The 41627-nt window shown below is 63.2% G+C and carries 40 protein-coding genes; 25 read left to right on the forward strand and 15 right to left on the reverse strand.

The window, feature by feature from the left end; translation table 11 throughout:
• Nucleotides 1–458 precede the first annotated feature (458 nt).
• The 7 genes from EN808_RS26455 (at nt 459) to phoB (ending at nt 10742) form a co-directional block, all read left to right on the forward strand.
• Nucleotides 459–5009, forward strand: coding sequence for a PAS domain-containing protein (locus EN808_RS26455; RefSeq protein WP_189524168.1), 4551 nt, complete (start codon nt 459–461; stop codon nt 5007–5009).
• Between the two features lie 531 nt (nt 5010–5540).
• Nucleotides 5541–6596, forward strand: coding sequence for a phosphate ABC transporter substrate-binding protein PstS (gene pstS / locus EN808_RS26460; protein WP_135917182.1), 1056 nt, complete (start codon nt 5541–5543; stop codon nt 6594–6596).
• 66 nt (nt 6597–6662) lie between these two features.
• Nucleotides 6663–7646 (forward strand): phosphate ABC transporter permease subunit PstC, encoded by a 984-nt coding sequence (gene pstC, locus EN808_RS26465; protein WP_135917183.1) that lies wholly within the window; start codon nt 6663–6665, stop codon nt 7644–7646.
• Between the two features lie 3 nt (nt 7647–7649).
• A complete protein-coding gene (gene pstA / locus EN808_RS26470; RefSeq protein ID WP_127277556.1) occupies nt 7650–8501 on the forward strand; it encodes a phosphate ABC transporter permease PstA in 852 nt (283 codons plus the stop codon).
• Nucleotides 8498–9301 (forward strand): phosphate ABC transporter ATP-binding protein PstB, encoded by an 804-nt coding sequence (gene pstB / locus EN808_RS26475; protein ID WP_127277554.1) that lies wholly within the window; start codon nt 8498–8500, stop codon nt 9299–9301. Before pstA ends, pstB begins: the two co-directional genes overlap by 4 nt.
• Before the next feature lie 25 nt (nt 9302–9326).
• Nucleotides 9327–10034, forward strand: a complete 708-nt coding sequence (gene phoU, locus EN808_RS26480; RefSeq protein ID WP_127277552.1) for a phosphate signaling complex protein PhoU — start codon at nt 9327–9329, stop codon at nt 10032–10034.
• Nucleotides 10035–10052: 18 nt separating this feature from the next.
• On the forward strand, nt 10053–10742 hold the full coding sequence (gene phoB / locus EN808_RS26485; RefSeq protein ID WP_010911896.1) for a phosphate regulon transcriptional regulator PhoB: 690 nt from the start codon (nt 10053–10055) through the stop codon (nt 10740–10742).
• Between the two features lie 265 nt (nt 10743–11007).
• Here the strand turns inward: phoB and EN808_RS26490 are convergent, their stop codons facing one another.
• Nucleotides 11008–12252: an ROK family protein gene (locus EN808_RS26490; RefSeq protein ID WP_135917184.1), complete on the reverse strand. Its 1245-nt coding sequence runs from the start codon at nt 12250–12252 to the stop codon at nt 11008–11010.
• A 264-nt stretch (nt 12253–12516) separates the two neighbouring features.
• On the opposite strand from EN808_RS26490, the gene xylF reads away from it, so the two are divergent.
• From xylF to EN808_RS26510, 4 genes are all read left to right on the forward strand, one after another.
• Nucleotides 12517–13557, forward strand: a complete 1041-nt coding sequence (xylF, locus tag EN808_RS26495; protein ID WP_127277547.1) for a D-xylose ABC transporter substrate-binding protein — start codon at nt 12517–12519, stop codon at nt 13555–13557.
• Nucleotides 13558–13698: 141 nt separating this feature from the next.
• Entirely contained in the window at nt 13699–15051 is a 1353-nt protein-coding gene (locus EN808_RS26500; RefSeq protein WP_135917185.1) for a sugar ABC transporter permease, read from the forward strand.
• A 10-nt stretch (nt 15052–15061) separates the two neighbouring features.
• On the forward strand, nt 15062–15886 hold the full coding sequence (locus tag EN808_RS26505; RefSeq protein ID WP_127277541.1) for an ATP-binding cassette domain-containing protein: 825 nt from the start codon (nt 15062–15064) through the stop codon (nt 15884–15886).
• A 149-nt stretch (nt 15887–16035) separates the two neighbouring features.
• A complete protein-coding gene (locus EN808_RS26510) occupies nt 16036–17676 on the forward strand; it encodes a CHASE domain-containing protein (RefSeq protein ID WP_135917186.1) in 1641 nt (546 codons plus the stop codon).
• A 136-nt stretch (nt 17677–17812) separates the two neighbouring features.
• Here the strand turns inward: EN808_RS26510 and EN808_RS26515 are convergent, their stop codons facing one another.
• The 6 genes from EN808_RS26515 to EN808_RS26535 form a co-directional block, all read right to left on the reverse strand.
• The gene (locus EN808_RS26515) at nt 17813–18058 is read right to left on the reverse strand and encodes a YMGG-like glycine zipper-containing protein (protein ID WP_027141909.1); all 246 of its coding nucleotides are present in this window, start codon (nt 18056–18058) and stop codon (nt 17813–17815) included.
• 83 nt (nt 18059–18141) lie between these two features.
• The gene (locus tag EN808_RS26520) at nt 18142–18468 is read right to left on the reverse strand and encodes a hypothetical protein (protein ID WP_135863092.1); all 327 of its coding nucleotides are present in this window, start codon (nt 18466–18468) and stop codon (nt 18142–18144) included.
• 105 nt (nt 18469–18573) lie between these two features.
• Nucleotides 18574–18750, reverse strand: coding sequence for a hypothetical protein (locus EN808_RS36455; RefSeq protein WP_167531410.1), 177 nt, complete (start codon nt 18748–18750; stop codon nt 18574–18576).
• Nucleotides 18751–18882: 132 nt separating this feature from the next.
• Nucleotides 18883–19917 (reverse strand): sensor histidine kinase, encoded by a 1035-nt coding sequence (locus tag EN808_RS26525; RefSeq protein WP_127280181.1) that lies wholly within the window; start codon nt 19915–19917, stop codon nt 18883–18885.
• A 163-nt stretch (nt 19918–20080) separates the two neighbouring features.
• A complete protein-coding gene (locus tag EN808_RS26530; protein ID WP_027031438.1) occupies nt 20081–20245 on the reverse strand; it encodes a DUF1328 domain-containing protein in 165 nt (54 codons plus the stop codon).
• Nucleotides 20246–20453: 208 nt separating this feature from the next.
• Nucleotides 20454–21248, reverse strand: coding sequence for a response regulator (locus EN808_RS26535; protein ID WP_135917187.1), 795 nt, complete (start codon nt 21246–21248; stop codon nt 20454–20456).
• A gap of 223 nt (nt 21249–21471) precedes the next feature.
• On the opposite strand from EN808_RS26535, the gene EN808_RS26540 reads away from it, so the two are divergent.
• Together EN808_RS26540 and EN808_RS26545 are read left to right on the forward strand one after the other, a co-directional pair.
• Nucleotides 21472–21675 carry a NepR family anti-sigma factor gene (locus tag EN808_RS26540; protein ID WP_127280183.1) on the forward strand — a complete coding sequence of 68 codons (204 nt, stop codon included), beginning with the start codon at nt 21472–21474 and terminating at the stop codon, nt 21673–21675.
• A 3-nt stretch (nt 21676–21678) separates the two neighbouring features.
• Nucleotides 21679–22230 carry an RNA polymerase sigma factor gene (locus EN808_RS26545; protein WP_010911883.1) on the forward strand — a complete coding sequence of 184 codons (552 nt, stop codon included), beginning with the start codon at nt 21679–21681 and terminating at the stop codon, nt 22228–22230.
• Between the two features lie 44 nt (nt 22231–22274).
• Here EN808_RS26545 and EN808_RS26550 read toward each other — a convergent pair whose 3' ends face one another.
• Nucleotides 22275–22655, reverse strand: a complete 381-nt coding sequence (locus EN808_RS26550) for a response regulator (protein WP_245464483.1) — start codon at nt 22653–22655, stop codon at nt 22275–22277.
• Between the two features lie 151 nt (nt 22656–22806).
• On the opposite strand from EN808_RS26550, the gene EN808_RS26555 reads away from it, so the two are divergent.
• From EN808_RS26555 to EN808_RS26565, 3 genes are all read left to right on the forward strand, one after another.
• Nucleotides 22807–23568: a Crp/Fnr family transcriptional regulator gene (locus EN808_RS26555; protein ID WP_135917188.1), complete on the forward strand. Its 762-nt coding sequence runs from the start codon at nt 22807–22809 to the stop codon at nt 23566–23568.
• A 126-nt stretch (nt 23569–23694) separates the two neighbouring features.
• Nucleotides 23695–24021: a DUF883 family protein gene (locus EN808_RS26560; RefSeq protein ID WP_127872059.1), complete on the forward strand. Its 327-nt coding sequence runs from the start codon at nt 23695–23697 to the stop codon at nt 24019–24021.
• Between the two features lie 10 nt (nt 24022–24031).
• Complete coding sequence (locus EN808_RS26565) at nt 24032–24493, forward strand: hypothetical protein (protein ID WP_127872058.1); 462 nt, start codon at nt 24032–24034, stop codon at nt 24491–24493.
• Nucleotides 24494–24519: 26 nt separating this feature from the next.
• Here the strand turns inward: EN808_RS26565 and EN808_RS26570 are convergent, their stop codons facing one another.
• Nucleotides 24520–26052 (reverse strand): HWE histidine kinase domain-containing protein, encoded by a 1533-nt coding sequence (locus EN808_RS26570; RefSeq protein WP_127278579.1) that lies wholly within the window; start codon nt 26050–26052, stop codon nt 24520–24522.
• 155 nt (nt 26053–26207) lie between these two features.
• On the opposite strand from EN808_RS26570, the gene EN808_RS36460 reads away from it, so the two are divergent.
• The gene (locus EN808_RS36460; RefSeq protein ID WP_189343577.1) at nt 26208–26381 is read left to right on the forward strand and encodes a hypothetical protein; all 174 of its coding nucleotides are present in this window, start codon (nt 26208–26210) and stop codon (nt 26379–26381) included.
• Between the two features lie 29 nt (nt 26382–26410).
• Here EN808_RS36460 and EN808_RS26575 read toward each other — a convergent pair whose 3' ends face one another.
• Complete coding sequence (locus EN808_RS26575; protein ID WP_127278578.1) at nt 26411–27331, reverse strand: diacylglycerol kinase family protein; 921 nt, start codon at nt 27329–27331, stop codon at nt 26411–26413.
• 251 nt (nt 27332–27582) lie between these two features.
• Between EN808_RS26575 and EN808_RS26580 the strand changes: the two genes are divergently transcribed.
• Entirely contained in the window at nt 27583–28875 is a 1293-nt protein-coding gene (locus EN808_RS26580) for a PRC-barrel domain-containing protein (protein WP_127278577.1), read from the forward strand.
• 29 nt (nt 28876–28904) lie between these two features.
• Here EN808_RS26580 and EN808_RS26585 read toward each other — a convergent pair whose 3' ends face one another.
• Nucleotides 28905–30464 (reverse strand): alkaline phosphatase family protein, encoded by a 1560-nt coding sequence (locus EN808_RS26585; RefSeq protein ID WP_135863079.1) that lies wholly within the window; start codon nt 30462–30464, stop codon nt 28905–28907.
• Between the two features lie 225 nt (nt 30465–30689).
• On the opposite strand from EN808_RS26585, the gene EN808_RS26590 reads away from it, so the two are divergent.
• From EN808_RS26590 to EN808_RS26605, 4 genes are all read left to right on the forward strand, one after another.
• Nucleotides 30690–31622 (forward strand): VOC family protein, encoded by a 933-nt coding sequence (locus EN808_RS26590; protein ID WP_135917189.1) that lies wholly within the window; start codon nt 30690–30692, stop codon nt 31620–31622.
• A gap of 3 nt (nt 31623–31625) precedes the next feature.
• Entirely contained in the window at nt 31626–32243 is a 618-nt protein-coding gene (locus EN808_RS26595) for an alpha/beta hydrolase (RefSeq protein ID WP_135917190.1), read from the forward strand.
• 4 nt (nt 32244–32247) lie between these two features.
• Nucleotides 32248–32547, forward strand: a complete 300-nt coding sequence (locus EN808_RS26600) for a GNAT family N-acetyltransferase (protein ID WP_015315410.1) — start codon at nt 32248–32250, stop codon at nt 32545–32547.
• Nucleotides 32548–32643: 96 nt separating this feature from the next.
• Nucleotides 32644–33702 carry a dipeptidase gene (locus EN808_RS26605; protein ID WP_135917191.1) on the forward strand — a complete coding sequence of 353 codons (1059 nt, stop codon included), beginning with the start codon at nt 32644–32646 and terminating at the stop codon, nt 33700–33702.
• 6 nt (nt 33703–33708) lie between these two features.
• On the opposite strand, the gene EN808_RS26610 is transcribed toward EN808_RS26605, so the two are convergent.
• Genes EN808_RS26610 through EN808_RS26625 form a run of 4 tightly spaced genes read right to left on the reverse strand, consistent with a single transcriptional unit; the run spans nt 33709 to nt 38409 of the window.
• Nucleotides 33709–33972 carry a hypothetical protein gene (locus EN808_RS26610; protein WP_135917192.1) on the reverse strand — a complete coding sequence of 88 codons (264 nt, stop codon included), beginning with the start codon at nt 33970–33972 and terminating at the stop codon, nt 33709–33711.
• A gap of 2 nt (nt 33973–33974) precedes the next feature.
• Nucleotides 33975–35234 carry an aminomethyltransferase family protein gene (locus EN808_RS26615; RefSeq protein ID WP_135917193.1) on the reverse strand — a complete coding sequence of 420 codons (1260 nt, stop codon included), beginning with the start codon at nt 35232–35234 and terminating at the stop codon, nt 33975–33977.
• A gap of 3 nt (nt 35235–35237) precedes the next feature.
• Nucleotides 35238–36803: an NAD(P)/FAD-dependent oxidoreductase gene (locus EN808_RS26620; RefSeq protein WP_135917194.1), complete on the reverse strand. Its 1566-nt coding sequence runs from the start codon at nt 36801–36803 to the stop codon at nt 35238–35240.
• Nucleotides 36790–38409 carry an NAD(P)/FAD-dependent oxidoreductase gene (locus tag EN808_RS26625; RefSeq protein ID WP_127275758.1) on the reverse strand — a complete coding sequence of 540 codons (1620 nt, stop codon included), beginning with the start codon at nt 38407–38409 and terminating at the stop codon, nt 36790–36792. Before EN808_RS26625 ends, EN808_RS26620 begins: the two co-directional genes overlap by 14 nt.
• A gap of 279 nt (nt 38410–38688) precedes the next feature.
• Between EN808_RS26625 and EN808_RS26630 the strand changes: the two genes are divergently transcribed.
• The 3 genes from EN808_RS26630 to EN808_RS26640 are packed head-to-tail and all read left to right on the forward strand — an operon-like array spanning nt 38689 to nt 41335.
• Nucleotides 38689–39489, forward strand: coding sequence for a methyltransferase domain-containing protein (locus tag EN808_RS26630; RefSeq protein WP_135917195.1), 801 nt, complete (start codon nt 38689–38691; stop codon nt 39487–39489).
• A gap of 27 nt (nt 39490–39516) precedes the next feature.
• Nucleotides 39517–40209, forward strand: coding sequence for a transcriptional regulator BetI (gene betI / locus EN808_RS26635; protein ID WP_245525126.1), 693 nt, complete (start codon nt 39517–39519; stop codon nt 40207–40209).
• Between the two features lie 43 nt (nt 40210–40252).
• Nucleotides 40253–41335, forward strand: coding sequence for an ABC transporter substrate-binding protein (locus EN808_RS26640; RefSeq protein ID WP_135863063.1), 1083 nt, complete (start codon nt 40253–40255; stop codon nt 41333–41335).
• Nucleotides 41336–41627 lie beyond the last annotated feature (292 nt).

The following is a 41627-nucleotide window of genomic DNA, read 5'->3' on the forward strand; positions in this document are numbered from 1 at the left end:
GACTGCGGAGGCTGCGGTGATACCTTGGTCTGATACCGCCTGTGCACGGCAGGCTTGGCTCTGCGGTCGGAAACCCGCCCGGGTTGCTGGGGCGGTCCCGGAAAGGCACCAGTGTCGACCTGAGGCTGGTAGTCGATATTGGGCGGCGGCCGGTCCCAGATCCGCCTGGCGTCGAGCGGTCGTGGGATAATGACCGTGCCGTCATAGCTGCGCGAGCAGCCGCCGCCGAAAAGCAGCGCCACGCCCAGCAAGAAAGGCCCTATCCGTCCATACATTAGCACCACCCCTGCGCATGCTTATAGCGCGGCCTTGCTCCACGCCACAACCGGACGGAATAACGCAGCAGGAACAGGCCGGTTGCGCCGTTAAGGTTAGCGGATCGTTAATGCTTCTGCGGCACATTCCGCCGACGAACCGCGGAGGGAGGGTTCGGCCTTGATTTTCGGGGTGGGGACAGCATGGCGGAAGTGGACGAAGCAATCGGCGCGCGCGGCAAGCGCGACCCCGGCAAGGCCGCCGCGCATGGCGGCGACGGATCATCCGGCGTCGACATGGATGGCGCCGACGTGCTGCGCCAACTCGTCGAAGCGGGCTCGGACTGGATTTGGGAAACCGATGCGGAACTGCGCTTTTCCTGGCTTTCACAAGGCTACCAGGCGGCGACGGGTATCGATCCGGCTGACGTGCTCGGCCGGTTCCGCTTCGATTTTCTCAATCAGGTCCTGAAGGGCAACCGCAGCGCGGCAGGCCATCTGGAGGATTTGCAGGCGCACCGGCCGTTCCGCGACTTCGTCTACGAACTGAAGGGCGGCCGCCCCGACTGCCGCTGGGTGCTGACTTCAGGCTTCCCGCGTTTCGACGGCGACGGAAAATTTGCCGGCTATCGCGGCATGGGCCGCAACGTCACCGCGCTGGCCAGCGCCTTCGAGGGCATGGAACCGCCGGTTGGCAGCGAGCCAGTCCGGCATCTTGCCGATCTCGAGCGGACGATGGACGCCATGCATATGGGCGTCGTGCTTCTGGACGCCAGGCTCGACACACTGATCGTCAACAAAGCCTATCGCGATCTCTCCAGGATTCCGGATGGGGCCGTGACCGTCGGCGCGCCGTTCAGCCTGTTGATGGAACTCAACCGCCGCAACGGCATCTATGGCGACATCGACGAGAAGCAATGGCAGCGCTACCTCGCCACCCGCGTCGAGGAGATCAGGGCCGGTACCGTCGCGCCTCGGGAGTTTGCCCACGCCGACGGGCGGACCATGATGTTCTCCGTCACGGCTCTGTCGGGAGGCAAGCGCCTGTTGACCTACTATGAGGTCACCGAGGTCAAGCGGCGTGACGCCGAGATCGAGAATGCCAACGCCAAGATCGCCGAGACTTTCGCCAATCTGCGCACCATGGTCGATCAGATGCCGATCGGTGTTCTCGTCCTCGACGCCGACATGCGTGCCGAGGTCATCAACCGCGCCTTTTACGATTTCTGGCAGATCGACGCCCGGCGCGCCGAGACCGGCTGCAGCTTCCGCGAGCTGATGGACGCGAGCCGCGACATCGACCCGTATGGTTCGGACGACGCGACATGGCAGCGGCATGTGGCCGAGCGCGAGGCTGAAATCAGGGCCGGCATAGCCGGATCGCGGCAGTTCCCGCGCAATGACGGCCGGACGCTGATCTCGTCGATGGCGCCGCTGGCCGGCGGCAAGCGGTTCATTTCCTATGTCGATGTCACCGACATGAAGGATCGCGAGGCCGAACTCGCCGAAGCGCTGGAAAAGGCGCGGCTGGCGGAAGCGGTGATCAACGGCGTCAAGGATCCGATCTTCGTCAAGGACGACAATCTGCGCTTCGTCTTCGTCAACGAGGCCTTCGCGGCGCTGTTCAAGCAGGCGCCGCAAGCCATGCTTGGCAGGCCGGGAAGCGATTTCCTCGGGCCGGACCAGGTCGCGCTGTTCGAAAGCAGCGAACGCGAGGTGCTGGCCAGCGGACAGCAATACGAAGTGGAAGAAAGCTTCGAGGCCGGCGGCGCCAGCCGTTCGCGCATCGTCAGGAAGAATCGCGTCCGCGTGGCAAGCGGCCGCGACTATGTCGCCGGCTTTCTCTTCGACATTTCCGACATGAAGCGGCGCGAGACCGAAGCCGAAGATGCGCGCAAGCATCTCGCCAACGTGCTGGAATCGCTGCCAGCCGGCGTTATCATCTACGACCGGGACGACAAGTTCGTCTTCGCCAACCACAGGCTGCAGGATACCCTGCCGACGCTGAAGCCCTTCTGGCAGCCTGGCCGCACCTTCCGCGAAGCGCTGGAGTTCGGTCATTCGGTCGGCTATTTCCGTTCGAGCGGCGATCCCGGGATCGACAGCCTGTACGAAGTCGACCCCGAACGCTGGCTCGACGGCATCCTGGCGCGTTACCGGCTGCCCAATTCTTCTTATGAGCGCCTCAATGCGGATGGACGCTGGTACCAGGTCTATGACATGCGCACCGGCGACGGCACGTTCATCGGCGTGCGCGTCGACATCACCGACCTGAAGAGCCGCGAGGCGGCGCTTCGTGACTCGATGCGCCAGATCGATCTCTTCCGCCACGTCATGGACGAGTTGCCGGTGGCCGCCTTCATCAAGGCGCAGGACCTGAGCATCGAATTCGTCAACAAGGCGTGGTGCGCGCTAACCGGTCTCACCAAGGACGATGTCATCGGCCGGACCGACCGCCAGCTGTTCAGCGGCGAGGAAGCGGAGGGCTTCAGCCACGACGACACCGATGTCGTGACGAACGGCAATGTGCGCGAGGTCGAGGAGCCCGTTACCCATCGTGACGGCACGGTGCGGCAGTTGATGACGCGCAAGAGCCGCCTTGTGGCCACCGACGGATCGGTGCATGTCGTGGGCTCCAGCACCGATATCACCGACGTCAAGGCACGCGAGCAAGCCCTGGAAGAGAGCATGCGCGAGAACGAGGTGTTCCGCAGCCTTATCGACAACGTACCGGTGTCGATCTACGCCAAGCGCTCCGACCTCCGGCAATTCTATGTCAACAAGGGCTGGTGCGACCTCACCGGCTTCAGCAAGCAGGAGGCGATCGGCAAGACCGACGTCGAGATATTCGGGCCGGATGGCGAGGCCTTCGTGGCCAGCGATCTCGCCGTGCTGCGTACCGGCGAGACCCAGGAGATCGAGGAGACGGTTCGCCTTCCCGACGGCAGCGTCAGGCATCAGTTCGCCCGCAAGGGCGCAATGATCGCCTCCGACGGTTCGCTCTACCTGATCGGTTCCACTACCGACATTACGGAGCTCAAGCAACGCGAAGCGGAGCTCAGCGAGGCACGCCAGCGCGCCGTGCTCGCCGACCGCGCCAAGTCGGAATTCCTCGCCAATATGAGCCACGAAATCCGCACGCCGATGAATGGCGTGCTGGGCATGGCTGAACTCCTGGCCAAATCCAATCTCGATCTGAAGCAGAAGACGTTCACCGACATCATCGTCAAATCGGGCAACGCGCTCCTGACCATCATCAACGACATCCTGGATTTCTCCAAGATCGATGCCGGCCAGCTGGTGCTCGATCCGGCGCCCTTCAATCTCGCCGAGGCGATCGAGGACGTGGCGACGCTGGTGTCGACGCGGGCCAAGGAAAAGGACCTCGAGCTCATCGTGCGTATCGAGCCGCGGCTCGAAAGGCTGTTCATCGGCGATGTCGGCCGCATCCGGCAAATCGTCACCAACCTGCTCGGCAACGCGGTGAAGTTCACCGATGAAGGCCATGTGCTGGTCGACGTGACCGGAGAACGGGTTCCGACGGGAACCAGGCTGACGATCTCGGTCACCGACACCGGCATCGGCATCCCCGAGGAAAAGCTGAAACTGGTGTTCGAGAAATTCAGCCAGGTCGACACGTCGTCGACGAGGCGCCACGAAGGCACCGGCCTTGGCCTTGCCATCACCTCGCGGCTGGTCGACCTGATGGGCGGCGACATCGGCGTCGAGAGCGCCGAGGGCAAGGGATCGACCTTCTGGTTCACGGTGACGCTGCCCGGGGCCGGGCAGCAGAACGGGCAGCGCATCACGCCGGTGGACGTGACCGGCGCACGCGTGCTGATCGTCGACGACAATGCCGTCAACCGCGCCATCCTGACCGAGCAGATGACCTCCTGGACGTTCGATTCCTGCGCTGCCGAAAGCGGCGCCGAAGGCCTCAAGGTGCTGATCGCCGCGGCAGCTTATGGCGTGGCGGTCGACTGCGTGGTGCTCGACTACCAGATGCCCGAGATGACCGGCGCCGAAATGGCGCGCATCGTGCGCAATACCGAGGGCCTCGCGGACACGCCGATCATCATGCTGACCTCGGTCGACCAGTCGCTTGCCAACACCAGCTACCGCGATCTTGGCATCGACGCGCAATTGATCAAGCCGGCACGCTCCTCGGCGCTCCTGGAGACGCTGGTCGCGACCATCCAGCGCCATCGCCACACCACCAGCGGCCACGCCGTTCAGCCGCCAGCGGGCGAGGTGCTCGAGGTTGCCCTGCGGTCGTCTCTGGCGGTAGCCGAGCAGCGCGCGCAGCTGCAGCCGCCACCGGTTCGTCCCAGGCCGCCTGCCACGGTCGGCGGGCACAGGCTGGATATCCTCGTGGCCGAGGACAATGAGGTGAACCAGATGGTCTTCACCCAGATCCTCGGCGAGACCGGATATGGTTTCGAGATCGTCGGCAATGGCCGCAAGGCGCTCGACGCTTTCCGCACGCTCAACCCGTGCATGATCCTGATGGATGTCTCGATGCCGGAGATGAGCGGTCTCGAAGCGACGGCCGCGATCCGCCTGCTGGAGCAGGAAACCGGCACGCATGTGCCGATCGTCGGCGTCACCGCGCATGCGCTCAAGGGCGACCGCGAACGCTGCCTGGAGGCGGGCATGGACGACTATCTGCCCAAGCCGATCAGCCCCAGGGCCCTGCTCGAGAAGGTCGAGCGCTGGGTTGGCGCCGGCCGTCAGGTCCACCGCAACGCGGGATAGCACCCCCGTCGCCCGGATTTCAGGATCCGGCGAGGCAAATCAAGGGAATCAGCAGGGGATTTGCCGCTACCCCTGCGTGCAGTGACTATGGTGCGATCGCGCCATATCAAAGGCTGCCTCCAGCCGGAACAATAGCAAAATCGAATTCCGCTCTTCTCGGTTACGGGCGGGAGCAGCGACCGCCTGCAAGAAACAGCGTCACCTACCCCAACGGACCTGTTTTTGGCGATGGCCCGGCCATGACACGCTCTGGCTGCGAGCAACGCGCTCCCGTCCGGATTTTATTCACGTGGGAAAGCTCGGTCGAATCCTGGGTGATTCCAGCCGCCGGACGGCTCAAGCCCCTGATTCCGGCGGTAAACCCGGACCGGGCCGCGAGCGCCGGGCATCAGCGCCTTTCCCGGTGCGGGCGACGCGTTACCGGGCTGACACGAAACTGTCATGCGACTGTTATAATCGAAGGCTATTGGCCTCAGCGGGCGCCGGAGGAAATGGCGCCGAGAGACCATCTTCCGAACAGGAGCAGGCCACATGAGACATTTCATCCGCTCGGCGGCCGTTGCGATTGCAATGGCTGCGGCGTCCACCCTCACCCTTTCCGCAGCAATGGCAGCTGACCTTTCCGGCGCCGGCTCGACCTTCATCTATCCGGTGTTCGCCAAATGGGCCGACACCTACAAGAAGGACACCGGCATCGGCCTCAACTATCAGTCGATCGGCTCGGGCGGCGGCATCAAGCAGGTCATCGCCAAGACCGTGACCTTCGGCGCCACCGACAAGCCGATGTCCGACGCCGATCTGGAAAAGAACGGCCTCGTGCAGTTCCCGATGGTGATGGGCGGCATCGTGCCGATCGTCAACCTCACGGGCATCAAGCCGGGCGAACTCGTCCTCGACGGCAAGACGCTGGCCCAGATCTATCTCGGCGCCATCACCACCTGGGATGACGCCGCGATCAGGGCGCTGAACCCCTCGCTCACCCTGCCGTCGACCGCGATCGCCGTCGTGCATCGTTCGGACGGCTCGGGCACCACCTTCAACTTCACCGACTACCTCGTGAAGCTCTCGCCCGACTGGAAGGACAAGGTTGGTTCGGACACGGCTGTCGAATGGCCGACCGGCGTCGGCGCCAAGGGCAGCGAAGGCGTTGCCAACACCGTCAAGCAGACCGACGGCGGCATCGGCTACGTCGAATATGCCTATGCCAAGCAGAACAAGCTGTCCTACTCCAAGATGCTGAATGCAGCCGGCAAGGTCGTCGAGCCGTCGCTCGAGTCCTTCGGCGCCGCCGCTTCGAATGCCGACTTCAAGACTGCCAAGAACTTCAACGTCATCATCACCAACGAGCCCGGCGACGCCACCTGGCCGATCGCCGCCTCGACCTGGGTGCTGATCCACAAGGCTCCGGACGATGCCGCCGCCACCGGCGAAGCGCTGAAGTTCTTTGCCTGGGCCTACAAGGACGGCAAGGAAACCGCCAAGGCGCTCGACTACGTGTCGATCCCCGACAGCGTCGTCGACCTGATCAAGGCTTCGTGGAAGGCCGACATCCAGGCCGGCGGCAAGCCGGTCTACGCTGGCGAGTAACATCACCCGAAGGAGCGCCGCTTTACGCGGCGCTCCTTTTTCTCAACACAAAGAGCCGAGCTTGACATGAGTGCTGTCCAGGAAGCCTTGCCAGCCATCAAGGGCTCGCGCGATGCCATCGTCAGACGTTTCGCGCTGACGGACACGATCTTCCATGCGGCGACCCGTGCCGCCGCGATCCTGGTTCTGGTCCTGCTTGGCGGCGTCGCCATCTCGTTGTTTGCCGGTTCCTGGCAAGCGCTCTCAACCTTCGGCTTCTCCTTTCTGACCACGGAAAGCTGGAACCCGGTGACCGAGAAATTCGGTGCGCTGGCGCCCATCTACGGCACCATCATCACATCCGCCATCGCCATCCTGATTGCCGTGCCGCTCGGCATTGGCATCGCGATCTTTCTCACCGAACTTTGCCCGCGCGCATTGCGGCGCCCGATTGGTATGGCGGTCGAACTGCTCGCCGGCATCCCCTCGATCATCTACGGGATCTGGGGCCTGTTCGTGCTGGCACCGTTCCTGCAGACGACGGTGCAACCCTTTATCATCTGGCTGTTCCATGGTGTTCCCGGGCTCAACAATCTGTTTGCCGGCCCGCCCTATGGTATCGGCCTGCTCACCTCGGCGATGATCCTCGCCATCATGATCCTGCCTTTCATCACCTCGATCACCAAGGACGTGTTCGACACGGTGCCGTCGGTGCTGAAAGAGTCGGCCTACGGCATCGGTTGCACGACCTGGGAAGTGACGCGGCGCGTGGTCATTCCCTATACCCGGATCGGTATCATGGGCGGCGTCATGCTCGCCCTTGGCCGTGCGCTCGGCGAAACGATGGCCGTCACTTTCGTCATCGGCAACGCGCACCGCATCTCGACTTCGCTGTTCGCGCCCGCCACGACGATCTCGGCGACCATCGCCAACGAATTCACCGAAGCCGTTGGCGATCTCTACACCTCCTCGCTGGTGGCGCTCGGCCTGATCCTGTTCGTCATCACCTTCCTCATCCTTGCCATCGCACGCTACATGCTGATGCGCATCGACGCCCATACGGGAGCCTGACCGATGTCCACAGCCGCATCGCTTCACCAAAGCCGCAAGCGCAGGAATGGCGTGATGATGACGCTGTGCGTCGTCGCCGCCGGCATTGGCCTCGCCTGGCTGGCGCTTATCCTCGGCGCGCTGCTCTACAAGGGCCTGTCCGGCGTCTCGCTGGCCGTGTTCACCGAAATGACGCCTCCGCCCGGCGACGCCGGCGGCCTGCTCAATGCCATCTACGGCAGCGTGGTGATGACGATCATCGCCGTGATCGTCGGCACGCCGATCGGCGTGCTCGCCGGTACCTACATGGCCGAATACGGCCGCTTCTCCAAGCTCACCACCATCGTGCGCTTCATCAACGATATCCTGTTGTCGGCGCCATCGATCATCATCGGCCTGTTCGTCTACGAGCTGATGGTGCGGCCGATGGGACATTTCTCCGCCATTGCCGGCGCCGTTGCGCTGGCCATCCTGGTCATTCCGGTCGTGGTGCGCACCACCGAGGACATGCTCAACCTGGTGCCGAACGCGCTGCGTGAAGCCGGCACCGCGATCGGCGCGCCGCGCTGGGTGGTCATCAAATCTGTCGCTTACCGCGCCGCGCTCTCCGGCATCGTCACCGGCATATTGCTCGCCATCGCCCGCATCTCCGGCGAGACGGCGCCGCTGCTCTTCACCGCGCTCAACAACCAGTTCTGGTCGAGCAATCTCAACGCGCCGATGGCCAGCCTGCCTGTCACCATCTTCCAGTTCGCTCTCAGCCCCTATGAGGAATGGCAGCAACTGGCATGGACCGGCGCACTCATAATCACCCTGACGGTTCTCGGCCTGAGCATTTTCGCCCGCAGCCTTACCGGACGCAGAGAGGACAGATGAAACCGATGTTGTCCACCGAGTTGAACACGCCCGAAGTGGCCGTGGATAAGGCCAAGATCGAGGTCAAGAACCTCAACTTCTACTACGGCCAGTCGAAGGCGTTGAAGGATATCAGCCTGTCGCTGCCCGAGCGCAGCGTCACCGCCTTCATCGGCCCGTCGGGCTGCGGGAAGTCGACGCTGCTGCGCGTCTTCAACCGCATCTACGAGCTCTACCCGAAGCAGAGCGCCGACGGCCAGGTGCTGCTCGACGGCCAGAACATCCTCGACCGCTCGCAGGATCTCAATCTCCTGCGCACCAAGATCGGCATGGTGTTCCAGAAGCCGACGCCGTTCCCGATGTCGATCTACGAGAACATCGCTTTCGGCGTCCGTCTCTACGAGAAGATCAGCAAGTCCGAGATGGACGGCCGTGTCGAACAGGCGCTGAAGCGCGCGGCATTGTGGACCGAGGTCAAGGACAAGCTCAACGCCAGCGGCCTCAGCCTGTCGGGCGGCCAGCAGCAGCGTCTTTGCATCGCCCGCACCGTGGCGGTGAAGCCGGAAGTCATCCTGCTCGACGAACCAGCCTCGGCGCTCGATCCGCTGTCGACCGCCAAGATCGAGGAACTGATCGACGAGCTGCAGGCCGACTATACGATCGTCATCGTCACCCACAACATGCAGCAGGCGGCGCGCGTGTCGCGCCAGACGGCGTTCATGTATCTGGGCGAACTGGTCGAATTCGACAAGACCGAGAAGATCTTCACGTCGCCTCGCGAGAAGCGCACGCAGGACTACATCACCGGCCGCTTCGGCTGATATCACGCATACGAGGACCAGGATCATGGCCGAACACACAGTCGCAGCCTTCGATGAGGATCTCGGACAGATCAGCAGGCTGATCAGCGACATGGGCGATCTCGCCGGCACGATGGTCGGCGGCGCCACCAAGGCTCTGCTGAATTCCGACAACGCGCTGGCACAGCGCGTCGTCTCCGACGACGCCATCATGGATGCGCGCCAGCGCGAACTCGACGACCGCGCCATCACCCTGATCGCCAAGCGCCAGCCGATGGCCGACGATCTGCGTCATGTCGTCGGCTCGATCCGCATGGCGGGCGACCTCGAGCGCATCGGCGACCTTGCCAAGAACATCGCCAAGCGTGTCGGTTCCGTCGGTCTCACCGCGACGCCGCGCGACCTGTCGCACTCGATCGACTCCATGGCGCAGCTGGTGCTGATCCAGGTGCAGGGCGTGGTCGAGGAATATGCGGCCGGCGATGCCGCCGCCCTCGCCAAGCTCAGGAATGACGACGAACGCATCGACGTCAAATACACCTCGGTGTTCCGCGAACTGCTGACCTACATGATGGAGGATCCGCGCAACATCACGGCTTGCACGCATCTCTTGTTCTGCGCCAAGAATCTCGAGCGCATCGGCGACCATGTGACCAACATCGCCGAGAATGCGTATTATGTGCTGACCGGAACGCAACTGCCCGCCAATCGTCCGAAGCAGGACGAGACGGCGATGTCGGCGCCGGCGGCTTGACGATAGGATGATCTGCCAATGATCGCGCCACGCATCATGGTGGTGGAGGACGAGGAGCCGCTCGGCGTGCTCCTCCGCTACAATCTGGAATCGGAAGGCTACCAGGTCGAGGTGGTGACGCGCGGCGACGAAGCCGAGATCCGCCTCCAGGAGAATGTGCCCGACCTCCTGGTGCTCGACTGGATGGTGCCGGCTGTTTCCGGCATCGAACTCTGTCGGCGCCTGCGAATGCGGCCCGAGACCGAGAGGTTGCCGATCATCATGCTCACGGCGCGCGGTGAGGAGAGCGACCGCGTGCGTGGCCTTTCGACCGGCGCCGACGACTATCTGGTCAAGCCGTTCTCGACGCCGGAATTCATGGCCCGGGTCAAGGCGCTGCTGCGTCGCGCCAAGCCGGAAGTGCTGTCCAGCGTGCTCAAGGTCGGCGACATCGTGCTCGACCGTGAATCGCACCGGGTCTATCGCAAGAAGAGCGAAATCCGGCTCGGACCGACCGAGTTCCGGCTGCTCGAATTCATGATGCGCCATCCCGGCCGGGTGTTCTCGCGCAGCCAGTTGCTCGACAATGTCTGGGGCGAGACGATCTATATCGACGAGCGCACGGTGGACGTGCATGTCGGTCGCCTGCGCAAGGCGGTCAACAATGGCCGCATGCCCGACGTCATCCGCACCATCCGCGGCGCGGGCTACGCGATCAGGGAAGACTAGGTCGAGGGCGGCTACGCCCCTGACTTCGTCATCCACGAGCGGAGCAAGGAGCGAAGCGACGCGGCGCAGACCCGAGGATCCATGCCGGGACCTCGACGCGTCGCCGCAGTGCAGAATTCTGCGCCGTTGCACTCTACGATCGAGGTCACGGCATGGATCCCAGGGTCTCCGCGACGCCGCTTCGCGGCTGCTCCGCCCAGGGATGACGACCTTGAGGGCGCTCGGCCAACCTCCAGCATTGGTGGTGATTCACCGGAGCGTTCGCTCAGGCCACGCTCTTCCCAGCACTGCCTCTCGCCTGCACGCCCGGCGCGAAAATCTCCTGGTCGACGAAGGTCAAGGCGCGCATGGCGCAGCCTTCGCGAATCAGCGGCAGTTCGTTCGGCTCGGTGTCGAAGGAAATCGATTCCGAATGCTGGCCGCCGGCGGTCTGGGCGATGGCCTCGCGCAAGGCCGGCTCGATCAGATCGAAGGCGGCGGCACTGACACCGACCATGGCGACCGGCGCCGGGTCGATCAGCGCGAACAGGCTGCCCAGCCCATAGCCCAGCGCCTCGCCCGCCTTGCGATAGGCTTCGCGCTCCGGTCCGTCTTTCTCCCTTGCCGTCGCGGCGAGTGTCCGCATCTGCGCGTCGCTGACATCGGCGACCGGTTCGGCGTCCTCGCCAAGCTGCCTGGCATTACGCCAGATGGCATAGTTGCCGGCATAGGCCTCGACGCAGCCGCGCCGCCCGCAACGGCAGAGCGCGCCGCCCGGGCGATGGATCATGTGGCCGAATTCGCCGCCCGATGAATGGGTGCCGGTGAACAGTTCGCCCTTGAGCACCAGGCCCATGCCGATGCCGTGCGAGAGCAGGATGGCGATGAAGTCGTCGCGGTAGCGTTGAGGGTCGCGCCAGCGCAACGCCACCGCCATCATGTTGCAGTCGTTCTCCATGGTGGCGGGGATGCCGAATTCGGCTTCGAGTATGTCGGCGAAGGCAATGTCCGTCTGCGGCGTGATCGGCGACCACAGCATGGCACGCGCCTCGGTGTCGGTGATGCCCTGGATCGCCAGCGCGATGCGGGCAACACTGCGGACATCGAGATCGGGGTCCTCGATGCGGCGGCGCACTATTGCCGTGCATTCGCCGATCAGAGCCTCGCGCGACATGGTCAGCGTGTCCAGCCGGCGCTGTTCCTCGGCGACCACCTGGCCGGCATAATCGATGACGGCGACGGATAGGAAATTCAGCGACAGCACCACGGTCATCACAGCCGCGGCCTCGGGGTTGAGGCCGAGGCCAACCTGCGGCCGGCCGCGTTTGAGTGAGCCGGCCTCGTTCGGCTTGCCTTCGGTCAGGATACCTTCGCCGATCAGGTCGGCGGATATCGCCGATATGGTCGAGTGGCTGAGGCCAGTGGTGGCGGCGATCTCGGTGCGCGAGGGCTGACCATCCCGGCGCACGGCTGCAATCACCATTGCGCGGTTGCGCCGGCGCAGATCGTCGTGGCGGATTCCCACCGACATGCTTTCCCTCCCGGTTGCCGCGGTTCTTGATCCCCCTCGAATACCTCCGGCAACAGGGTCAAACACTGGCAGAAGCGGCCGGTGCTGTCATTTATTTATTGCGAGGCTCGAAAAAAAATTTCCGGCACCTCAAAATCCATCAGAATCGATGTTGACAGTGTTCCGGTGATGGACCAGTGTTTTTTCGAGGCTCGAAAAAATAGAGCCTTTGTGCCGGCCTTCGGGCCAGTTTGGTCGCGCCATACGCGGCGCAGGGAGGATATCATGAAGAGATTCACAGCCGCCATCCTGGCGGGTGTCGCCATGTCGCTGACACTGGTGTCGGTCGCGCAGGCGAAGGACAAGGTCATCGGCGTTTCCTGGTCCAACTTCCAGGAAGAGCGCTGGAAGACCGACGAGGCCGCCATGAAGAAGGCGATCGAGGCCGCGGGCGACAAGTACATTTCCGCCGATGCGCAGTCCAATCCCGGCAAGCAGCTGACCGATGTCGAGAGCCTGATTTCGCAGGGCGCCAATTCGCTGATCATCCTGGCGCAGGATGCCTCGGCCATCGGTCCGGCGGTGCAGAAAGCGCTCGACGAGGGCATTCCGGTCGTCGGCTATGACCGCCTGATCGAAAACAAGGACGTCTTCTACCTGACCTTCGACAACAAGGAAGTCGGCCGCATGCAGGCCCGCGAAGTGTTCAAGGTGAAGCCTGAAGGCAACTACGTCTTCATCAAGGGCTCGGGTGCCGACCCGAATGCCGACTTCCTGTTCTCGGGCTCGATGGAAGTGCTGAAGGAAGCCATCGACTCGGGCAAGATCAAGAATGTCGGCGAGGCCTATACGGACGGCTGGCTGCCCGCCAACGCCCAGAAGAACATGGAGCAGTTCCTCACCGCCAATGACAACAAGGTCGACGCGGTGGTCGCGGCCAATGACGGCACCGCCGGCGGCGTCGTCGCGGCGCTGACGGCGCAGGGGCTCGCCGGCACCGTGCCGGTCTCTGGCCAGGACGGCGACCACGCCGCGCTCAACCGCATCGCGCTCGGCACCCAGACCGTGTCGGTGTGGAAGGACGCCCGTGAACTCGGCAAGAACGCCGCCGAGATCGCCTCGCAGCTCGCCGACGGCAAGAAGATGACCGACATCGCCGGCGTGAAGGACTTCACGACGCCTGGCGGCAACACCGTCAAGTCGCTGTTCCTGACCCCGGTCGCCATCACCAAGGATAATCTCAACCTCGTCATCGACGCCGGCTGGATCAAGAAGGACGAAGTCTGCGCGGGCGTCGCCGCCGGCAGCGTTGCGGCCTGCAACTGAGTTTGACCGCTTGAAGAAATGAAGGCGCCGCGGCCCAAAGCCGCGGCGTTTTCTCAAAAAGATTTGTGTTTCCGCATCACGCGGATAGCTTCTAGGCTGGCTTCGGCATCCGCGTAGACGGCCAGCCGGTTGGAGGAAATCATGACCGATACGACGTCCAACCCGCAGGCCGATACCGCGCGCGCCTCGGAACTCGGCGGGGTCGCCCGGTTCCTGAAGGCGACCGAGATCGACACCCGCATGCTCGGCATGATCGGCGCCCTGCTGCTGATCTGGGTCGCGCTGCATGTGATTTCGAGCCTGCGTCTCGGCGTCAATCCGCTCGATTTCGACAGCCGCACGTTTCTCACGCCGCGCAATCTGTGGAACCTGTCGGTGCAGACGTCCGCGGTCGCCATCATGGCTTGTGGCATGGTGCTGGTCATCGTCATGCGCAACATCGACCTGTCCGTCGGTTCCGCCGAGGGCCTGATCGGCATGGTCATGGGTTTTGCGCAGGTGCATTTCCTGGTTCGGTTCGTGGGGCTTGAACTCGGCAACCCATGGATCTGGGTCCTGGCTCTGGTCATCGGCCTGGCGCTCGGCCTTTTGATCGGCGCCTTCCAGGGCTTCGTCATTGCCTATCTCGAAGTGCCGGCCTTCATCGTCACGCTGGGCGGCCTGCTGGTCTGGCGCGGCGCCGCCTGGTGGGTCACGTCAGGCCAGACGGTGGCACCGCTCGACGCCACCTTCCAGCTGATGGGCGGCGGCCCGGCCGGATCGATCGGCGCCACCTGGAGCTGGGTCGTGGGCATCGTCGCCTGCCTGGCCGTCGTGTTCGCGCTGTTCAACGGGCGCGTGCAGCGCAAGCGCTTCCGCTTCCCGCTGCGGCCGGTCTGGGCCGAGACGCTGCTCGGCGCCGTCACCTGCGCCGTCATCATGGGCGCGGTCTGGCTGGCCAACTCCTATCCATGGCCGATCGGCATCGTGAACCGCTACGCGGCCGCCAACAACATCACCGTACCCGAGGGCGGCCTGTTCATCGCCCACGGCATCGCGATACCGGTGCTGATGGCGGTCGCCGTCGGCCTGGTCATGACCTTCATCACCAACCGCACCCGTTTCGGCCGTTATGTCTTTGCCATAGGCGGCAATCCGGAAGCGGCCAATCTCGCCGGCATCAACACGCGCTGGATCACCATGAAGGTGTTCATGATCATGGGCGTGCTGGCCACGATCGCAGCCGCCATTTCGTCGGCCCGGCAGAACTCCTCCACCAATGTGCTTGGCACATTGGACGAGCTGCTCGTCATTGCCGCGGCCGTCATCGGCGGCACGTCGCTTGCCGGCGGCTCGGGAACGATCATCGGCGCCATGCTCGGCGCATTGCTGATGCAGTCGCTGCAGTCGGGCATGGTGCTGCTCGGCGTCGACTCGCCGCTGCAGAGCATCGTCGTCGGCGCCGTGCTGGTCATCGCGGTGTGGCTCGATACCGTCTATCGCAAGCGGGTTTAGGGATACGATCATGGCTGACAAAACCGCTCCCGCAACTGCCCCCGCAACCGCCCCCATGGGCACGCCGCTGGTCGACATGCGCAACATCTCGATCGCCTTCGGCGGCATCCGTGCCGTCGACGACGCGTCGATCGACCTTTTCCCGGGCGAGGTCGTAGCGCTGCTCGGCCACAACGGCGCCGGCAAGTCGACGCTGATCAAGATCCTGTCCGGTGCCTACAAGCGCGATGCCGGCCAGATCTTCGTCAATGGCGAGGAGGCAGCGATCTCCAACCCGCGCGACGCCAAGAAATACGGCATCGAGACGATCTACCAGACGCTGGCGCTGGCCGACAATGTCGATGCCGCCGCCAATCTGTTCCTCGGCCGCGAGCTGATGACCGCCTGGGGCACGCTCGACGACGTCGCCATGGAGGCCGAGGCGCGCAAGGTGATGGGGCGGCTCAATCCCCGCTTCCAGCGCTTCAAGGAGCCGGTGATCAAACTGTCAGGCGGACAGCGGCAGTCGGTGGCGATCGCACGCGCCATCCTGTTCAACGCCCGCATCCTGATCATGGACGAGCCGACGGCGGCACTCGGCCCCCAGGAAACGGCACAGGTCGGCGAACTGGTCAGGCAGCTCAAGTCCGACGGCATCGGCATTTTCCTGATCAGCCACGACATCCACGACGTGTTCGAGCTCGCCGACCGGGTTTGCGTGATGAAGAACGGCCAGGTGGTCGGCACGGCACGCACCACGGACGTCACCCAGGACGAAGTGCTGGGCATGATCATCCTGGGCAAATGTCCTCCAGGTGCCATACCGGGGCCGGGGGCGCTGAGGATCGCCGCCTGAGGCCGGCCGCAGGCCGGCCGGGCCGCTCGGGCACGCCCCGTTGCCGTTCACGTGATATGCCAGTGATCACGATGGCTTGGCCTGACCATTGTGTTGGCCCGGCGACTTGCCCATAAAGGTCCTGTTTTGCTCATGGACCGCATCATCCGTTGAAGAAGCTTTTTCCAATCGTCGCGTTCATAGCCGTTGCATTGATCAGCATGACCATGGCGGGGTTCGCTTATTTCGCGACGCAGGGGGCCGCCCGCATTAAGTTCGAAGGGGCGGCCGATGACGCCCTCAACCGGATCGAGAGCCGCATCGACCTGCATCTGTCGCTGTTGCGCTCGACACAGGCCCTGTTCGATGCGCGCAACGGCGATATTTCCCAGAGCGAGTTCAAGGCCTTCTTCAAGGCGCTGGATATCGACAGCAATTTTGCCGGCCTGCGCGGCATCGGCTTCCTGCGGCTGGTCAAGACGGGCGACGAAGCCGCAGTGGAGCGCGACATCCTCCACGATTTCGGCGCCAGCCATCCGGTCTATCCGGATACGACGCAGCCCTGGCGCACGCCGATAGCCCTTTTCGAGCCGCTGGATCCGTCCAACCAGGCCAGCATCGGCTATGACATGTTCAGCGAGCCGGTGCGGCGCGTGGCGATCGAAAAGGCGATGGCCGACGACCAGCAGCATGCAAGCGGGCTGGTGCAGCTCGGCCAGGGCACGGGCGTCGCGCAGACCTTCACCGGGTTCCTGGTCTTCGTGCGGCTCAATGTAGAAACGGCGCCGGAGGTCATCAACGCATCGCGATCCTCGACCGCCGGCTTTCTCTATGCCGCCTTCCGGGCCCGGGACCTGTTCCAGATCGCGCTGAGCCGTGCGCCGCTGCTGCCGGTCAACACAGAGATTTACGACGGAGCGGTGAACGGCGACAATCTGTTGTTCCGCTCGGAGACGCCACCGGTTTCATCCCTGGGAGACCGGCTGCTGGTCACCCGCAAGATGACCGTGGCGGGGCGCCCTTGGACCGTTTTGTTCAGGCCGACCAGCGCCTTCTCGCAACCCTCGTCGCGCGCCATCCCCGTCATGCTGGGAATGTTCGGCCTGCTCCTGGCCGGTGCCATCGCGCTGGTGGCGCGCTACCAGGAGCGGGCCTATGACGCGGTATCGGCCTTGCATGAGACAACGGAAAAGAGCCTGCTCGAAAAGGACCTGATGCTGCAGGAGATGAAGCATCGCATCAAGAACTCGATCACCAGGGTGCTGGCGATCGCGCGGCAGACGGCGTCGCGGGCCACCGACGTCAATGAGTTCTCCGCTTCCTTCTCGGCCAGGCTGCAGGCGATGGCCGCCTCGCAGGATATGCTGACGCGCTCGCGCTGGCAGAAAGCCGACCTTGCCGATCTGCTGCGAATCGAGCTCGGCCAGGTGTTCGGCAAGGAACTGTCGGAGGGTCTCCTGTCAGGCCCGGAGGTGCTGCTCGACGAAACCACGACGCAGGCGCTTGGCCTGACCTTTCACGAACTCGCCACCAATGCGCTGAAATATGGTGAAGCCGGCAATTCCGCCAATTCCTCCAAGGGAGATTGGGCGCTGAAAGTGAACTGGTCGCTGGAAGGGCGTGGGCGCGAGCGGATGCTGGCGCTGAACTGGCGGGAAGTCGGGAAAAACAGGATCGAGGCGCCGGCCGTAACCGGATTCGGCACCAAACTGATCGACCTCAACGTCACGCGCGAATTGCGCGGCACGATCAAGCGCGATTTCCAGGCTGACGGCCTGAAGGTGGAAATCAGAATTCCGTTGGTCGGCTAAAATCCTGCCGGTCGCCAGCGTCGAACGCTAAGAAAATCCGGAGGCCGGACATGGCCCCCGGATCTGTATTCCATCAGAGCGGTTCAGCGTTTCATGGAATCGCCGAACAGCGCCTGGAAATGCTTCGATCGCTGAATTAGTTGCAGCGGGCCGTGTAGATCCGGCCGCGATGATCGCGATACTGGCAGTAGCCGTTGCGCAGGTTGCGAACCAGCAGGCCGGACCCGGCACCGACGGCCGCGCCGATCAGCGCGCCCTTGCCGCCGCCGACCAATCCGCCTACGCCCGCGCCGATCAAGCCGCCGCCGACGACGTCCTGCTCAGTCGTGGTGCAGCCGCTGACGGCAACCACCGCAACCATGGCAATAAGTATTTTCCGCATAGAGTCACTCCTCACTTGTGTCCACACTTTAGTAAGCTCCAACCGCCATTTAGCACGAAACGATGGCCTTTGCTGCTGCAAATTTATTGTTGGCTAAGGTGGTCTTTTTCTGGGCGGATCGTGTTCGATGCCATGACGAGGTTGGAAATCACCAACGAAGCGTCAAGGCTACCGTCTGGCCGCACCTTCCAGGCAATTTGATCGTAGTCGTCCTCCAGCGCGGGGTCGACCGCGAGGCATTTGGCGACGATATGCTGCGCCTGTCCCTGTACGTCGCCCATCGCGAATGGGCGCTCAGCGGTGCATTCGTCGGCTGTTGCAAAAACACTGACTGGGACCTGCAATTCCCGACATTCGGCCATCGAGTTCGAGCAACCGATCACCAGTAACAACGCGGCTATGTGTTCCATGACAGATGTTCCTCTGGCCGCAATAACGGCCAACATCGTCAAAAAGTTCCTGTCCTTCCAAGGGAGTTACGCGAATACTTGGATGACAACAGGGCAGGACCTAAGTCAGGTCGACTGCCAGACAACGGCCAGCAACATTGTCACGGTCAAGGCAAGAAGGAGCCCCTTCGCCAAACCCTTATCTGCTCGAGGGGGTGTTTCTACGGAGGATTCGGCTTCCAGAAATTCGCCCATCGAAATACGTGCGGCTTGTTCCAGTCTGTTCATGTCGGCGACTGTCAAGACATCCTCCGGTATCGCGCTGCAAGCCTGCAAACAATGTCCGACGGCGGGGCAGGTTCCGGCGGTATCCGGGAAAACAGCATCCGCCCTTATGGTGAATAGCCGGTTAAGAATCGCTGCTTGCCGAGGCTCTCACTGCGTCTCGAAATTGCTGTGCGGAACGACAAGGCGATATTCGAGGTGGCCGCCGCCGATATTGAGGTCCGCGGTTCCGTTCAGGGATGCTGGCACCACCCGCTCCAAGGCGACGCTGCCGAATCGCTTTTGACCGCCGCGATCGTTGTCGGTCCCTATCGTTTCGGCCCATGTCAAAGACAGGGCTAACTCCCCCGTGGCGGCGGCGTCGAGGTTGGCGGTGACCTCGACGAAACCGTCAGGCCGGGACAGGGCGCCATAGCTGACGGAGTTGACGGCGAGTTCGTGCATCGCCAGGCCGATATGCAGCGCGGCGTTGGGATTGAGGTAGGGATTGGCGCCACGGAAGCGCAGGCTGTGCGATGGGTTCGCTCCGTAGCGGCCGACCTGGCTCGCCACCAGCTCATGAAGGGCTGCCCCTCGCCAGTTGGAGGATGTCACCAGATCCTGGGAGGACGCCAGCGACTGCAGCCGGCCGCGGAAGCGCGTCAGGAAGTCGCCGACGCCGTCGGAATAACGACCGGTCTGGGTCGCGATGCTCTGGATGATCGCCAGCAGGTTTTTCGAGCGGTGGCTGACTTCACGCAGCAGCGTCGTCAATGTCTGTTCGCGCCGCTTCTGCTCGGTCGTCTCGACCATGGTGGTGACGACGCCTTGTACATCGCCATCGTCGCCTCGGTCGGCATCGACCCAAATCTGAAACCAGCGGACGCCATTCTCGACCGGAACACTGATTTCAAGGCGCTGAGGATCGCCGGTCGCGACCACATCGTGCTTGGCGGCGCCGATGCGATCGGCCTGCGCCGTCTGCAGGATGCCGTTCCCATCGGCATCGTCGGAAGCCCAGGGCGCGCGCATGTTGCGGGCCCATACGGTCTTCATCTCGCGATCCTGGTAAAGGACGGAAATGCCGGCATTGTGCAGCGCGTGGAGAAGAGCCCGACCAAGCTGCATGCCACTTTCGGCCGGATGCATGGCGATGACTTCATCGCTCCGTGCGCCTTCCGTTCTATCTGAAGTCCTGGAGCGCATTGATCAAATCTGTCCACCCAACTCAGGCTGAACGGCTCACTGTCGAATGGGTTCCCCTAAAAGCGGTCCGCCGGACGGTGTCCATTGAAGGACCCCGCCCGGCGGTGGCTGGAAACCGTTTGAGGGGTGCGGCTTCCAGTGTTCACCTGATGAGCCGTCAGGCTCATGCCCTCTTGAACAGGCCGGCCAGAAGCGAAATGACCAGGAAAGCGAGGAAGATAAAGAACAATATCTGCGCGATTCCGGCGGATGTGCCGGCGATGCCGCCGAAACCAAGCGCGCCGGCAATAATCGCCACGACGAGAAATACGAGCGCCCAGTACAGCATGGTTCATCTCCTTCGAATGATGCGATAAAAACGTGGGTGGATGCGGTTTGTTCCACCATTCGCCGAAAAAGACCGGGCTTGCAAATCGTTCCGGGCAGCGCCGGCTGGAAATTCCCCGGTAGCCGATCCGGCTTGTCAAAAAAGGCCGCCGGATGGGTCGCATCCGGCGGCCTTTTTTTGATCTTGTCCGGCTTCCGGAGGCCGCGATCTATGCGGCAGCCTTGGCCTGCCGATCGAAGAACAGCGCCTGGCTGATCAGCGCCTTCACCATGTCGGGATTGAACGGCTTGGTCACGAGGAAGGCGGGTTCGGGGCGCTCTCCGGTCAGGAGACGCTCGGGAAAGGCGGTGATGAATATCACCGGCACCGATGTCGAGGAGAGGATTTCGTTCACGGCCTCGATGCCTGAGCTGCCGTCGGCGAGCTGAATATCGGCCAGCACCATCTTCGGTCGGGTCTTGCCGAACATCGTCACCGCTTCGGCATGGGTACGCGCCGTTCCTACCACCCGATGACCGAGGCTCTCGACCATCTCCTCTATGTCCATGGCAATCAGCGGTTCATCCTCGATGATCAGCACGTCGGTCGCCACCTGGCGTGAAATCTCGTTGCTTGCCTGGGCAAGCAACTCGGAGAATTGCTGTTCGCCGACATCGAGGATTTCGGCCGCCTCGTCCTCGCTGAAACCTTCGACGGCAACCAGCAGGAAGGCTTGGCGCGGAAGGGGCGCGATGGCATTGAGATTGGCGGCCGCGCGCTGTTCCCACGCCGATTGTGCCTGCTCCTGCGGGACACGGATGGCAACCGATGTGAAGAGCTTGGCGAAAACCTTGTACAAGGCGATCCGGTCACTCGATGCCTCGGGGAAGATCTCGATGTCGGCGATGATGGCTTCGAGCATCGCGGCGACCAGCGCGTCGCCGCTCTCTTGCGATCCCGAGACGGCACGCGAAAAGCGGCGCAGGAACGGCAGGTGCGGTGCGATGGTGGCGGATAAACTCATGGTAAGACGTCTCCCTCAGATGACGCGAGTGAACGGATTGCAGGTCAAGCTTGTTGCAAGTCCCGCTAATACAACGCGGGTTTTCCGAAAAAGTTCCGGCCTATATGGAACGAATAGACGGGAACGGCGTTTGATGTCGGGATGGGCAACCCAGACGAGGGGTGCCGCTTGCCTTGTGTTGTGTTGTTATGGGCGGCTTGGGCGCTGGGACTATAAGGGCGAAATGAAGGATATGACCAAAGATATTTTGGCTGGCGCCGCGGGCAGGCGCCGGAACGGTGCCGGCGACCCGCTGGGGCCGAACTCCGAAATCGGACGCAAACTCAAACAATATTACGACGAGCTGGTCTCCGACAATGTGCCGGATCGCTTCGCCCAGTTGCTCAGCCAACTGGAACAAGCCGAACCCGCACAGAAGAAGGACTAGATCATGGCCGCGGTCTCCCAAGGCTTCAAGACCGATCTGCTTGGGGCAATCCCGAGCTTGCGGGCCTTTGCCGTGTCGCTGACGCAGAATGCCGACAAGGCCGATGACCTCGTTCAGGAAACGCTGGTCAAGGCCTGGGACAAGCATGAGAGCTTCCAGCCTGGCACCAATCTCAAGGCATGGCTTTTCACGATCCTGCGCAACGAATTCTATTCGCAGATGCGCAAGCGCGGCCGCGAGGTGCAGGACAGCGACGGCATCATGACGGCCCGGCTTGCGGTGCATCCGGCACAGCACGGCCAGCTCGACCTCAAGGATTTTCGCGGCGCCCTCGAGCAATTGCCGGAGGACCAGCGCGAAGCCATCATCCTGATCGGCGCATCGGGATTCTCCTACGAGGAGGCCGCCGAAATCTGCGGTTGCGCGGTTGGAACGATCAAGAGCCGCGTCAGCAGGGCTCGTACACGCCTTCAGGAAATCCTGAAAATCTCCGGCGAGGACGAGTATGGTCCCGATGCGATCTCCGCCCAGGTCACGGGCACGGCGGCACATTGAAATACGGGCTGCATCACTGCAATTCGAGTGCCGTCGCGTCAGTCTTAGCCGGGGGAGCCGCGACCGTAGGCTAGCGCCACCGCTTCAACGAGGTCTTCGCCTGAATAGGGCTTGGTGACCAGCCTCACCCCGGGAAAGGATGCCTTGATCTCGTCCGCATCGGAGTAGCCGGACGCAAACACGAACGGGACGCCGGTCTCCCGCAAGCCCGCGGCGAATTCGAGCGTCGAAGCGCCGCCCAGCATCAGATCGACAATGGCCGCGTCGAAATGCGTCGCGACCTTACGGCCGTCGATCTCGGCCAGGTCGCGGGCAACCACCACCTCGCCCGCACCGTGGTCACGGCAGAGTTGCTCGACATCCATGGCTATGAGGAATTCATCCTCCAAGACAAGAATGCGCAATCCGTCAAGTAATTGGGGCACAGGCAATCGCTCCTTGAAACGCCGGGATTCATGATCGCAATTTGGGGTCTTGTCATTTAAAAAAGACATGCGCCGGCGACGAAACAGCGATCTCGGGCAAGCGCGTGAAACTGGCCTGCCGACCGGCAGACTTTCGCAACGGGGGGTCGAAATGCCAAGCCAGATCGGGCGCTCTTCTTCAAGCCGGCAATATCCTTGCGAGCAGTGCCCATTACGGCCCTTGCCGGTGTTCCGGGAGTTCGAGAAACCGGAGCTGGCCTTCATCAGTAAATTCAAGAAAGGCGAGCTCGCGGTCGACAAGGGTGCCACTGTCCTCGTGGAAGGAAGCCACAGCGCCCATCTCTACACCGTGCTGTCCGGCTGGGCGTTCCGCTACAAGCTGTTGCAGGACGGCCGCCGACAGATCCTCAATTACCTCATGCCTGGCGATCTCATCGGCCTGCAAGGCAGCGTCATGGGGGAGATGCAGCATTCCGTCGAGGCCCTGTCGCCGATGCTGCTTTGCGTGTTCGAACGCGATAACCTGCATGAACTCTACCGCAACCATCCCGGTCTCGCCTACGACATCACCTGGATCGCGTCGCGCGAAGAGCGCATGCTGGACGAGAACCTGCTCAGTCTCGGCCGCCGCAGCGCGATCGAGCGTGCCGCCTATCTTATCGCCTTCATCGCCAGCCGCGCCAAGGTCGTCGGACTGAACGGCAAGCAAACCATCCAGATTCCGATCACGCAGCAGCACATCGCCGATACGCTTGGCCTGTCGCTGGTTCACACCAACAAGACGATCCGCAAGCTGATGGATCGCCAGCTGATCGTCTGGCGCGACGGCGGGTGCGGGGTCGTCGACAATGAAGGGCTGAAGCAGCTCGCCGGCTGGGAGGGGCTGGGCGAGGGCCGCCGGCCATTGATCTGACACCGCACTTCTTGCCAGGGCGGCGGATCGGGTGCGCATGACCGGGTTTTCGGCTAGTTTGTCCGGGCATCGGAACTTTGGGACGCACGGCGCGTTTGAAATCGAGCAATCACAAGGAGTTAAGCAATGGCAACCGCCGCAAGCAAGACCGCCAACGAAGCGCGGACGAATCCGGATCTCGAAGCCGACATCAGGCAGTTGAAAGCCGATATCGACAAGCTCACCAAACAGCTGGCCAAGACCGGCGAACACGGCTACGGCACGGCGCGCCGGGCGGCGGCCGAAGGCGTCGAACAGCTGCGCGCCCAAGGTGAGGCCGCCTTCGACAGCCTGCGCGGCAACGCCAGGGATCTTGAGGCGCAGATGGTGGCAAGCGTACGCGAAAAGCCGGTGACGTCTCTTGCAATCGCCGCTGGCGTCGGCTTCCTGTTCGCACTGCTGGCGCGTCGCTAGTTCCGCCGAGATGGGACTGCTGGCTTCCCTGCTCTCGGCTTTCGCCTCGGGTGAAACAATGGCCGCCGTGCGGCGCGCGCGCACGGCGGCCGTCGTCTACGCGTTTGCAGCGTTGGCGGCATTCTGCGGCCTCGGCTTCCTGGTCGGGGCAGCTTATATCTGGACGTCGGTGCGGTATGGATCGCTAGCTGCCGCGATTGGTTTCGGTGTCGGCTTCCTGGTAATCGCGGGCCTTGTTCTTCTGATCCACCGGCTGATGGCGGGCGCCCGGGTCCGCCGCGAGGCAAGGCGGCGCAAGGCCGACATGAAGGCGATCGGCATTACGGCCGCGCTCGCCGTGCTGCCGACATTGCTGAAGGGAAAAGGCGGACTAGGGGTTATTCTTGGTCCGGCCGTGGCACTGGCGGCTTATGCCATCTACCGCGAGAACGTGAAGCCGGACACCGATCATCCGGATGCCGGCGAGGAGTAGTATGTCGGCACCTGCACTGCCTCGTCTCACTCCGACAGATCTTCCAGCGGCATCGATATTTCGGCGAAGACGCCGTCCGGCCGGAATTCATGGGTCACTTCGCTCGAAATGACCTTGGCCAGACTGCGCCGGATGAGGATCGAGCCAAAGCCGTGCCGGTCGGGTGGGGCAACTTCAGGACCGCCGCTTTCGCGCCAGGTGAAAACGAGGCGCCGGTCGCCTTTCCTGCCTTGCGCCTTCCAGCCGAGATCAACCTTGCCCGATGCAACAGACAGCGATCCATATTGCAGCGCGTTGCTGGCCAGTTCGTGCAGGATCAGCCCGAGCCCGACGGCCTGATCAGGCGACAGCAACAGATCGGCGCCGGAGATCGTCAAGCGTGGCTGGTCGGCGGTGTCGAAGGGCTTGATCTCGATCTGGACGAGTTCACGGATGCCGATGCCGCGCCATTCGCGGTCGGACAGCAGACCATGGGCAATACCCAGGGCCTGAAGCCGCGCGCGGAAGGCCTCGAGGAATTCGCTCGGCTGGCGGGCATGGCGCACGGTCTGCGTCGCCAGCGCCTGGACCGTTGCCAGCGTGTTCTTGACACGGTGGTTGAGTTCTCTGAGCAGCAGCCGTTGCCGTTCGTCGCCAAGCTTGCGTTCCGAGATGTCGTAGTTGACGCCGAAAATCAGCGTCGGCTTGCCGTCGCCATCGCGCTCGATGACACTGCCGCGCGTGGCCACCCATCGCGGTGGATGAAAGCCTTTCACCCGGTATTCGCCGAAATAGTCGTCGCTGCCGGTCAAGGCGTCGCGAAAGCGGGTTTCGGTTTGATAGACGTCGCGCGGGTCGATGGCGGTCAGGATGTCGCGCGCCCGCAAACGCGTCGAGCGCGGCAGGTTGAACAGTTCGGACAGCCTGACGTCGCACTCGATCATGTCCGTGCGGATGTCCCATGCCCAGCTGGCGAGCGACGCCGCGTCGAGGGCGATGGCGCGCCGCTTTTCCTCGCGCGCGAGTGCGGCCTCGGCGATCGCGCCGCTGCGGGTTGCATCCTTCAGGGTGAACAGGCTGCCGGCGAGACCGGCGAGCATCGTCAACTGGTCCAGTGTGGCGGTGGATGGAAAGACATGGGGTTTGCGATCCATCACGCACAGCGTGCCGATCCTGGCGCCGGCCACGAGCATCGGCGCGCCTGCGTAGAAGCGCACATGATGCTCGCCTGTGACCAGCGGGTTGTTCTTGAAGCGGGGATCCGCCGTCGCATCGGACACCACCATGGGGCCGTCACCGGCGGCGATGGCGTGGGCGCAGAAGGAAATTCTGGTCGCCGTTTCCGTTTCGTCGAGGCCAAAGCATGACTTGAACCATTGCCGCTCGAGATCGACAAGCGTGACCAGCGCTATCGGTGCCTGCATTACGGCCGCGGCGAGGTTGCTGATGCGGTTGAAATCCACGTCGATCGTCGAATCGATCACCTCCAGCCCACGCAGCACGGCGAGCCGGTCTTCGTCCTTCACCGCGCGCGCGACCTCGGCTGGCAGACCCAGCGCTGCTTCCGCCTTGCTGCTCACCCAAGTCCCCAATGCCCAGTCCCGACTTCCGCCGTCCTGTTGGTCTCTTCGCCGGCACTGGTCCGGCTTGCTTGGAACCATCCTAGCGAGGAACCGTTACCCGACCATGTTTTGCCGGCCGCGTCAGCCGGCGCAAATCGAGACAAGGGCCGATCATGACCAAGATCATTCCCGAAAACAAAGCGCGTCAGGGACGGTGGGGCTGGCATGTCTTGTATATCCTGATCGCCGCGCTGCTCCTGAGCTTCGCGGCCTGGGGTGCCGCTGAAATCTATGGCCGGGCGGCCAAGACACCGGCGACCGAGCAAGGAAGCGCGCCGGGCGGCTAGTTTTTTGGCTTTCGTCGTTCGAGACCGCATCAGGCAGCCTTTGCCTCGGCGATGCTGGACGGCACCAGGACGTTGAGCGCTCCGGGATGGATTTCGATCGTCGTCTCACGATCGAGCCTGACCAGTTCGCCATCCATCACGGCCCGGAACTTTCTGCCGCCGGAATGGATTTTCAGCACCGTACGGTCGGCTTGGTGAATTTCGACATGCTCGTTGTCGCGCCACTTGCCGCGCGCAATGTCGAACAAGAACTTGAGCAGTTCGGCGCGTTGCTGCGCCACCGTCACATAGATGCCGAGCACGCCGCCGGCAGGGTTGTCGGCATAAGGCAGATGGCCTTCGCCGAACAGATTGTTGGTGACGCCGATGCCTGATATGCGCGCCGTCACCTCGGCGTCGCCGATGCCGAGCGTGACGTTCATCGCCGGCGGGTTCTTGATCGTTGCCCAGGCCGCCTTGGCCGAAGCCCTGATCTTGCCCAGGCGCGAACCGAATTCCATCCCCTGGCGCAACTGCACCATCTTGGCGTGCATGCCGATCGAAAACTGGTGGACGAAGGGCTGGCCATTGGCCGTGGCCATGTCGACCGCGATGATTTCGCCGTCGGCGAAGGATTTTAGCGCGGCATCGAGCGACTGCGGAATGCCGAGGCCGCGCGCAAAAAGGTTCATCGTGCCGGCCGGCAGTATGGCGAGCGCCTTTTTCTTGCCCATCAGCCTCGCAGCCGCGGCCGAGATGGTGCCGTCACCGCCGCCGGCGAGCACGACATCGACGGCGCGGCGCGACACGGCGTTGTCGAGGGTTTCCACGACATCCTTGCCGGCAACGATATCGATGCTGAGAGAGTGGCCCGCCGATTCCAGCGTCTGACGCATCCGGTCGGAGAAAGCCGAGATATCGGTGGTGCGCAAGGTGCCGCCGTCTCGGTTCAGCACCGCTGCAAATTTCATGCCCCGCTCCGCCGATCAATCACAACCTAACCAGGACGCGCCCAGCCGGAGGCTGAAACGCGGCGGGCTTGGAAAGGTTCCGGCTGCGCCGCAATCCAGGCCGGATTCGAAGCTGGGTAGCGCGCATTCGCTTCGTGGGAACAACAGCATGGTCACGACGTTGTGAACCTGTAGAGATGCCGCGTCCGATCTCCCCAGCGACGGTTCAACCGGGCGCGGCGTGCACGAAATCAGCACGAGGAGAGACTATCATGATCCGCACCCTTTTAGCCACGACCGCCCTTGCGACAATGGTCGCGACCGGTGCCTTCGCCCAAAGCACTGCAACCCCGGCCCCCGCGAAGCAGCCTGCGGCGCAGGAGCCGGCCGCGCCGGTGGTGCACGCTGAGGGCAGCATCGTCACCAATATCATCGGCGAAACCGTCTACAACGGCACTGGCGACAATGCCGAGAATATCGGCAAGGTCACTGATGTCGTCTTCGACAAGGACGGCATGGTGAAATCCGTCGTCATCGGTGTCGGCGGCTTCCTTGGCGTCGGAACCAAGAACGTCGCCTTTGACTATGACAAGCTGCAATGGGCCGAGAAGAACGGTGACCGCTGGCTGGTCGCGCAGACGACCAAGGACGAGCTGACGGCGCATCCGGAATTCGACAGCAAGGCTTATGCGCTGGCCCCGGCCGCATCGACGACTGCCCAGGCGCCGGCCACGTCGACAGACACCGCACAGAAGCCCGCGGAGGCGAATGCGGAACCGGTGAAACAGGCTGATGGCAATCTGGCCACAAACATCATCGGCGAAAATGTCTACAACGGCACAGGCGACGACGCCCAGAAGATCGGCGACGTGAACGACATCGTGCTGACCAAGGAAGGCAAGGCAAAGTCGCTGATTATTGGCGTGGGCGGCTTCCTCGGCATGGGGGAAAAGAACGTCGCCTATGATTTCGCCAAGGCGCAGTGGGCACAGAAGAATGGCGACCGCTGGCTGGTTGCGCAGACCACCAAGGAAGAACTGCAGGCGCAGCCGGACTTCAACCGCAAGGCCTATGATCCGGCACCGGCTACGACGGCATCGAACGAGCCGGCGGCAACCGCGCCAGCCACCGCGACAGCTCCTGCTGCCGCTCCGGCGGACAAGACGGCGGCGGCGCCGGCTGACGCCACCGCTCCCGACCAGACAAAGACCGCGGCCATCGACAAGTCGAAGCTGACGGAGATGCCGATTGGCGAGATCAGGGCTGACGATCTGAAGGGCACGACAGTCTATGGCGCCAACGACGCCAAGGTCGGCGAGATCGGCGATGTCGTGCTGGCGCCCGACAAGAAAACCGATGCTGTGATCGTCGACGTCGGCGGCTTCCTCGGCATCGGTTCGAAGGAGGTCGCGGTTGGCATGGATAATTTGAAGTTCATGACCGACAAGGACGGCAAGAAGTACCTCTATACGACCTTCACCAAGGAGCAGCTCGAGAAGCAAGCGGCTTACGACAAGGGCTCCTACGCGCAGAAGCGCGACGAGCAGCGTCTGATCGTTCGATAGGCAAGGAAACGGGCGGTAGGGGAGATCCCTTACCGCCCTGCCTGCGACCTTGCGTATCCAGCCACCCCGTTTTCCGTCAGTTCCGAGAGTGCAAGCGACTGGTCGAGATGTTCGGCCCGCCAGGCAAGCAGCCTTTCGGCGAATTCCAGGCGGGTGGAGCGATGTGCCGGACTGCTGGCGAGGTTCTTCAATTCGCCAGGGTCGTTCTCCATGTCGAAGAGCAAAGGCGGCAAGCCCCCGCCAAAATGCACGTATTTGAATTTCTGCGTGCGGATGACAGCGAGGTTGCACTGGCGCGAGGTAAGGCCGAAGTGCCGTTCGGCTTCACCGTCCGCGACCGAGCGAAAGTCGAACTCCCAGTGCGCCGCGTCGCGCCAAACGGCGGGCGTTCCACCGCTCAGGAAGGGTTTCAGCGAGCACCCGTCAAGATGCGGTTCGGGAGCCACGCCGAGCAGGTCGATGAGCGTAGGCAAAATGTCCACAGCTTCGGTGAAGCGATCGACAGTGCTGCCAGCGGCCTTGCGATGGCGGGGATCGCGGATGATCAGCGGGATGTGATAGCTGCCGTCGAAATAACCGCCTTTGCCCAGCATGAAATGGTCGCCCATCATTTCGGCGTGGTCGGAGGTGAGCACGATGATGGTGTTGTCCCAGGCGCCTTCGGTCTTCAGCGCTTGCCAGAGGCGGCCGAGCTGTGCGTCGACTTCGGAGATCATGCCGTAATAGATGGCTCGGATGCGGCGGAAATCATCCTCGCTCCAGTCGTGTACCTTGCCCGTGGCACCGGGGCGGAACCTTGCGCGGTTTTGCCGGCCAAGATCATAGGAGATGTAGGGGTGGCCCTGAGATTCGGCTCGCCAACTTTCCGCACGGTGAAAAGCCGGGCCGTCCGCCGGATCGTATCGGGTGTTGTACGGTTCCGGCACAATGAAGGGCGGATGCGGGCTGATAAAGGAAAGATGGGCAAACCATGGCGCGGCCTCCTCTTGCTCGCCCAGCCAGCGGATGAATTCGCCGGCAAGGAAGGCCGTTGGCGTCTGGTCCTTGGAGTAAACGGGTGGCGCTTCAGTCACCGCGCCGTCCGCCTCGCCCACGGGGCGATGGATATCAGGACTTCCAGCGCTGGCATCGATGCCCTGCTGCTTCAGCCATGACAGCCACTGCTTCTGATGTTCGGGCAGCAATTGGCGCACCGTGAAGCCGGGCAGCACGCCTTCATAGCTGTGCAACCGTGGATCGGCCGGTGCCAGCTGGCGCGGGTCGAGCGACACGTCGGTATAGCCGAACAAGGTCGGATCGTAACCGACGCTGCGCGCGGCAAGCGCGATGTTGCCGTGGCGGGCATCGAGCGGCGTGCCGTTGCGGCAGACACGGTTGTTCATCTGGTAGAGGCCTGTGTAGAGGCAGGCGCGCGCGGGCGAGCACGGAGCCGCGCCGCCGTAGTGGCGCTTGAACAGCACACCTTCGGCGGCCAGCGCATCGGCATTCGGCGTCTTCACCTGGAGATGGCCGGCAGTCGACAGGCAGTCACCGCGCCACTGGTCGCAGGTAATGAGGAGGACATTTGGCCGCCTGCCTTTTCCAGTCACTTGCGCTACCCCTTCCCAGCACGTTCGAATGCGCACATGGAACCGATTCCATCAGCCGCGCAAGGCCATGGTCTTTGGCCGAATGGTGAACGAGTTTCTTGTCACTGTTCACTTTTACAGCACAGTCCATTCTGTGTTTGCCGCCTTTGCCACAACAGATCGTGTCCTCATATTGGCGTGGACAGCGGCGAGGGCCGCACAAACACCAAGGGAAGGAGCAAAGACATGCTCGACCAGATTAAGGGCCTGCATCACGTCACCTCGATGGCCAGGGATGCACGGCAGAACAATGATTTCTTCACCCACAAGCTCGGCTTGCGCCGGGTCAAGAAGACGGTCAATTTCGACGCGCCGGATGTCTACCATCTCTACTATGCCGACGAGGTCGGAACGCCGGGTTCGGTGATGACCTATTTTCCGTTTCCCAACATCGGCAAGGGCCGCCATGGCGTCGGCGAAGTCGGCACGACGGTCTACTCCGTGCCGGAAGGCACGCTCGCCTATTGGGAAAAACGCTTCACCGACGAAGGCGTAACGAATGTCGCCCGCGAGGAAAGTTTTGGCCAGAAACGGCTCAGATTTGACGGCCCGGACAGCGACGGCTTTGCCCTCGTCGAGGACAAGGCCGACACCAGAGCGCCCTGGGTGAAGGGCGGCATTGCCGCTGACGAGGCGATCCGCGGCTTTCATTCGGTTTCGCTGAGGCTGAAGGATGGCGGCGCCACCGAGGAGCTTTTGAAGTTCATGGGCTACGAGGAGGTCGACAAATCAGGCAATGTCAGGCGGCTCGCCGTCAAGAACGGCAACGGCGCCGATGTCGTCGACATCGAATCGCTGCCGACGGCCCCCTTCGCCGATCTTGGCGCCGGCTCCGTCCATCACGTCGCCTTCGCCGTCGAGAACCGCGCCAAGCAGCTCGAAGTGCGCAAAGCGCTGATGGATACAGGCTATGGCGTGACGCCGGTGATCGACCGCGACTATTTCTGGGCGATCTATTTCCGCACGCCCGGCGGCGTGCTGTTCGAAGTCGCCACCAACGAGCCGGGCTTCGACCGTGATGAGGACACCGCCCATCTCGGCGAGGCGCTGAAGCTGCCCACCCAGCATCAGCACCTGCGGCCCTATCTCGAACAGCATCTGCAGAAGCTGGAGGGCTGAGCGATGAGCAAGGACGCTTTCATCCACAAGATGCTGCCCGGTTCGCCGGGTGGTCCGCTGCTCTTCGTCTTCCATGGCACGGGCGGCGACGAGAGCCAGCTTGTCTCGCTGGGGCGCGATCTCGCGCCCCAGGCCACCATCATCTCGCCGCGCGGCGATGTTTCAGAACAAGGTGCCGCGCGTTTCTTCCGCCGCACCGGCGAGGGCGTCTACGACATGGACGACCTTGCGCGGGCGACGGGCAAGATGGTGGGCTTCGTCAAGGCCCATGTCGAGGCGACGACGCCATCGGCCGTGCTCGGCCTCGGCTATTCCAACGGCGCCAACATCCTGGCCTCGCTGGTGTTCGAAGCCCCTGATCTTTTCGACGCCGCGGTGCTGATGCATCCGCTGATCCCGTTCGAGCCGGAGGTGAAAGGCAGCCTTGCCGGCCGTCACATCCTGGTGACCGCCGGCAGGCGCGATCCGATCTGCCCGCCGAACCTGACGGCGCGGCTCGAAGCCTATTTGCGTGCCGATGGCGCCGATGTCACAGTGGAGTGGCACGAAGGCGGGCACGAGGTGCGGCCAAACGAAATCGAGGCGGCGCGGCGGCTTTTTGCCGGTGCCCAAGGAGCGTAAAGAGATGCCCGATCAGCTGCCAGAGATCGAACTTGAAGATCGCGGTTCCAAGGGTCGCTACGTCCTGCGCGGCGCCGGCGGCGCCGAAGCCGAAATGACCTTCACCAAGATCGGCGAGCACCAGCTCATCATCGATCACACCGAAGTGCCGGACGCCTTTCGCGGCCAGGGCGCCGGGCTTCGGCTCGTCACCCGCGCCGTCGAGGATGCGCGGGCGGCGGGCAAGAAGATCATCCCGCTCTGCCCGTTCGCCAACGCCCAGTTCCGCCGCCATCCGGAATGGGCCGACGTGCTGAAGCAATAGGTCGGACAGGCTTTGTCATTTGCGCGGGTAGCACATCTTGCCTAAGTGGGTATGATATATCGCTCCCGCGCCGATGAACGAACCGAATGACCCCCTATGACCGAATCCGACCTCGTCCCCGTCTTCGACGGCCATAATGACACGCTGCTGAGGCTCTATCAGTCCAAGGACAGGGACGTCGAAAAGCTGTTCATCGAAGGGAAATCGGGCGGTCATATCGACCTGCCGCGCGCGAAGGCCGGCGCCTTCGCCGGCGGCATGTTCGCGATCTTCCCGCCGCCGGTGGAGAAAGCGCGGCGCAGTGCCGTGCCTTCGGCGCCGAGCGACAGCGAGCCGTTGCCGCCCGAGGTTCCGCGCGCCGATGCGCTCAACTCGACGATCGCGATGGCGTCGATCCTGTTCCGGCTGGAGCGCGCCGGCGCATTGGCGGTATGCCGCAGTGCCGGCGATGTGCGCAACGCCATGGCGCAAGGCACGGTTGCCGCGGTGTTCCACATCGAGGGCGTCGAGGCGATCGATCCTGAACTCACCATGCTCGACGTGCTGCATGCCGCGGGCCTGCGTTCGCTCGGCATCGTCTGGAGCCGGCCGAACGCGTTCGGCCACGGCGTGCCGTTCCGCTTTCCGTCCTCGCCCGACACCGGACCCGGCCTGACCGATGCCGGCAAGGCGCTGGTCAAGGCGTGCAACGAACTGAAGATCATGATCGACCTCTCGCATCTCAACGAGAAGGGCTTTCGCGATGTCGCTGAAATCAGCAATGCGCCGCTGGTCGCCACCCATTCCAACGTGCACGCGATCTGCGGCCATTCGCGCAATCTGACCGACTGGCAGCTCGGCGCGATCCGCGAGTCCGGTGGCATGGTCGGCCTCAACTTCGCCACCGGCTTCCTGCGCGAGGACGGCCGCATGAATGCCGACACCAGCCTCGACATCATGGTGCGCCATATCGATTCCCTGCTGCAGGCTCTGGGCGAGGACGGCGTCGGTCTCGGCTCGGATTTCGACGGCGCCATGATCCCGGCCGTCATCGGCGACGTCGCCGGTCTGCCTAAACTCGTCGATGCGCTGGCGGCGCGCGGTTTCGGCCGCGCGCTGATCGAAAAGATCGCCTACCGCAACTGGCTAAGCATGCTCGAGCGCACGATCGGCTGAGCCGCGCTACTTTTCGTAGCCCATGCGTTTCAGCCAGTCCTTGCCGACACCGCGGTCTTGGATGATCGGCAGCGGGTTTTCCGAATCGAGCCTGGCGCAGATTCGGTAGACCTCCAGGGTCTCCGCGCTCATCTCGTCGCGTTTGTAGAAGAACATGGCGGCGGCGTAGCGCGTGCGGCCCGACCATTTCTCACCGAGCGGCGTGTTGACCAGTTCCCACTGTTCGGCGGCTTCGCCTTCTTCCTGCTCCTTGCCCGCTTCCTCGGCCATGCTCAGAAATCCGCCGGCGGGTTGGCGGTGCGGCGGTCGAGCTTGATGAAGGGGCGCGCCACCACCTTGGCCCGTTTCATCAGCTTCTGGTACTGCAGCTCGCGCATGGCGTAGATCTCGACCCAGAGGTCTTCCACGACAGTATCACCATAGGGCCGCGCCAGCGAGGCGATGGCGATGTTGCGCTTGGCCATCGGCGACCACATGGCGGCGCTGACCAAGCCGACTTCCTGGCTCTTCTTGTAGTAGACGATGGCGTGTTCGGCCGGGATGTTGCCCTCGATCTCCAGCCCGACCAGGACATGGCGCAGCCTGCGTCTTGTCCTCGCTTCGAGGATGGCGCGGCGGCCGTTGAAATGGGCCTTTTCCAGATCGATCATAAAGCCGAGCCCGATCTCATCGGGCATGCGCAGGCGGTCGGCGCGGATGGCGTGTTCGGCGGTGGTGAAATCGGCATTGGCGACAATCAGCCCTGCTTCGAGCCGCGCGCGGTTGAGCGCGGTATAGCCGATGGCCCTGATGCCGCGCAGGTCGCCTGCCGTCATCAGCCGGTCCCAGAGACTCAGCGCCTTGTCGGCCGGCACGAACACTTCGTAGCCGAGATCGCCGGTGAAGCCGGTGCGTGAAATGATGACCGTGCCGCCGTCGTGCGGGAACTCGGCGAGGTCGAATATTTTCAGCTTCTCGACACCGGTGAAGCCCGCATCGCGCAACACTGCGAAAGATGTGGGGCCTTGCAAGGCGAGCCCGGCGACGGCCTCGGTCTCCTCCTCGACGGTGACGTCGAGACCAAGGGCGCTGTCCAGCAGCCAGGGCAGATGCCGCTCCTGCGAACACAGCCGGAAGCGGGTTGGCGAAAGTCGGAACAGCGTGCCGTCGTCGAGGACAAAACCTTCATCGTCACACCACGCGGTGTAATGAACGCGGCCGGGCCTGAGTTTGGTGACATCGCGCAAGGTGACGCGGTCGAGGAAGGCTTCGGCATCCGGGCCTTCGATGCGGTATTTGGTCATCGGCGAGATGTCGAAGACTGCCGCCTGGCTGCGGATGGCGAAATATTCGAGCTCCTCGTCCCAGAGCGAATGCGGCGCGCGGTAGCCGGCCCAATTGTACCAGTCCTGGGTCTTGGCCAGCGCATCGAGGCGCGGCTGGAACGGCGTGCCGAGACGCAGCGTGCGGAAGTGGGTTTGCGCGAGGGTGCGGGCAGAAACAGCCGCATTGGCTGTCGTTGCAACGGGCTTCTTCCTGGTTGCCTGAGCCATAACCTACCCTTTCATCGCGATGATGCGCCGCGCGGCATTCAACCCGGGCGCACCGGAAACACCACCACCGGGATGCGAACCAGCACCGGCCAGGAACAGCTCGTCGAGCGGCGTGTCATAGCCCGACCAGCCGGAGACAGGACGCGAGATCAGCATCTGATCTGCCTGCAGTTCACCATGATGCCAGTGACCACCGGGCATACGGTAGCGCTTCTCGATGTCGGCAGGCGTCAGAAGCTCGGCATGGCGCACCGTCTTGCCGATGCCAGGCGCGTAGGCTTCCAACCGAGCCAGGATTGCCTCGAGGAATTTCGGCTTGCCGGCGTTCCAACCCTCTTTCAACTGATAGGGCGCGTATTGCACCACGGCTGACAGCACGCAGGCGCCGTCCGGCGCCAGCGACGGGTCCGCAAGGCTGGGCAAGGTTATCTCCATCGCCGGCTCGGGCGAGAACTCGCCGTACTTCGACGGATTGAAGGCACGCTCGACATGGTCGGGGGAGGGGGCGATGACGAGCCGCCCCTTGTGGTCGGCGGCATCGGCGCCAGTGAATTGGGGTGGCCGGTCGAGCGCCAGATGGAGCTTGGCGGCATCACCCTTCATGCGGATATTTTTCACCTTGCGCATGAAGCCGGTATCGATCCCGCGTGGTCCGACAAGATCGAGGAAGGTGGTCGCCGGGTTGATGGCGGAGACGATCGTCCTGGCGCGAAGCTCCTCGCCATTGTCGAGGACGACGCCGACGGCGCGGCCGTTCTCGACAATGATCCTTGCGACGGGCACCGATGTGCGGATCGTGACGCCGGCCTTTTCGGCGGCAGTGCGGATGGCCACGACCACCGCGCCCACGCCACCCCGTGGCAGCAGTTGCGCTCCGGCCGCACCGCCGATCTCTCCGGCCAGACGATAATAGAGCCCGAGCAGCGAGGTCGGCGAGCGCGGGCCAAGATGACTGCCGAGGGTGGCATCGAAGGCGAGCAGCCCCTTCAGCCTGTCGTCGGCGAGCTGCTCGTCAAGCAGGTCGGCAACGTTCATCAGAAGCACGCGCAGGAAGTCGCGCATGTCTTCCTTGCCGAGTTTCTTCAACGCTAGCGCGGTCTGGCCGAGCGAAGCTGTCTCCAGCAGCGACATGCCACCGAGATCAGGCGGCCGGCGCGACAGGAACGGCTTCAATATGCCGGCATAGCGCAACAGCTGCGCGCGCAAATCCTTCCAGGCGGACTGTTCCGACGAACTGGCGCCGGTCAGCACCTCGCCATAGGCGCCATGCAGGACAAGTGGCGGTCCATCTTTCGACAATGCGACTGACGGGATGAAGTCGGCGCGGGCGATTTGCAGCCCGTGCTTTGCCAGCTCCAGCGTCTTCATCACATCGGGGTGCAGCCGGTTCAGCACATGTGCGATCGACGAGACGCGAAAACCGGGCGCGAATTCCTCGGTGCGCGCCGCGCCGCCGGGTTCGGCTGCGGCTTCCAGCACCAGCACCTTGCGGCCGGCCTTCGCCAGCGTGGCGGCAGCGACAAGCCCGTTGTGGCCGCCGCCGATAACGATGCCATCAAATAACGTCATGGGCCGGGCTCATATGCGAGGTGGATTTTGCGAGATCGCGCAGGATTTCGGCCGCAGCATTGCGGCCGGGCGCGCCCATGACGCCGCCACCGGGATGGGTCGAGGAGCCGCACATATAGAGCCCACCGAGCGGCGACCGATACTGCGCGTAGCCCGGCACCGGGCGGTTGAACAGAAGCTGGTCGAAGGTGAGTTCGCCCTGAAAAATGTTGCCTTCGGTGAGACCGACCTCAGCCTCGATTTCGCGCGGCGTGCGCACTTCCATGTGGACGATGCGGTCGCGAAACCCCGGCGAGTATTCAGCGATCTGCGCGATCACGCTTTCAGCAAAACCGTCGCGGTCGGCATCGGTCCACTCGCGGCCGTTCACCTTGGGCGGCGCGTACTGCACGAAGCAGCTCATGAAGTGTTTTCCCGGCGGGGCCATGGTCGGGTCGAGCGTCGTCGGGATCACCATGTCGAGGAAGGGATCGGCGGACCAACGGCCGGCCTTCCAGTCGTCATAGGCGCGCTCCATGCGCTCAATCGAATCGGTGAAATGCATGTCGCCGCGATAGACTGGCGAGTCCTTCGGCAGCGCCGGGAATTCCGGCAGCGAATCGAGCGCGATGTTGACCTTGCCTGAGGAGCCGCGGATCTTGAAGTTCTTGACCCGGCGCAGGAAGATGTCGGGCAGTTCCTTCTCCTCGACCAGCTTCAGGAAGGTGCGCTTCACGTCGGCATTGGAGACGACCAGCTTGCCGTAAATCTCCTCGCCGCCGGCAAGAACGACGCCCTTGGCCCTGCCTCTGTTCACCAGCACATGGTCGACCTCGGCGCTGGTGCGGATCGTGCCGCCGGAGGCCTTGAAGGAGGCTGCCAGCGCCTTGGTGACTGCGCCCATGCCGCCGCGCGCATAGCCCCAGGCGCCGACCGATCCGTCGACCTCGCCCATATAGTGGTGCAGCAGCACGTAAGCGGTGCCGGGCGACATCGGTCCGAGTGCCGTGCCGATGATGCCGGATAGCGCGAAGTTCGCCTTGATGACGTCGGTCTCGAAATATTCGTCGAGGAATTCCGAGATAGACATCGTCCAGAAGCGCAGCGTCAGCGCCATTTCCTCGGCGGAGAGACCGGCGAATTTCTTGCCGAGGTAAAGCAGTTCGCCGAGGTCGCGCGGCCGCAAACTGGTCGGGTCCGGCGCGGTGCGCATCAGCAACGGCTGGATGAAGCGGCACTGGCGCGTCACGTCGCGAGAGTAGCGGTCATAGGCCTCGGCATCCCTTTTGGAGAAGCGGGCGAATTCGCGCCGGTGCGCGTCGTGGTCGCGGTAATTGGCGAGGTAGTCGCCGTCGCGCGTGAACACCGCACCGCCCTCATAGGAAATGACCTGCAGGCCAAAGCGCGGCAGGTCGAGGTCGCGCATGATTTCGGGGCGGAACAGCGAGCAGACATAGGAGCAGTTGGAGTAGAGGAAGCCCGGCGTCAGCTCCCGGCTGGTGGCAGCACCGCCTACCCAGTCGTTCTTCTCGACCACAAGCACGTCGAGGCCGGCGCGCTGGAGGTAGCAGGCGTTGACCAGACCGTTATGTCCGCCGCCGATGATGATCGCATCCCAAGCTTTCATTGTGGCCCAGTCCTCCCCGTTTTGCGTCATTCCCAAGGGGAAGCGCTATGCGCTTCTCCCGGGGAAAACCGCTCACACTTTCCTCGAATTGCTTAGGCGACCCGCTCTTCATTTTTGCGTGATCTGTTCCCGAATGCGCGGAATTTGGCATGACATCAGCCATTCTGTCCAGACATTCTGAATGAATGTTCAACAAATGATATTGCGTTTTCCCGCATCTGCGCTACGCTTCGCCGGCGTTCGAACCGAGCATTCCGTCGATTGGGGGACCGAGGGCTGATGATCGAAACGGCAGACGCCGAACCGGAATATGACGACACCGCCATCCGCTTCCTTGAGGCGCTGTGGGGCGATGGCTACCTGTCGCCAGGCGGGCCGGACGAAGTCGACCGGGTGGTCGAGGGGCTTTCGCTCAAGGGCAGGACGATCCTCGATATCGGCTGTGGCTGCGGTGGCATCACGTTGCATCTGGTCGAGAGTCACGGCGCGGCGCACGCCACCGGCTTCGATGTCGAACGGCCGGTGATCGTGGCGGCCAGACAGCGCGCCGCCGCGCGTGGCCTTGGCGAGCGCGCCAGCTTCGTTCAGGCGCCTCCGGGATTGCTGCCTTTCGCCGACAGCTCCTTCGATGTCGTCTTTTCCAAGGATGCGCTGTTGCATGTGCCCGACAAGGACGGGCTCTTCGCCGAGATTTTCCGCGTGCTCAAGCCGGGCGGGGTCTTTGCCGCCTCCAACTGGATGATCTCGCATGACGGCGAACCATCACCCGACATGAAGGCGTATGTCGCGGCCGAGGGGCTGTCCTTCGCCATGGCCTCGCCGGCGCGCTATGCCAAGGCGATGCGTGGCGCCGGTTTTGCCAATGTCACCGTCAGGGACCGCAATCCCTGGTACCGCGAGGTGGCGCGAGGGGAGCTCGAAAGGCTGAAGGGACCACTCTATCCGGCCGTTGCCGCAGTGGTGGGCGCGGCCTATGTCGACAAGAACATACGAACCTGGGAAGCCATGCAGAAGGTGCTTGACAGTGGAGAGCACCGTCCCACTCATCTTCGCGGGTCGAAGCCGGATGCAAAGCGATAGCCGGCGATGCTGGAGACCATCACACGCATGAAAACGGCAGACGCCAGGGACGCGCTCCTTGAACCGGCGCGGAAAGCCGAATCCGAGAAGCGCGGGCGCAAGGCCTCGAAGGAGGTCAGGCAGCTTCAGCTCATCGAGGCGACGATCGATTCGCTCGCCAAGCGCGGCTATTCGGAAACGACAATGGCCGATGTCGCCGATGGCGCCGGCCTGTCGCGCGGCATCGTCAATTTCCATTTCGAGAGCAAGGAAAAGCTGCTCGTCGCGACGCTGCAGCACATGTACGACGAGTATTCGGCGCATTGGCGCAATGCGCTGCAGAAGGCAGGCGACGATCCTGCCGACCAACTCCAGGCCCTGGTCGCTGCCGACTTCGACCGCTCGATCTGCAACAAGCGCAAGCTCGCCGCATGGTGCGCCTTCTGGGGCGAGGCCAAGTCACGGCCGACCTACCAGGCGCTGAGCAGCGCCCGCGACGTCGTCTATCAGGACATCTTCATCGAGCTCTGCGCGACGCTCAAGCAGAGCGGCGGCTACGCCTATGAGCCGCAGGTCATGGCATTGGCGCTTAGCGCCATGCTGGAAGGGCTTTGGCTGCGGCTGATGATGGGGACCGAAAACACGACCCGCGAGACCTCCTTGCAGGCGGCGAACGAATTCCTGTCGGCGGCATTCCCCAGGCACTACCCGTTGAAGGGCGCCGGAACGACCAAATCATAAGAAAAGACGAAATCATAAGAAAACCACAGAGGATGGAACAGCAATGAAGACACTGACAAGACGCCTGACACTGACGCTCGCACTGGCCGGAACCCTGGCGGCCTCCGCCGCCGCCTTGGCGATCGCCGCCGACAAGGATCTGATCGTGTTCGACTGGTCCGGCTACGAGGATCCGGGCTTCCACCCGAAATATGTCGAGAAGAACGGCGATTCGCCGACCTTCGCCTTCTTCGGCGATGAGGACGAGGCGTTCGAGAAGGTCCGTTCCGGCTTCAAGGCCGACCTTGGCCATCCCTGCTCGCAGAGCGTGGTGAAATGGCGCGAGGCTGGCCTGCTGCAGCCGCTCGACACCTCGAAGATCACAGGCTGGAAGGACCTCAATCCCGGTATCATGGCGATGAAGAATCTCGCCACCACCGATGACGGAAAAGCCTGGTTCATGCCCTGGGACTGGGGCAACACGCAGCTCACCTACAATTCCTCCAAGATCGACGACAAGGACGTGCAGTCGCTGAAGGCGTTCGCCGATCCGAAGTTCAAGGGCCGGGTGTCGATCGGCGACAATGTCGACGACGCCTATGCGCTGGCGAGCCTCGCCATCGGCCTGAAGGACTGGACCAAGATGACGGACGACCAGTTCAAGCAGGCATCCGATTTCCTGCGCCAGGTGCACAAGAACGTGCGCTCATACTGGACCGACACCACCGACATCGTGCAGTTGTTGAGCGGGGGCGAGGTCGACCTCGCCTGGGCCTGGAACGATGCGACCGTGCAGTCGGTCGCAGCCGGCATGCCGATCAAGTCGAAGAAGGACACGGCGGAGGGCATCTCGACCTGGGTCTGCGGCTATGTGCTGTTCAAGGATGCTCCCGGCAACATCGACAAGGCCTATGATTACCTCAACGCAGTCAACGATCCGGAGATCGCCAAGGTGCTGGTCAAGGATTGGGGCTACGGCCAGGCCAACGCCAAGGGCATGGCTGGTGTCGACCAGGCCGTCCTGAAGGAAAAAGGCTATGACGACGTGCAGAAATTCGTCGACAAGACGCTGTTCCAGCAGCCGCTGCCGTCCGATCTCAAGCTCAAGATGATCGCCGAGTTCGAGAAGATCAAAGCGGGCTATTGAGGCCTGCTTTCGAGTGGCCGTTCCTACCCGCTCGGATATGGAACTAGGGTGATCACTCGGGTTGCCATCATCCATTCGAGCGCTGGCGCCGCCCCTCACCTGCCTGCCGGTGTCCAGCCGATGGATGGGTAACAGATTGAACCGGATACATAGGTAACAGTTCTCCCCCTATGCATCCGCCGCAGCGCCAAGCGGTTTGGTTGGCGCGGCGCTGCGGCGGACGAGCTTCATACGTCTGGTGTCGATGATGCCAAGCGGATAATCATGGAAGGTAAGTGCCCATTGGCCGTCC

Origin of the sequence: Mesorhizobium sp. M8A.F.Ca.ET.165.01.1.1, assembly GCF_004792065.1 — a bacterium.
Taxonomy (GTDB): Bacteria; Pseudomonadota; Alphaproteobacteria; order Rhizobiales; family Rhizobiaceae; genus Mesorhizobium.

Excerpts from the sequence above, each read along its gene's own strand:
- xylF (WP_127277547.1), top strand. The coding sequence starts at position 12,517 with ATGAAGAGATTCACAGCCGCCATCCTGGCGGGTGTCGCCATGTCGCTG.
- EN808_RS26615 (WP_135917193.1), bottom strand. The coding sequence starts at position 35,234 with ATGGCTCAGGCAACCAGGAAGAAGCCCGTTGCAACGACAGCCAATGCG.
- EN808_RS26515 (WP_027141909.1), bottom strand. The coding sequence starts at position 18,058 with ATGCGGAAAATACTTATTGCCATGGTTGCGGTGGTTGCCGTCAGCGGC.
- EN808_RS26505 (WP_127277541.1), top strand. The coding sequence starts at position 15,062 with ATGGCTGACAAAACCGCTCCCGCAACTGCCCCCGCAACCGCCCCCATG.
- EN808_RS26490 (WP_135917184.1), bottom strand. The coding sequence starts at position 12,252 with ATGTCGGTGGGAATCCGCCACGACGATCTGCGCCGGCGCAACCGCGCA.
- phoB (WP_010911896.1), top strand. The coding sequence starts at position 10,053 with ATGATCGCGCCACGCATCATGGTGGTGGAGGACGAGGAGCCGCTCGGC.
- EN808_RS26525 (WP_127280181.1), bottom strand. The coding sequence starts at position 19,917 with ATGCGCTCCAGGACTTCAGATAGAACGGAAGGCGCACGGAGCGATGAA.
- pstA (WP_127277556.1), top strand. The coding sequence starts at position 7,650 with ATGTCCACAGCCGCATCGCTTCACCAAAGCCGCAAGCGCAGGAATGGC.
- EN808_RS26565 (WP_127872058.1), top strand. The coding sequence starts at position 24,032 with ATGGGACTGCTGGCTTCCCTGCTCTCGGCTTTCGCCTCGGGTGAAACA.
- EN808_RS26520 (WP_135863092.1), bottom strand. The coding sequence starts at position 18,468 with ATGGAACACATAGCCGCGTTGTTACTGGTGATCGGTTGCTCGAACTCG.
- EN808_RS36460 (WP_189343577.1), top strand. The coding sequence starts at position 26,208 with ATGACCAAGATCATTCCCGAAAACAAAGCGCGTCAGGGACGGTGGGGC.
- EN808_RS26625 (WP_127275758.1), bottom strand. The coding sequence starts at position 38,409 with ATGAAAGCTTGGGATGCGATCATCATCGGCGGCGGACATAACGGTCTG.
- EN808_RS26610 (WP_135917192.1), bottom strand. The coding sequence starts at position 33,972 with ATGGCCGAGGAAGCGGGCAAGGAGCAGGAAGAAGGCGAAGCCGCCGAA.
- EN808_RS26595 (WP_135917190.1), top strand. The coding sequence starts at position 31,626 with ATGAGCAAGGACGCTTTCATCCACAAGATGCTGCCCGGTTCGCCGGGT.
- EN808_RS26600 (WP_015315410.1), top strand. The coding sequence starts at position 32,248 with ATGCCCGATCAGCTGCCAGAGATCGAACTTGAAGATCGCGGTTCCAAG.
- pstC (WP_135917183.1), top strand. The coding sequence starts at position 6,663 with ATGAGTGCTGTCCAGGAAGCCTTGCCAGCCATCAAGGGCTCGCGCGAT.
- EN808_RS26620 (WP_135917194.1), bottom strand. The coding sequence starts at position 36,803 with ATGACGTTATTTGATGGCATCGTTATCGGCGGCGGCCACAACGGGCTT.
- EN808_RS26500 (WP_135917185.1), top strand. The coding sequence starts at position 13,699 with ATGACCGATACGACGTCCAACCCGCAGGCCGATACCGCGCGCGCCTCG.
- pstB (WP_127277554.1), top strand. The coding sequence starts at position 8,498 with ATGAAACCGATGTTGTCCACCGAGTTGAACACGCCCGAAGTGGCCGTG.
- EN808_RS26575 (WP_127278578.1), bottom strand. The coding sequence starts at position 27,331 with ATGAAATTTGCAGCGGTGCTGAACCGAGACGGCGGCACCTTGCGCACC.
- EN808_RS26630 (WP_135917195.1), top strand. The coding sequence starts at position 38,689 with ATGATCGAAACGGCAGACGCCGAACCGGAATATGACGACACCGCCATC.
- EN808_RS26555 (WP_135917188.1), top strand. The coding sequence starts at position 22,807 with ATGCCAAGCCAGATCGGGCGCTCTTCTTCAAGCCGGCAATATCCTTGC.
- EN808_RS26545 (WP_010911883.1), top strand. The coding sequence starts at position 21,679 with ATGGCCGCGGTCTCCCAAGGCTTCAAGACCGATCTGCTTGGGGCAATC.
- EN808_RS26455 (WP_189524168.1), top strand. The coding sequence starts at position 459 with ATGGCGGAAGTGGACGAAGCAATCGGCGCGCGCGGCAAGCGCGACCCC.
- EN808_RS26590 (WP_135917189.1), top strand. The coding sequence starts at position 30,690 with ATGCTCGACCAGATTAAGGGCCTGCATCACGTCACCTCGATGGCCAGG.
- EN808_RS26560 (WP_127872059.1), top strand. The coding sequence starts at position 23,695 with ATGGCAACCGCCGCAAGCAAGACCGCCAACGAAGCGCGGACGAATCCG.
- EN808_RS26530 (WP_027031438.1), bottom strand. The coding sequence starts at position 20,245 with ATGCTGTACTGGGCGCTCGTATTTCTCGTCGTGGCGATTATTGCCGGC.
- EN808_RS26535 (WP_135917187.1), bottom strand. The coding sequence starts at position 21,248 with ATGAGTTTATCCGCCACCATCGCACCGCACCTGCCGTTCCTGCGCCGC.
- pstS (WP_135917182.1), top strand. The coding sequence starts at position 5,541 with ATGAGACATTTCATCCGCTCGGCGGCCGTTGCGATTGCAATGGCTGCG.
- phoU (WP_127277552.1), top strand. The coding sequence starts at position 9,327 with ATGGCCGAACACACAGTCGCAGCCTTCGATGAGGATCTCGGACAGATC.
- EN808_RS26540 (WP_127280183.1), top strand. The coding sequence starts at position 21,472 with ATGAAGGATATGACCAAAGATATTTTGGCTGGCGCCGCGGGCAGGCGC.
- EN808_RS26640 (WP_135863063.1), top strand. The coding sequence starts at position 40,253 with ATGAAGACACTGACAAGACGCCTGACACTGACGCTCGCACTGGCCGGA.
- EN808_RS26605 (WP_135917191.1), top strand. The coding sequence starts at position 32,644 with ATGACCGAATCCGACCTCGTCCCCGTCTTCGACGGCCATAATGACACG.
- betI (WP_245525126.1), top strand. The coding sequence starts at position 39,517 with ATGAAAACGGCAGACGCCAGGGACGCGCTCCTTGAACCGGCGCGGAAA.
- EN808_RS26580 (WP_127278577.1), top strand. The coding sequence starts at position 27,583 with ATGATCCGCACCCTTTTAGCCACGACCGCCCTTGCGACAATGGTCGCG.